40 protein-coding genes, 1 rRNA gene and 1 pseudogene are annotated in these 44,433 nt (G+C 53.7%); 24 read left to right on the forward strand and 18 right to left on the reverse strand.

The genetic code is table 11. The features are described 5' to 3' along the window. Positions 1 to 93 precede the first annotated feature (93 nt). Positions 94 to 209: ribosomal RNA gene (rrf, locus tag ABLV75_RS18705) — 5S ribosomal RNA — on the forward strand. A 234-nt stretch (positions 210 to 443) separates the two neighbouring features. Here rrf and ABLV75_RS18710 read toward each other — a convergent pair. From ABLV75_RS18710 to ABLV75_RS18720, 3 genes are all read right to left on the reverse strand, one after another. Next, positions 444 to 665, reverse strand: coding sequence for a membrane protein (locus ABLV75_RS18710; RefSeq protein ID WP_004106283.1), 222 nt, complete (start codon positions 663 to 665; stop codon positions 444 to 446). 281 nt (positions 666 to 946) lie between these two features. After that, the gene (locus ABLV75_RS18715) at positions 947 to 4,057 is read right to left on the reverse strand and encodes an efflux RND transporter permease subunit (protein WP_004106281.1); all 3,111 of its coding nucleotides are present in this window, start codon (positions 4,055 to 4,057) and stop codon (positions 947 to 949) included. 13 nt (positions 4,058 to 4,070) lie between these two features. Then, complete coding sequence (locus ABLV75_RS18720; RefSeq protein WP_004106280.1) at positions 4,071 to 5,210, reverse strand: efflux RND transporter periplasmic adaptor subunit; 1,140 nt, start codon at positions 5,208 to 5,210, stop codon at positions 4,071 to 4,073. Positions 5,211 to 5,588: 378 nt separating this feature from the next. Here ABLV75_RS18720 and envR point away from each other — a divergent pair, with 378 nt between their 5' ends. Beyond that, complete coding sequence (gene envR / locus ABLV75_RS18725; protein WP_004106278.1) at positions 5,589 to 6,230, forward strand: acrEF/envCD operon transcriptional regulator; 642 nt, start codon at positions 5,589 to 5,591, stop codon at positions 6,228 to 6,230. Between the two features lie 73 nt (positions 6,231 to 6,303). Here the strand turns inward: envR and fis are convergent, their stop codons facing one another. The 11 genes and pseudogenes from fis to ABLV75_RS18780 all read right to left on the reverse strand — a co-directional run bounded on the left by fis (position 6,304) and on the right by ABLV75_RS18780 (position 16,365). After that, positions 6,304 to 6,600, reverse strand: coding sequence for a DNA-binding transcriptional regulator Fis (fis, locus tag ABLV75_RS18730; protein WP_000462905.1), 297 nt, complete (start codon positions 6,598 to 6,600; stop codon positions 6,304 to 6,306). Beyond that, positions 6,582 to 7,590 (reverse strand): annotated as a pseudogene (dusB, locus tag ABLV75_RS18735) (tRNA dihydrouridine synthase DusB). Before dusB ends, fis begins: the two are co-directional and overlap by 19 nt. A 328-nt stretch (positions 7,591 to 7,918) precedes the next feature. Beyond that, the gene (locus ABLV75_RS18740) at positions 7,919 to 8,659 is read right to left on the reverse strand and encodes a carbonic anhydrase family protein (RefSeq protein WP_004106274.1); all 741 of its coding nucleotides are present in this window, start codon (positions 8,657 to 8,659) and stop codon (positions 7,919 to 7,921) included. A 138-nt stretch (positions 8,660 to 8,797) separates the two neighbouring features. After that, positions 8,798 to 9,679: a 50S ribosomal protein L11 methyltransferase gene (gene prmA, locus ABLV75_RS18745; protein WP_004106272.1), complete on the reverse strand. Its 882-nt coding sequence runs from the start codon at positions 9,677 to 9,679 to the stop codon at positions 8,798 to 8,800. 11 nt (positions 9,680 to 9,690) lie between these two features. Beyond that, complete coding sequence (gene panF, locus ABLV75_RS18750) at positions 9,691 to 11,142, reverse strand: sodium/pantothenate symporter (RefSeq protein ID WP_004106270.1); 1,452 nt, start codon at positions 11,140 to 11,142, stop codon at positions 9,691 to 9,693. Continuing rightward, positions 11,132 to 11,374: a YhdT family protein gene (locus ABLV75_RS18755; RefSeq protein WP_004106269.1), complete on the reverse strand. Its 243-nt coding sequence runs from the start codon at positions 11,372 to 11,374 to the stop codon at positions 11,132 to 11,134. Before ABLV75_RS18755 ends, panF begins: the two co-directional genes overlap by 11 nt. 110 nt (positions 11,375 to 11,484) lie before the next feature. Continuing rightward, entirely contained in the window at positions 11,485 to 12,834 is a 1,350-nt protein-coding gene (gene accC, locus ABLV75_RS18760; protein ID WP_004106267.1) for an acetyl-CoA carboxylase biotin carboxylase subunit, read from the reverse strand. A gap of 10 nt (positions 12,835 to 12,844) precedes the next feature. Then, a complete protein-coding gene (gene accB, locus ABLV75_RS18765) occupies positions 12,845 to 13,318 on the reverse strand; it encodes an acetyl-CoA carboxylase biotin carboxyl carrier protein (RefSeq protein WP_004106265.1) in 474 nt (157 codons plus the stop codon). A gap of 393 nt (positions 13,319 to 13,711) precedes the next feature. After that, positions 13,712 to 14,311: a protein-methionine-sulfoxide reductase heme-binding subunit MsrQ gene (msrQ, locus tag ABLV75_RS18770; RefSeq protein WP_004106263.1), complete on the reverse strand. Its 600-nt coding sequence runs from the start codon at positions 14,309 to 14,311 to the stop codon at positions 13,712 to 13,714. After that, positions 14,311 to 15,312, reverse strand: coding sequence for a protein-methionine-sulfoxide reductase catalytic subunit MsrP (msrP, locus tag ABLV75_RS18775; protein WP_004106261.1), 1,002 nt, complete (start codon positions 15,310 to 15,312; stop codon positions 14,311 to 14,313). Before msrP ends, msrQ begins: the two co-directional genes overlap by 1 nt. Before the next feature lie 78 nt (positions 15,313 to 15,390). Further along, positions 15,391 to 16,365 (reverse strand): MDR family oxidoreductase, encoded by a 975-nt coding sequence (locus ABLV75_RS18780; RefSeq protein ID WP_004106258.1) that lies wholly within the window; start codon positions 16,363 to 16,365, stop codon positions 15,391 to 15,393. A gap of 219 nt (positions 16,366 to 16,584) precedes the next feature. On the opposite strand from ABLV75_RS18780, the gene csrD reads away from it, so the two are divergent. The 9 genes from csrD to fucR all read left to right on the forward strand — a co-directional run bounded on the left by csrD (position 16,585) and on the right by fucR (position 29,695). Next, positions 16,585 to 18,525 (forward strand): RNase E specificity factor CsrD, encoded by a 1,941-nt coding sequence (gene csrD / locus ABLV75_RS18785; protein WP_026055898.1) that lies wholly within the window; start codon positions 16,585 to 16,587, stop codon positions 18,523 to 18,525. A gap of 305 nt (positions 18,526 to 18,830) precedes the next feature. Continuing rightward, a complete protein-coding gene (gene mreB, locus ABLV75_RS18790) occupies positions 18,831 to 19,874 on the forward strand; it encodes a rod shape-determining protein MreB (RefSeq protein WP_002918653.1) in 1,044 nt (347 codons plus the stop codon). Positions 19,875 to 19,944: 70 nt separating this feature from the next. Beyond that, a complete protein-coding gene (mreC, locus tag ABLV75_RS18795; RefSeq protein WP_004106252.1) occupies positions 19,945 to 20,931 on the forward strand; it encodes a rod shape-determining protein MreC in 987 nt (328 codons plus the stop codon). Further along, a complete protein-coding gene (gene mreD / locus ABLV75_RS18800; protein ID WP_004106250.1) occupies positions 20,931 to 21,419 on the forward strand; it encodes a rod shape-determining protein MreD in 489 nt (162 codons plus the stop codon). Before mreC ends, mreD begins: the two co-directional genes overlap by 1 nt. A gap of 7 nt (positions 21,420 to 21,426) precedes the next feature. Beyond that, complete coding sequence (locus tag ABLV75_RS18805; protein WP_004106247.1) at positions 21,427 to 22,008, forward strand: nucleoside triphosphate pyrophosphatase; 582 nt, start codon at positions 21,427 to 21,429, stop codon at positions 22,006 to 22,008. 2 nt (positions 22,009 to 22,010) lie between these two features. Further along, positions 22,011 to 23,480: a ribonuclease G gene (rng, locus tag ABLV75_RS18810; protein ID WP_004106246.1), complete on the forward strand. Its 1,470-nt coding sequence runs from the start codon at positions 22,011 to 22,013 to the stop codon at positions 23,478 to 23,480. A gap of 78 nt (positions 23,481 to 23,558) precedes the next feature. Next, positions 23,559 to 27,356, forward strand: coding sequence for an AsmA2 domain-containing protein YhdP (yhdP, locus tag ABLV75_RS18815; RefSeq protein ID WP_004106244.1), 3,798 nt, complete (start codon positions 23,559 to 23,561; stop codon positions 27,354 to 27,356). An 88-nt stretch (positions 27,357 to 27,444) separates the two neighbouring features. Beyond that, positions 27,445 to 28,890, forward strand: a complete 1,446-nt coding sequence (tldD, locus tag ABLV75_RS18820) for a metalloprotease TldD (RefSeq protein WP_004106242.1) — start codon at positions 27,445 to 27,447, stop codon at positions 28,888 to 28,890. A 58-nt stretch (positions 28,891 to 28,948) separates the two neighbouring features. Then, a complete protein-coding gene (gene fucR, locus ABLV75_RS18825; RefSeq protein WP_004106241.1) occupies positions 28,949 to 29,695 on the forward strand; it encodes an L-fucose operon activator in 747 nt (248 codons plus the stop codon). Here fucR and aaeR read toward each other — a convergent pair. Further along, on the reverse strand, positions 29,692 to 30,621 hold the full coding sequence (gene aaeR, locus ABLV75_RS18830) for an HTH-type transcriptional activator AaeR (RefSeq protein ID WP_004106239.1): 930 nt from the start codon (positions 30,619 to 30,621) through the stop codon (positions 29,692 to 29,694). The genes fucR and aaeR overlap by 4 nt on opposite strands. Before the next feature lie 131 nt (positions 30,622 to 30,752). On the opposite strand from aaeR, the gene aaeX reads away from it, so the two are divergent. The 4 genes from aaeX (at position 30,753) to ABLV75_RS18850 (ending at position 34,287) form a co-directional block, all read left to right on the forward strand. Next, complete coding sequence (gene aaeX / locus ABLV75_RS18835) at positions 30,753 to 30,956, forward strand: p-hydroxybenzoic acid efflux pump operon protein AaeX (RefSeq protein WP_004106237.1); 204 nt, start codon at positions 30,753 to 30,755, stop codon at positions 30,954 to 30,956. Between the two features lie 7 nt (positions 30,957 to 30,963). Next, the gene (aaeA, locus tag ABLV75_RS18840; RefSeq protein ID WP_004106235.1) at positions 30,964 to 31,896 is read left to right on the forward strand and encodes a p-hydroxybenzoic acid efflux pump subunit AaeA; all 933 of its coding nucleotides are present in this window, start codon (positions 30,964 to 30,966) and stop codon (positions 31,894 to 31,896) included. A 5-nt stretch (positions 31,897 to 31,901) separates the two neighbouring features. Further along, positions 31,902 to 33,869 (forward strand): p-hydroxybenzoic acid efflux pump subunit AaeB, encoded by a 1,968-nt coding sequence (gene aaeB, locus ABLV75_RS18845; RefSeq protein ID WP_004106233.1) that lies wholly within the window; start codon positions 31,902 to 31,904, stop codon positions 33,867 to 33,869. A gap of 139 nt (positions 33,870 to 34,008) precedes the next feature. Then, positions 34,009 to 34,287: a barstar family protein gene (locus ABLV75_RS18850; RefSeq protein WP_004106231.1), complete on the forward strand. Its 279-nt coding sequence runs from the start codon at positions 34,009 to 34,011 to the stop codon at positions 34,285 to 34,287. 50 nt (positions 34,288 to 34,337) lie between these two features. On the opposite strand, the gene yhcN-B is transcribed toward ABLV75_RS18850, so the two are convergent. From yhcN-B to argR, 3 genes are all read right to left on the reverse strand, one after another. Then, a complete protein-coding gene (gene yhcN-B, locus ABLV75_RS18855; RefSeq protein WP_004106229.1) occupies positions 34,338 to 34,604 on the reverse strand; it encodes a DUF1471 family stress response protein YhcN-B in 267 nt (88 codons plus the stop codon). Positions 34,605 to 34,706: 102 nt separating this feature from the next. After that, positions 34,707 to 34,970 carry a peroxide/acid stress response protein YhcN gene (gene yhcN, locus ABLV75_RS18860; protein ID WP_004106226.1) on the reverse strand — a complete coding sequence of 88 codons (264 nt, stop codon included), beginning with the start codon at positions 34,968 to 34,970 and terminating at the stop codon, positions 34,707 to 34,709. 354 nt (positions 34,971 to 35,324) lie between these two features. Beyond that, on the reverse strand, positions 35,325 to 35,795 hold the full coding sequence (gene argR / locus ABLV75_RS18865; protein WP_004106225.1) for a transcriptional regulator ArgR: 471 nt from the start codon (positions 35,793 to 35,795) through the stop codon (positions 35,325 to 35,327). A gap of 411 nt (positions 35,796 to 36,206) precedes the next feature. Here argR and mdh point away from each other — a divergent pair, with 411 nt between their 5' ends. The 9 genes from mdh to ABLV75_RS18910 form a co-directional block, all read left to right on the forward strand. Then, a complete protein-coding gene (gene mdh, locus ABLV75_RS18870; RefSeq protein WP_004106224.1) occupies positions 36,207 to 37,145 on the forward strand; it encodes a malate dehydrogenase in 939 nt (312 codons plus the stop codon). Between the two features lie 132 nt (positions 37,146 to 37,277). Beyond that, positions 37,278 to 37,922 (forward strand): GntR family transcriptional regulator, encoded by a 645-nt coding sequence (locus ABLV75_RS18875; protein ID WP_004106223.1) that lies wholly within the window; start codon positions 37,278 to 37,280, stop codon positions 37,920 to 37,922. After that, the gene (locus ABLV75_RS18880; RefSeq protein WP_004106222.1) at positions 37,894 to 38,559 is read left to right on the forward strand and encodes a GntR family transcriptional regulator; all 666 of its coding nucleotides are present in this window, start codon (positions 37,894 to 37,896) and stop codon (positions 38,557 to 38,559) included. Before ABLV75_RS18875 ends, ABLV75_RS18880 begins: the two co-directional genes overlap by 29 nt. Positions 38,560 to 38,770: 211 nt before the next feature. After that, entirely contained in the window at positions 38,771 to 40,039 is a 1,269-nt protein-coding gene (locus ABLV75_RS18885; protein ID WP_004106221.1) for an SLC13 family permease, read from the forward strand. Between the two features lie 32 nt (positions 40,040 to 40,071). Beyond that, positions 40,072 to 40,971: a L(+)-tartrate dehydratase subunit alpha gene (gene ttdA / locus ABLV75_RS18890; protein ID WP_004106220.1), complete on the forward strand. Its 900-nt coding sequence runs from the start codon at positions 40,072 to 40,074 to the stop codon at positions 40,969 to 40,971. After that, positions 40,971 to 41,588, forward strand: coding sequence for a L(+)-tartrate dehydratase subunit beta (ttdB, locus tag ABLV75_RS18895; RefSeq protein ID WP_004106218.1), 618 nt, complete (start codon positions 40,971 to 40,973; stop codon positions 41,586 to 41,588). The genes ttdA and ttdB overlap by 1 nt, the downstream gene beginning before the upstream one ends. 273 nt (positions 41,589 to 41,861) lie before the next feature. After that, complete coding sequence (locus tag ABLV75_RS18900; protein WP_004106216.1) at positions 41,862 to 42,116, forward strand: oxaloacetate decarboxylase subunit gamma; 255 nt, start codon at positions 41,862 to 41,864, stop codon at positions 42,114 to 42,116. Between the two features lie 15 nt (positions 42,117 to 42,131). After that, the gene (gene oadA / locus ABLV75_RS18905; protein WP_348855084.1) at positions 42,132 to 43,889 is read left to right on the forward strand and encodes a sodium-extruding oxaloacetate decarboxylase subunit alpha; all 1,758 of its coding nucleotides are present in this window, start codon (positions 42,132 to 42,134) and stop codon (positions 43,887 to 43,889) included. Positions 43,890 to 43,904: 15 nt separating this feature from the next. Then, on the forward strand, positions 43,905 to 44,433 hold a 529-nt coding region (locus ABLV75_RS18910; RefSeq protein ID WP_348855086.1), incomplete at its 3' end, for a sodium ion-translocating decarboxylase subunit beta.

Here is a 44,433-nt window from a genome sequence, read left to right on the forward strand (position 1 = left end):
GAGCGCACCCTTGGTAAGGGTGAGGTCCCCAGTTCGACTCTGGGTATCAGCACCAGTTTTTAGGTTAAAGTTCGGCGATTTGAAAAGAATTTGCCTGGCAACGATAGCGCGGTGGTCCCACCTGACCCCATGCCGAACTCAGAAGTGAAACGCCGTAGCGCCGATGGTAGTGTGGGGTCTCCCCATGTGAGAGTAGGGCATTGCCAGGCATCAAACAAGTAAAAAGCCCATCCGTCAGGATGGGCTTTTTGCGTTTTCGCTCCTGCGTAAATATCCTTTTTCCTGGCTGGTAATGGCAATTTATCCGTTTGACGTTATCTGAGGGGAGGGGCTTTGCCCGGCCTTTAGTCGCGGGTGATACCGTTAAGCATCGCGGAACTTACCTTCGGGGAAGCGGTACCGGATAACCCTCCGGTACCTTTTATGGCAGAGAAGAGAAGGCGTTAACGGGTTAAAGCTACAATACCGAGCGTCAGGCCAGCTACCGCGGCTGCGCCGCCGGCAATCGCGCCAGCGGTTTCCCAGTTATCCTGAGTTGTTCCTTTCACACAAGTATTGGTATGGACGAGTCTACCTTCAGAGTCATAAACCGGTACGCACGGAGAGTCATGTGCACAGCCGGCAAGTAGCGTAGCCAGCAATGCCACTATAATAAATTTGTTCATGATGTTACCTCTAAATAATCCGCTTCGCTGTAGTGGCGAACCCACGTACATACGGAACAGCTTATTTTATCATCAGAAATATAGTTGGCCGCCAGAGTAAATAATCTCAATTTATGACTAACGTAAATATTATTAAGAAAGACAGATGATTATGAGTAAATAATGTGGGTTGCGGGGCGAGGGTAGGTTAAAGAATAATAAATATATTTAATATCAGTGAGATAGGTATTTATTTTTCAGGCAAGAAAAAAGGCACCGGATGGGTGCCCTGGAAAGAATATTTAGTCTATGTGCCTGGTAAAGCGCCGCCTTACTACCACAAAGAAGACCGGGACAAAGAATATAGCCAGCAATGTTGCCGTCAACATTCCGCCCATAACTCCGGTACCTACTGCATTTTGAGCTCCGCTGCCTGCGCCATGGCTAATAACCAGAGGCAGAACACCCAAAATAAAAGCAAGGGAAGTCATCAGGATAGGACGTAGACGCATACGGGATGCTTCCAGTGTGGCTTCGATAATGCCCTTGCCTTCTTTATCCATCAGGTCTTTGGCAAACTCAACGATAAGAATCGCGTTTTTCGCAGAGAGGCCAATAGTGGTTAATAAACCTACCTGGAAATAAACGTCATTATTAAGCCCGCGTAACGACGCCGCGAGTAATGCTCCAACAACGCCTAATGGTACGACGAGCATGACAGAGAAGGGAATCGACCAGCTTTCATAAAGCGCCGCAAGACACAGAAAGACGACAATCAGCGAAATGGCATACAGGGCTGGCGCCTGATTACCCGATAAACGTTCTTGATAGGACATTCCCGTCCAGTCGTAACCAATACCGGCAGGAAGCTTGCTGGCTAGCTGTTCCATTAAAATCATCGCATCACCGGTACTTTTCCCCGGCGCCGCTTCCCCCAAAACTTCCATAGAGGGTAAACCATTGTAGCGCTCCAGGCGCGGTGAACCATAAACCCAGCGCGAGGTCACGAATGCGGAGAACGGGACCATCTCGCCGTTCGCGCTGCGAACGTACATATTATTGATATCGCTCGGCAGCATACGGAATTTAGCATCGGCCTGAACGTAGACTTTTTTCACGCGTCCATGGTCAATAAAGTCGTTAACGTAGTAGCCCCCTAGCGCCGCGGAAATGGTCTCATTGATATCGGATAGCGAAATACCCAGAGCCTGAGCTTTCTCCTGATCGACATCAAGCTTGAATTGCGGCGTGTCTTCGAGCCCGTTGGGGCGAACGCGTACCAGCTGGTCAGGGTATTCTCTCACCATACCCAGAAGTTGATTACGGGCCTGGGTTAATGCGCTATGGCCCAGGTTACCCTGATCGATAAGCTCAAAATCAAAACCGGTAGCCGTACCCAGCTCGATAATTGCCGGCAGGTTGAAAGGAAAGACCATAGCATCTTTAATCTGACTAAAGGCAACGGTAGCCCGTTTGATGATTGCCTCAACGCCATTCTCTGCGCCGCTGCGCTCTTCCCATGGCTTCAGGCTGACAAACGCCATACCGGAGTTTTGGCCCTGGCCGCTAAAGCTAAAGCCGTTAACGGTAAAGACGCTTTCAACGTTCGCCTTCTCTTTATGCAGATAGTAATCGGTAACCGTATCAAGAACCTTCTGCGTGCGTTCCTGCGTTGCGCCTGAAGGGAGCTGGATCATGGTCATAAATACCCCCTGATCCTCATCCGGCAAGAAAGAGGTGGGCAGGCGCATAAACAATACCGCCATACCCACAACGATTAGCAAATAGATGATTAGATAGCGCCCGGTACAGCGCAGGATCCCACTCACGCTGTTGGTGTAGTGATTTACGCTACGATCGAATTTCGCATTAAACCAGCCAAAAAATCCTTTTTTCTCATGATGATCGGCTGATGCGGGTTTCAGTAAGGTGGCACAAAGCGCTGGGGTCAGGATCAGCGCCACCAGTACGGACAGCGCCATCGCGGAGACGATGGTGATAGAAAACTGCCGATAAATCGCCCCCGTAGAGCCGCCAAAGAAGGCCATGGGGACAAACACCGCCGATAGCACCATGGCAATACCCACCAATGCCCCCTGGATTTGCGACATCGATTTTTCCGTCGCCTCTTTTGGGGAGAGCTTCTCTTCTACCATCACGCGTTCGACGTTTTCCACTACCACGATAGCATCGTCGACCAGCAGGCCTATTGCCAGCACCATGCCAAACATCGTTAGTGTATTGATGGAGTAACCGAATGTTGCCAGCACGGCAAAGGTGCCAAGCAGAACGACCGGAACCGCGATAGTGGGGATCAGAGTAGCCCGGATATTCTGTAAGAACAGATACATCACAAGGAAGACGAGGATGATGGCTTCAAATAGCGTCTTCACCACCTCGTGGATAGAGATTTTCACAAACGGCGTGGTGTCGTAAGGATAGACGACCTTCATCCCCTGTGGGAAGTACGGCTGCAGTTCGGCAAGCTTCGCTTTTATCGCCGCGGCGGTATCAAGGGCATTAGCGCCGGTCGCAAGTTTAATTCCCAGGCCTGAAGCTGGCTTGCCATTGATTCTTGCGACGACGTTATAGTTTTCTCCGCCCAGCTCAATGCGTGCCACATCTTTCAGATGCACGACTGACCCGTCGGCGTTCACTCGCAGAGTTACTTTGCCAAATTCTGCGGGGTCCTTCAGTCGCGTCTGGGCAATGATGGATGCATTTAGCTGCTGGCCTTTAAGGGCCGGAGTGCCGCCAAGCTGCCCTGCAGCAATCTGATCGTTTTGGATTTTAAGCTGGTTAATGACGTCAACAGGCGTCAAATTGTACTTATTCAGCAGGTTTCCATCCAGCCAGATGCGCATTGCATACTGTGCGCCGAAGAGCTGTACATCACCCACGCCGTTAAGGCGGCTGATAGTATCTTTGACGTTCGAGGCCACATAGTCAGAGATATCATCCTGAGTGGTGCTGGGGTTATCGGAGATGAAACCAGCGACCATTAAGAAGCTACTGCTTGATTTCTCGACGCTAATCCCCTGCTGCTGTACTTCCTGAGGCAGTAGCGGCGTTGCCAGCTGGAGTTTATTCTGTACCTGAACTTGCGCAATATCCGGATCCGTACCCGAGGTAAAGGTCAGCGTAATGGTCACGCCGCCGGCGGAATCGCTGGTTGAGGACATATACATCAGGTTATCAATACCGTTCATGTTCTGTTCGATAACCTGAGTCACCGTATCCTGTACGGTTTGGGCATCCGCGCCAGGGTAGGTGGCGGAGATAGCGACCGCAGGCGGTGCGATGGTCGGGTATTGTGCTATCGGGAGCTGCATAATCGCGAGGCCGCCGGCAATCATCATGATGATTGCCAGCACCCAGGCGAAAACCGGGCGATGGATAAAAAACTTAGACATAGGGATTCGTACCTTATTGCGCGACAGTCGTCGCGGTATCCTCTTCGGCCTTCACCGTGACGCCGGGACGCACTTTCTGCAGACCGCTGACAATGACCTTTTCACCGGCTTTCAGACCGCTCGTGATTAACCACTTATCGCCAATCGCCTGCGAGGCGGTGACTGGCCGCGTTTCAACCTGGTTTTTGTCATTGACGAGCATCACGCTGGCATCACCGCGCGGCGTACGGGTTACCCCCTGCTGAGGAACGAGAATAGCGTCTGGTGAAATACCTTCGTCGATGCGAGCGCGAACAAACATTCCTGGCAGCAGAGTATGCTGTGGGTTGGGGAAGATTGCGCGCAGCGTAATAGAGCCGGTGCTCTCATCTACCGTAACATCGGAGAACTGCAGGGTGCCCCGCAGCGCATAAGGTTGACCGTTTTCCATAATCAGCTGCACGCTTTTAGTGCCACTGCCCTGCTGCAGACTCTCCTGCTTCAGGCGCATGAAATCATTACTGGACTCGGTAACATCAACATAAATAGGATCGAGCTGCTGTATCGTCGCCATTGCATCAGCCTGACCATTTGTCACCAGTGCGCCTTCGGTTACGCTGGATTTGCCGATGCGACCGCCGATAGGTGAAGTCACTTTGGTGTACGCCAAATCAATGCGCGCGCTTTCAACGGCGGCTTTTGTTGCGATAACATCGGCATCCGCCTGGCGGGCCGTCGCTACTGCCTGATCGTATTCCTGCTGACTGATATATTTTGTGCCGAGAAGAGGCGCATAACGTTTGACCGTTAAATGGGCGATAGCCGCTGCGGCCTCTGCTTTCGCTTCATCACCCTTTGCGCTGTTATAAGCTGCCTGATAGGTCGCCGGATCGATTTGATAGAGAGACTGTCCAGCGGCGACATCGCTACCTTCGACAAAGTTACGATGCAGGATAATGCCGCTAACCTGCGGGCGAACTTCCGCTACGCGGTAAGCTGATGTCCGGCCAGGTAGCTCCGTGGTCACGGACAGCGGCGCGCTGTTCACCACATAAACGGAGACCTGAGGTATCTGCGCATGCGGTTGCCGATCGCCTGAATCATCACAGCCGCTGAGCAGGAGGGCCGGGATGATGAGGCTGGATAAAAGTGTAACCCTGACGTGACGTGTCATTGCTGTTCCTTATAGATTTTGAGCCAGGCTTGGCCACGAATCTGTGCAAGAAATAATGAATTAAAATGCGGTTTGGTATCCTACAAATAAAAAACGGTGGATGTAAGAAATAGTTATTTTTTAGCCATCAGCAAGGCACGCAAAAACAAAATATCGGTGATTATGTTTTGAGAATGATCTCAATTTAAAATTTGCTTACACTGATATTTAATCGGTGAATAAATTTCTTTTAATTATTCTTGTGGTGTATTTATTTGCATTTCACTTGAGATTTAACTTATCTGTATTTTTGCTAAACAATATTCATTGTCAGATGTTAGGTTTATACGTATTCACTTATTTCCCACACTCTTAATCTGGCGTAGAGCGGAGCACCGTATGCCTAGAAGAACGAAAGAAGATGCGTTAAAGACGCGGCAGCTTTTGATTGAGTCAGCCATTCAACAGTTTGCCCTACGCGGCGTGACCGGTACAACGTTAGCCGATATCGCTGATGCTGCTGGCGTGACGCGGGGAGCAGTCTACTGGCACTTTTCCAGCAAAGCGGAACTCTTTAATGAAATGTGGCAACAGCAGCTTCCGTTACGTGATCTGCTTAAACATGAATTTACCTCTTCACACGCTCAGGACCCGCTCAGCAGGCTACGAGAAAAATTTATTATCGGTCTGCAATATATCGCCATTAATCCCCGTCAACGTGCGCTAATGCAAATTCTGTATCAGAAGTGTGAGTTTTCCAGCGAGATGATATCCGAGGCTGAGATTCGCAAAAAAATTGGTTTTAGCTATCCCGTTATTCGCAGTGTTTTACAGCTCTGCATTCGTAACGGATTATTACCAGAGGAAACCAACGTTGAAATTTCATTAATTGTATTACATAGCGCATTTGTCGGTATTATTAAAAACTGGCTCGTAGAGCCCGGAAAATTCGACCTGTATCATCAGGCTCCCGCTTTGGTTGATAATATTATGTCGGTCCTTTGCGGAACCCGCGGGCTACAGGCGATAGTCAATCATTAAAACGGATGCAATAAAAAAGGCGCTTCCCCATGCCGAAGAGCGCCTTTTATATCAAACACTTAACTGATTAGTATCAGTTCATGCCGTATTTTTTCAGCTTTTTACGCAGAGTACCACGGTTGATGCCCATCATCAGGGCAGCACGGGTCTGGTTACCGCGGGTGTATTGCATCACCATGTCCAACAGGGGCTGTTCTACTTCAGCCAGTACCAGCTCATACAGGTCATTAACATCCTGACCGTTCAGTTGAGCAAAATAGTTCTTCAGTGCCTGTTTAACCGAGTCACGCAGGGGCTTTTGAGTTACCTGATCCTGAGAGTTAACGGTAGAAACGGTCAGTACGTCAGAATTTACGCGTTGTTCGAACATAGTTCTGTCAGCTCTTTATTTCTATTACGCAAAATTTTCGAAGTATGCCTCCAACGCCTCCAGCTGTTCGCTGGAATCTTCTATGGCGTTGAATGTGCGCCGAAACTGGTCATCTGGAGCGTGTTCCTGCAGATACCAGGATACGTGTTTGCGTGCGATTCGGTACCCTTTTGCGTGGCCGTAAAAGCCATGCAGTTCCCGAACGTGTGCACAAAGCAAGCGCTTAACCTCTGCCAGGGGCAGCGGGGGCAGCAGCTCTCCAGTGTCCAGATAGTGCTGGATTTCCCGAAAGATCCAGGGTCTTCCCTGAGCCGCACGGCCTATCATAAGGGCATCAGCCCCCGTATAGTCGAGCACGGCTCTGGCTTTAAGCGGGTCAGTAATGTCGCCATTCGCGATAACCGGAATGGAAACTTTCTGCTTAACTGCCCGAATACTGTCGTACTCAGCGTCTCCGTTAAACAAGCAGGCGCGGGTGCGTCCGTGAATAGTCAGAGCCTGAATGCCACATTCTTCAGCCAGTTGGGCAATTTCTACACAGTTACGGTGTTCCGGTTCCCAACCGGTGCGAATCTTGAGAGTTACGGGAACGTCCACTGCTTTGACGACCGCCGTCAGGATCGACTTCACCTGGTCGGGGTACTGCAAGAGGGCTGAACCTGCAAGCTTACGATTCACTTTTTTAGCCGGACACCCCATATTGATATCAATAATTTGGGCGCCGCTTTCCACGTTAATACGGGCGGCTGCAGCCATCTCTTCCGGCACGCTGCCGGCGATTTGCACGGTACGAATACCGGGCTCATCAACGTGCACCATCCGTAAGCGGGACTTGTCGCTCTCCCAGACCTGCGGGTTGGAGGACATCATCTCGGATACGGTCAACCCTGCTCCCATCTCGTAACACAGCGTCCGGAATGGTCTGTCAGTAATGCCAGCCATAGGCGCTGCGATAAGTCGATTTCTGAGCTGGTAGTGTCCGATGCGCATGAGTTAAGAAATGACCATACTGTGACTGCAAGGCGGCGTATATTACGCATTTTTTGCACGAGATGAAAGGCCAAACTTTGAGCAATCCACTGAGGTGGATCAAAGAATCGCCGTCCAGGTCGATGCTCATGAATAATTAGCTTTATAAATCATTGCATTAAAAATATGTGATGAATTTATCTACACATATATTTTTGCATAACTTCTCATTTTTTCTTCCCGGCCCGGGGTGTGGACAAGATAATCTGCTGAATTAATCAGCAAATTATCTTGGCTTTATGTGAGTTAGCTCTCATTTCAGAACATGATCGTGAAGCGTATCTGATGTTTACTCAATGACGACGCGACCATTCAGCGGCTGCACCGGACGATTATTATCGTGATGCATGGTGTGGCTAAATTTTGCCAGCTGCGCGGCAGACAACGTTAGCGGATGCTTAAGGACAATCCAGGTTACCCCTTCAGAGCAGGGCGGAGTAGTCAGAGAGCCGCTGAATCGCCAGTATGTCTTGTCCGCAGGAAGCAGGGCGTTGAGGTCCATTTGCGTGCTGATCTTCGCATTCTGCTCCGCTTTTTCCGGCATAGTGGCCCACAGTTTGTTCAGCTCGCTATTTTCCGCCCCCTGGTCAAACATCACCGCTACGACAGTGATGGCTCCTTGAGCGTTGGTATGGACCAGGTGCATCTCCATCGCATAGTGCTTACCGTGAACGGTATTTTCGCTCGGGGCATGGAAATGGAACTGCTGAAGGGTAAATGGCGTACCGTCAATTGTAATGGTGTCCGCTGTGGTAGTTTTTAACCCGGCCTGAATGGTGTGACCATTGTTGATGAGCGTAATTGGGCCATCAATATAGTGGGTTTCCAGCGGTGACAGGTGCGCTTTGAACGTGGTATCGATGTTGATGGGAGATTGGTTCATGCCGCTCTGGCAGGTTTTGTACTCTTCACTGAGCGCTCCCCAGTGCTCCGGCGAACCTTCGCCTTCATAGCCCCAATGGGAAGCAAAAACCGTAATGGGCATCATGCTTAACACCAACAATGCCGCCTTGCCTAAAGATGTTTTCATATAATTCGTCCAATGAATAAGATGATGATTTTATTGGTAACTACAATATGTTACCGCATCATCTTATTCTTATTGGGCGAATGATTTTGTACAGAAAACGCGAAAAGTTGTGGCCTGCGATGAGGCCACAAGGAGAGATTACTTTTTAATACCGGTAATCCGGCACCACTCCTCTTTCTCCACGACGGGATCGAGATTAAAGAGGTCGGCGTATGCCTCACAAACGCTTTCCGCCTGGCTGGCAAGGATGCCGGAAAGCCCCAGCAGACCGCCTGTAACCGGCAGCACGCTGATAAGCGGGGCTAGCTCGCGTAATGGGCCAGCCAGAATGTTTGCGACCACGACATCGGCTTTCATCGCCTCTGGCTGATCTTTAGGCAGATACAGTTCCAGGCGTTCAGAGACCCCGTTGCGCTCGGCGTTATCGCGGCTGGCCTGAATTGCCTGCGGATCGATATCAATACCAATCGCTTTCGCTGCGCCCAGCTTTAAGGCCGCAATGGCCAGAATACCTGAGCCGCAGCCAAAATCGATGATCGTTTTGCCTGAGAGATCGAGTCCATCCAGCCATTCGAGACACATTGCCGTTGTGGGATGCGTACCGGTACCAAACGCCAGGCCCGGATCGAGCATCACGTTAACGGCGTTTTCATCCGGCACATCGCGCCAGCTCGGGCAGATCCACAGGCGTTTACCGAAGCACATAGGGTGGAAGTTATCCATCCATTCGCGCTCCCAGTCTTTATCTTCCAGTTGTTCGATTTTATGCACGAAACCGGCGCCCAGCAGCGGATGCTGCTCCAGAATCGCGACCACTTCTTGCATGTCTGTTTCAGCGTCAAACAGGCCGATAACATCAGTATCGCCCCACAGACGGGTCTCGCCCGGCAGAGGTTCGAATACCGGCGTGTCGTGCGTATCCTGGAAAGTAATGGAAACGGAACCCGCTTCCATCAGCGCATCGCTCAGTTCTTCCGCGTTCGCGCCGGTAGTGTTCAGTTTCAGTTGGATCCATGGCATGGCAAAACTCTTTATTTATCAGTAGTCAATACGGCGGCTTGCGGGGCGGAGGTTCCGAAGCGGTTTCCGACCAGGAAAGCCAATAAACTTAACAGTAACGAGGGCACTATCGGATGGAAGCCCAGGTACTGAAGATTAAAAGTGGCGAGTATGGCATAGAGTACGCCGCCGACGATCATCGCGCTCAATGCGCCTTTCGCGTTCGCTCGTTCCCAGTACAGGCCCAGCACCAGCGGCCATAAGAACACGGCCTCCAGGCCGCCGAACGCCAGCAGGTTGAGCCAGATAATCATCTCAGGCGGACGCCAGGCTGCCAGCAGCAGTAAAGCGCCCAACAGCAGGGTGATCGTTGCCGACATCCGCTTCAACCGGGTTTCATTTGTTATCTGCTCGGGGCGCAGATTCAGATACAGATCTTTAATGATCGTAGCGGAACTTTGCAGCAGTTGAGCGTTGATCGTCGACATAATGGCGGCCATTGGCGCAGCGAGGAAGATCCCGGCGGCAAATGGCGGCAATACTTTCACCATGAGGGTAGGGATGACCAGATCCGGCACCGTCAGATCCGGGATCACCGCGCGGCCGAGCGCTCCGGCAAGGTGCATACCAAACATCAGGATCGCGACGACTACTGTGCCAATGATAATTCCCCGGTGAACCGCTTTGCTGTCTTTATAGGAGATGCAGCGAACGGCGGTGTGCGGAAGGCCAATCACCCCGAAGCAGACCAGCACCCAAAAAGAGGTCATAAAGGTGGGAGAAAGAATATCATCAGCCCCCTGCGGAGAGACCAGCTTAGGATCGATAGTTTGCAGCGTTTCTACCGCATTATGTAGCCCGCCAGCCGCATGCACGACGCCAACCAGCAGAACAATCGTTCCTATCAGCATTACCATCCCCTGGAGGGTGTCATTGAGGACGCTGGCACGAAAACCGCCGAACGCGGTATAAAGTGCGATACTGACGCCAAAAATCAGCAGGCCGGTTTCGTAGGGGATGCCCGCCGCGGTTTCCAGCAGGCGCGCCCCGCCGATGAACTGCACCGTCATTGCCCCAACAAAAGCAACCAGTAGGCTCAGGCTCGCGAGCCAGACCAGCAGGCGGCTTTGATAGCGGGCAAAGAGCATATCGTTCAGCGTTACGGCATTATAACGTCGCGCCAGAATGGCGAATTTCTTACCCAAAATTCCCAGCGAGAGCCAGATAGCAGGAAGCTGGATCATCGCCAGCAGTACCCAGCCGAGACCATATTTATAGGCCGCGCCGGGGCCGCCTATAAACGAGCTTGCGCTGATATAGGTAGCCGTAAGCGTCATGGCTAATACAATGCCGCCCATCGAGCGGCTACCGAGGAAATACTCGTTCAGGAAGGAACCCGTTACGCGCTTACGCATCGCATAGATGGAGAGAGCAAACACCACCAGCAGGTAGGCGACAAGCGGCAGTATGACTTCAAGCTGCATCGTCATCCTCCAGAGGAATATCGCGATAAATCAGTTTTACCATTGCCCAGCACAGCAGGATAAACACCAGCGGTACCAGCAGGCAGGCCATTTCAAACCAGTGCGGCAGGCCGGTTATGCCAATACCGACGCCCGGCAAATAGGCGGCAGCCAGCCAGGCCGCAAGATAAAGAAGGGTTAGCCACAGCGCCCAGCGCGCCTCTTTATGGGCCTGAACAAAACGTTTGTCCATTTTTTGTCCCTTGAGGATGAAGAAAGCGGGGATTGTACCGCATGGAAAAGCGGAGAGGAGAGAAAAAGAAAAAAGGCCGGATTATCCGGCCTTTTGCAGCAGTAAGAGAATTACTTCTCCTGCAATCCGAGTTTTTTCTCCAGATAGTGGATATTGGTGCCACCATTCTGGAAATGTTCGTCGTTCATGATGCGGATCTGCAGATCTACGTTGGTTTTGATGCCATCGATAATCAGCTCCTGCAGCGCATTTTTCATGCGGGCAATCGCGACATCACGGTTTTCACCATAGCAGATCAGCTTGCCGATCATTGAGTCATAGTACGGAGGTACGGTGTAGCCTGCGTAGATATGAGACTCCCAGCGTACGCCAAAACCGCCCGGCGCGTGGAAGCGGGTAATTTTACCCGGGCTCGGCAGGAAGGTGTTCGGGTCTTCAGCGTTGATACGGCATTCCACCGCATGGCCTTTAACCATAACTTCTTCCTGCTTGATGGACAGCGGCTGACCAGCAGCGATGCGCAGCTGTTCTTTAATCAGATCGACGCCGGTGATCATCTCGGTTACCGGGTGTTCTACCTGAATACGGGTATTCATTTCGATGAAATAGAACTCGCCGTTTTCGAACAGGAACTCAAAAGTACCCGCCCCGCGATAGCCGATATCGACGCACGCTTTGGAGCAACGCTCGCCGATATAGCGACGCAGTTCCGGAGTAATGCCCGGCGCCGGTGCCTCTTCGACGACCTTCTGGTGACGACGCTGCATGGAGCAGTCGCGCTCAGCCAGATAGATAGCGTTGCCCTGACCGTCAGCCAGTACCTGGATCTCGATGTGGCGAGGATTCTCCAGGTATTTCTCCATATACACCATGTCGTTGTTAAAAGCGGCTTTTGCTTCCGCTTTGGTCATGGAGATGGATTGAGCCAGCTCAGCATCGCTGCGCACGACGCGCATACCGCGACCGCCGCCGCCGCCGGAGGCTTTGATAATCACCGGGTAGCCAATGCGTTTGGCATGGGCGCGGTTAACGTCCATATCTTCACCCAGCGGGCCGTCAGAGCCCGGTACGGTTGGAACGCCCGCTTTCTTCATTGCGGTAATGGCAGAGACTTTGTCGCCCATCAGGCGAATAGTGTCTGCTTTCGGACCGATAAAGATAAAGCCGGAACGCTCAACCTGCTCAGCGAAGTTAGCGTTTTCGGACAGAAAACCATAACCCGGGTGAATAGCCACCGCGCCGGTGATTTCAGCTGCGCTAATGATAGCCGGGATATTGAGGTAACTTTTTACGGACGGAGCCGGGCCAATACAGACCGTCTCATCCGCTAACAATACGTGTTTTAAATCGCGATCCGCCGTTGAGTGCACAGCAACGGTCTTGATGCCCAGTTCTTTACAGGCACGCAGGATACGCAATGCAATCTCGCCGCGGTTGGCGATAACAATTTTATCCAGCATGTTCGCCTCGTTATTCGATGACGACCAGTGGCTCGTCAAATTCTACCGGTTGACCACTTTCGACCAGAATGGCTTTCACCACGCCGGATTTATCGGCTTCGATCTGGTTCATCATTTTCATGGCTTCAACGATGCACAGGGTATCGCCCGCGTTAACTTTCTGACCGATTTCGATGAAGGCTTTCGCGTCCGGGCTCGGGGTGCGGTAGAAAGTACCAACCATTGGGGAACGTACGATGTGACCACTGATTTCCGCTGCCGCAGGGGCTTCCATTGCTGGAGTGGCCGCAGTTGCGACTGCGTTAGACAGAGCCGGCTGTTGCTGCATCATCGGTGCGGCATAAGCCTGTTGCATCACCGGGAAACCTGCGTTTGGCGCGGCACGGCTAATGCGTACCGACTCTTCGCCTTCAGAAATTTCCAGTTCGGAGATACCTGATTCTTCAACCAGCTCGATCAGTTTTTTAATCTTACGAATATCCATGAGTGGGTTCCGTACTCTTTGTTTAGTGTGATTGTGACAGGCGTGTTAGCACCGTCTGTAAAGCATATGAATTACTGCTGATTCATGACGCCGCCATTGGGCATAAGTCGACAGGTTACGCTCCGGCTGCCCGAAAGCAAAAAGCGAAACTTACCGGCCAACATGCGGCCATCTTCTGCCATTCTCGGGTAAAAAACAAAATATACCTTCGATACGCGATTGTCACCTTTTCGGGACTCAAAAAGCCCGTAAGGAAAACCAAAGTCGCACATTATAACGATTTCGTAGCATTTGGCAGCTAAATACTGGTCTTATCAGGGAAGATTATCAACCGCTATCGTGTAAAGTGGGGCGGTTGATAAAAGAACTGCGGGAAACTGCACATATCCGGAATCAGCGCCACCACTGGCGAAACTTCTTGTATCGCCATGCTAAAAGCAGCAGTGCCAGCAGCGCATAAATGATCGGCTGCGGGGATAAAATCTTCACCGACCACAGGTAGTGAATCGGCGCAAGGATCGCGACAACATAGACGAAGTTATGTAATGTTTGCCAACGGCGGCCTAATTTCCGCTGCATCGCCTGGGTGGAGGTCGCCGCCAGCGCCAGCAGAATCAGCCAGCTGAGTAAACCCAGCGTCAGGTAAGGCCTGCTGATAACTTCTGAACCCAAAAGCGCCAGATTGTTAATCCCGAGTTCGAGCAGCGTATAGCTGGTTAAATGCAGCGTAGCCCAGGCAAAGCACCATAAGCCAAGTAAGCGCCGGGTGCGTATCAATAACGGCTGTTTAGCGTAGCGCGCTAGCGGCGAAACAAGCAAGGTAGCCAGCAGGAATTTAAGAGCCATCCTACCGGTAAAGTGCTGAATATCCTTTGCCGGGTCGGCGCTGAAATAGCCCTGCTGCCCGGCCCAGAACAGCCAGACAACGGGCAAAAAGCCAGCCAGATGGAGAAGCACTTTCAGCCAGGTTATCTGCTTTACATTCAGGCGCACTAGTAGTTCTCCCGCAAATTCAGGCCCCGATAGAGCGACGCCACTTCTTCGGCATAGCCGTTGAACAGCAGCGTTGGCTGGCGTTTAACGTCGAGTACGCCGCCGGCGCCGATAAAACGCTCAGTCGCCTGCGACCAGCGGGGATGATCGACATGCGGATTAACGTTGGCGTAGAAGCCATACTCTTCGGGCCCGGCCAGATTCCAGGTGGTGGGCGGACGCTCACGGGTGAGCTCAATACTGACGATGGACTTAATCCCTTTGAAGCCGTACTTCCAGGGCACGGTGAGCCGAACCGGCGCACCGTTCTGCGGGGGCAGCGCCTTGCCATACACGCCCACGCTGAGCAGCGTCAGAGGATGCATTGCTTCATCGAGCCGCAGTCCTTCAACGTAGGGATACGCCAGACCGCCGCCGATAAAACGGTCCTTTTGACCCGGCATCTGCTCAGGAGCATAAAGCGTTTTAAATGCAACGTAGCGAGCATTGCTGGTGGGTTCGACCAGCGACAGCAGCTTATGGAGCGGGAAACCGACCCACGGAACCACCATCGACCAGGCTTCTACGCAGCGCATTCGATAAATTCGTTCTTCCAGCGGGAATCGGCTGGTCAGGTCGTCATGATCGAGCGTGAGCGGTTTTGCCACTTCGCCACCGATCGTCAGCGTCCAGGGATCGGTGCGCAGGCTGCCGGCATTCGCCGCCGGATCGGCTTTATCCAGACCGAACTCATAAAAGTTGTTGTAACCAGCAACTTTATCCTCCGGCGTGAGCGGCAGGTTATTTTGCCATTGCGCCGGTTTTTCGAACGTTAGCGCTTTGCCCGCCGGCGCCGGCGGGCGATCGTTGCCTTTAAACCAATCCAGCAGATCGGCTTGCGCGGAGGGGGTAAGGGAAAGGGCGGTCGCGCTGATGCCCAGCATTTTCAGGACCTGGCGACGTTGCAGCATAAAAACGGATTCTGCCGTAACGTCGGCTTCTGTCAGTTTTTTGGGTTTCATAGCATCCTCCGTCATGCGTTTTTTCTAAGCATGACGGAGGCGAGGCGTTATTGCGAATATGTCACGAAAAATTGCAGATTAGGCGATTTTAACCAGCGTGCGGCCCTGAATCTTATTGGTCATAATCTTTTCAGCAAACTCAGGGGCTTCGGCGAGGGTGATTTCGGTTGCGCTGTGCGCATAGAACGATTCCGGCAGATCGCGAACCAGCCTTTGCCAGGCTTCAGCCCGGCGGGCGGGCGGGGTCATCACCGAGTCAACGCCCTGCAGGCGTACATTGCGCAGAATAAACGGCATCACGGTGGTCGGCAGCGCAAATCCGCCAGCGAGGCCGCAGGCTGCAACGCAGCCGCCGTAGTTCATTTGCGCCAGTACTTTTGCCAGTACTTTATCGCCAACCGTGTCAACAGCGCCGGCCCACAGCTGCTTTTCCAGCGGGCGGGTTTCGGCGAACTCATCTCGGCCAAGGATGCGCTGCGCGCCGAGGGCTTTCAAATATTCATGGGTGCTTTCGCGCCCGGAAACCGCCGCTACCTTGTACCCCAGCTGATGCAGCAAAGCGACTGCGGTGCTGCCGACGCCGCCGCTGGCCCCGGTAACTACAATTTCGCCATCTTCAGGACGAATTCCGGCATCTTCCAGCGCCATCACGCACAGCATGGCGGTGAAGCCCGCGGTACCAATGGTCATGGCTTTACGCCCATTCAGTCCTTGAGGCATTGCTACCAGCCAGTCGCCTTTAACGCGAGCGCGTTCCGCCAGACCGCCCCAGTGGTTTTCGCCAACGCCCCATCCGGTGAGCAGCACCTGCTGGCCCGCATGAAAGCGAGGATCTTCGCTGCTGTGGACCGAACCGGCAAAATCGATGCCAGGAATCATCGGAAAGTTGCGGATGATTTTTCCTTTACCGGTGATCGCCAGCGCATCTTTATAGTTGAGGCTGGACCACTCGATATCCACTGTCACATCGCCCTGCGGCAGCTGGCTGGCGTCAATGGTTTGCACCGAAGAGAGAGTTTTGCCATCCTGCTGTTCTAAGATTAAAGCCTGCATGCGCCGGTCCTCGTAGGTTGGATGATTGGAAAAATTTTTCTGCAGACTATACTCGCTAACGGCATTATTACACCGATGTAACGCAATAAATTGCCAGATACGCCAGCTTTGGTAGTATGCGTCGCTCTTTAGAAAGTTAGTGCTTACTTTAGTTTAGGCGCCAGCACTGGAGCCCGGATGTTTATCGGGCACTCATTCACTCGCGGAGTTAACACAGGGATGCGATTAACGACGAAATTCTCAGCCTTTGTCACGTTACTCACCAGCCTGACTATCTTTGTCACGCTGATTGGCGCTTCGCTGAGTTTTTATAACGGTATTCAGATAAAAATGACCAACCGCGTTCAGGCAGTGGCGACGATGCTGGATAACCGCCTGGTCTCTATATCTTTTGACCAGTTAGAACCGCAGATGGATGAGCTGATGACGCCGGTCGAAGTCGTGCACGTTGATTTTCAGCTTAATGGCAAATCAGTCTATAGCCATTCCCGCAACGATAACTATCGTCCGTTAGGCAGCAGCAATCAGTTCCGTAGTATCACCGTGCCGTCGCTCAAGCACCCGGGCATGGTTATCCATCTGGTTTATCTGGATCCGATGGCCAATTATTTCCGCTCGCTGCACGTTACCGCGCCGCTTTCCATCGCCATTGGTTTCATGGTGCTGATTATCTTTTTTTCCGTGCGCTGGATCCGTCGTCAGCTGGCGGGCCAGGAGCTACTGGAGCTTCGCTCTGTGCGTATTCTTAACGGCGAACGCGGCCCGCAGGTGCGCGGGTCGGTACATGAATGGCCAGTCAACACCAGCAGTGCGTTAGATACGCTGCTATCAGAACTGCAGTTTGCCAGCGATCAGCGAAGCCGCATGGATACCCTGATTCGTTCTTACGTTGCGCAGGATTCAAAAACCGGGCTAAGTAACCGATTGTTCTTTGATAATCAGCTGTCGACGCTGCTTGAAGATCAGGAGAAGGTGGGGTCGTATGGTATTGTTATGATGATCCGCCTGCCGGATTTCGACCTGCTGCGCGATAACTGGGGGCGTACAGCGACTGAAGAGCATTACTTTACGCTGATCAACATGCTTTCCACCTTTATTATGCGTTATCCCGGCGCGCTGCTGGCCCGCTATCACCGAAGCGATTTTGCCGTTCTGCTCCCTCATCGCACGTTAAAAGAGGCGGATAGCATCGCCGGATTGCTATTGAAGGCTATGGATGCCCTGCCGCCAACGCGAATTCTCGATCGTGACGACATGATGCATATCGGGATCTGCGCCTTCCGTAGCGGACAAACGGCAGCCCAGGTGATGGAGCATGCGGAAGCGGCAACGCGCAATGCGGTATTGCAGGGTAGCAACAGCTGGGCCGTCTACGATGACTCTCTCCCGGAAAAGGGACGCGGCAACGTCCGCTGGCGCACGCTTATCGAGCAAATGCTCAGCCGCGGCGGACCGCGTCTCTACCAAAAACCTGCCGTAACGCGTGACGGTCGCGTACACCACCGCGAGCTAATGTGTCGTCTTTACGATGGCAAGGAAGAAGTTATCGCGGCGGAATATATGCCGATGGTACTGCAGTTCGGTCTGGCGGAAGAGTATGACCGCCTGCAAATCACCCGGTTGCTGCCGTTTTTAGGCTTCTGGCCGGAAGAAAATCTCGCGCTACAGGTGACGGTTGAGTCATTAATTCGCCCCCGCTTCCAGCGCTGGCTGCGCGATACTTTGATGCAATGCGAAAAATCGCAACGTCGGCGTATTATTTTTGAACTTGCAGAGGCGGATGTTTGTCAATATATCGGCCGCCTGCAGCCGGTTATGCGGTTGGTTAATGCTTTAGGTGTTCGAGTTGCCGTAGTTCAGGCTGGTCTGACGCTGGTTGGAACCAGCTGGATTAAGCAGCTCGACGTTGAGGTTATCAAGCTGCATTCGGGGTTATCGCGCAATATAGAAAAACGCAGTGAGAATCAGCTGCTGGTGCAGAGTCTGGTGGAAGCCTGTAAGGGAATGCCGGTTCAGGTTTTCGCAACCGGCGTGCTCAGCCGTAGCGAGTGGCAGGTGCTGTCTCAATGCGGTGTCACCGGCGGTCAGGGGGAATTTTTTGCCGCCTCACAGCCACTTGACACAAATGTGAAAAAATATTCGCAAAGATACTCTGTTTGATCTGCCGTTTAGCGTGATTTCACGTAGAATAATGCGCGCCATAGTGATGGGGGTGTGCTTGTCTACCTGCCGGATTGTCGCAATGTAAATGCCAGTGAATGACCTTTGACAGGTTGCAGATTCAAGCGCGGAGCGCTGCTGAAGATTTCGGCATCGGACGGACTCAGTCAAATTTGTAACAAAGGTAACGAACTGCACTAATTTTCACCGCAGCAGATGATTTTTGCGCCTTGTCGCTGCTGCGCGTGGTTGGTAAAGTAAGCGGATTTTGTTTTCCGCCCCAGCTTTCAGGATTATCCCTTAGTATGTTAAAAAAATTTCGTGGCATGTTTTCCAATGACCTGTCCATTGACCTGGGTACCGCGAATACCCTGATTTATGTAAAAGGACAAGGCATCGTATTGAATGAGCCTTCCGTGGTGGCCATTCGTCAGGATCGTGCCGGATCGCCGAAAAGCGTCGCAGCGGTGGGTCATGAAGCGAAGCAGATGCTTGGGCGTACACCGGGCAACATTGCAGCTATTCGCCCAATGAAAGACGGCGTTATTGCCGACTTCTTCGTTACCGAAAAAATGCTTCAGCACTTTATTAAACAGGTGCACAGCAACAGCTTTATGCGTCCGAGCCCGCGCGTGCTGGTGTGCGTGCCGGTTGGCGCGACTCAGGTTGAACGTCGCGCGATTCGTGAATCCGCACAGGGCGCTGGCGCCCGTGAAGTTTTCCTGATTGAAGAGCCGATGGCGGCTGCGATCGGCGCAGGCCTGCCGGTCTCCGAGGCAACCGGTTCGATGGTTGTGGATATCGGTGGCGGGACGACTGAAGTGGCGGTCATCTCCCTGAACGGCGTGGTCTACTCCTCTTCCGTACGTATCGGCGGCGACCGTTTTGACGAAGCGGTGATTAATTATGTGCGTCGTAACTATGGCTCCCTGATCGGCGAAGCGACCGCAGAACGTATCAAACACGAGATCGGTTCCGCTTATCCGGGTGATGAAGTTCGCGAAATCGAAGTTCGCGGGCGCAACCTTGCTGAAGGCGTACCACGCGGCTTTACGCTGAATTCCAATGAAATCCTCGAAGCGCTGCAGGAGCCGCTGACCGGCATCGTTAGCGCGGTGATGGTCGCGCTGGAGCAGTGCCCGCCGGAACTGGCTTCCGATATCTCCGAACGCGGTATGGTTCTGACCGGCGGCGGCGCGCTGCTGCGCAACCTTGACCGCCTGTTAATGGAAGAGACAGGAATTCCTGTCGTAGTTGCAGAAGATCCACTGACCTGCGTCGCTCGTGGCGGCGGCAAGGCACTGGAAATGATCGATATGCACGGCGGCGACTTGTTCAGCGAAGAGTAGTCAGCCTGAGATCCGGGTAGCTGGCTTACGGCTGCCCCGGTCTTAACTGACACGAGAATACGCATAGCCTATGAAGCCAATTTTTAGCCGTGGCCCGTCGCTACAGATTCGCCTTATTCTGGCGGTTTTGGTGGCGCTTGGCGTGATAATCGCCGACAGCCGCCTGGGTACGTTCAGCCAGATTCGAACGTACATGGATACTGCCGTCAGCCCTTTCTACTTTGTCTCTAATGGTCCCCGGGAACTGCTGGATAGCGTTTCGCAAACGTTGGCCACCCGCGACCAGCTCGAACTGGAAAACCGCGCGCTGCGCCAGGAACTGCTGTTAAAAAACAGCGATCTATTGATGCTGGGTCAGTATAAACAGGAGAACGCGCGTCTGCGCGAGCTGCTGGGCTCTCCGCTGCGTCAGGACGAGCAAAAAATGGTGACCCAGGTCATCTCAACGGTTAACGACCCATACAGCGATCAGGTTGTTATCGATAAAGGCAGCGTTAACGGCGTATATGAAGGTCAGCCGGTCATCAGCGATAAAGGCGTCGTCGGCCAGGTGGTCGCGGTGGCGAAGCTGACCAGCCGCGTGCTGCTGATTTGCGATGCCACTCATGCGTTACCGATTCAGGTGCTGCGTAACGATATTCGCGTGATTGCGGCAGGCAACGGTTGTACTGACGATCTGCAGCTGGAACATCTGCCGGCCAATACTGATATTCGCGTCGGCGACGTCCTTGTGACTTCGGGGCTCGGCGGCCGCTTCCCGGAAGGGTATCCGGTGGGCGTGGTCTCTTCCGTTAAGCTGGATACGCAGCGCGCGTACACGGTGATTCAGGCCCGTCCGACCGCCGGTCTGCAGCGCTTGCGCTATCTGCTGCTGCTGTGGGGCGCCGATCGCAACGGAGCTAATCCCATGACGCCGGAAGAGGTTCATCGCGTAGCGAACGAGCGCCTGATGCAGATGATGCCGCAGGTTCTGCCTGCGCCGGATGCGATGGGGCCGCAGATGCCGGCGCCAGCAACCGGTATGCCACAGCAGCCTCTGCCTGCAGGGGGGCAATAGTGGCAAGCTACCGTAGCCAGGGACGCTGGGTTATCTGGCTCTCGTTCCTTATTGCACTCTTGTTGCAGATTATGCCCTGGCCGGCGGACATTAGCGTTTACCGGCCAAACTGGGTATTTCTCATCCTGTTGTACTGGATTCTTGCGTTGCCCCATCGGGTTAACGTCGGCACAGGCTTTGTGATGGGCGCAATCCTCGATCTCATTAGCGGTTCGACGCTTGGCGTTCGCGCACTATCATTAAGTATTGTGGCTTATCTGGTCGCGCTGAAATATCAGCTGTTCCGCAATCTGGCGCTCTGGCAACAGGCGCTGGTGGTAGTCATGTTATCCCTCGCCGTGGATATCATTGTTTTCTGGGCAGAGTTTTTAGTGATCAACGTCTCTTTCCGCCCGGAAGTGTTCTGGAGTAGTGTAGTAAACGGTGTGCTCTGGCCATGGATTTTCCTGCTAATGCGTAAAGTGCGTCAGCAGTTTGCGGTGCAATAAGGTTGATATGACGACTCTGTATCTGGCTTCAGGCTCTCCCCGTCGGCAGGAACTGCTGACTCAGCTCGGTCTCTCTTTTGAACGCGTGATTCCCGGTATTGAGGAACAGCGCCGTCCCCAGGAGAGCGCGCAGCAGTATGTTGTACGTCTGGCGCGTGAGAAGGCTCAGGCTGGAGTGGCGTTAGCGCCGCTTGATCTCCCCGTACTGGGAGCGGATACCATTGTCATCCTTAATGGTGAAGTGCTGGAGAAGCCGCGCGATGCCGGCCACGCCGCCGAAATGCTGCGTATGCTTTCCGGGAAAACCCATCAGGTCATGACCGCCGTGGCCCTGGCCGATAAGCAGCAGACGTTGGATTGCCTGGTGGTCACGGAGGTCACTTTCCGTGTGCTCTCAGTACAGGATATCGCCGATTATGTTGCCAGCGGCGAACCTTTAGATAAAGCAGGTGCATACGGTATTCAGGGGTTGGGTGGCTGTTTTGTCAGGAAGATAAATGGCAGCTATCACGCCGTAGTGGGCTTACCGCTGGTGGAAACGTATGAGTTGCTGAGTAACTTTAACTCACTGCGTGAAGAAAAGGGATAAAGATGACTGCTGAATTATTAGTTAACGTAACGCCATCGGAAACGCGCGTCGCTTATATTGATGGCGGTATTCTTCAGGAAATTCATATTGAGCGTGAAGCGCGACGCGGAATAGTAGGCAATATCTACAAAGGTCGTGTCAGTCGGGTGCTGCCGGGAATGCAGGCGGCTTTTGTAGATATTGGCCTCGATAAAGCCGCGTTTCTGCACGCTTCCGATATTATGCCGCACACCGAATGCGTGGCAGGTGAAGAGCAAAAACAGTTCACCGTTCGCGATATTTCCGAACTGGTGCGCCAGGGGCAGGATTTAATGGTGCAGGTGGTGAAAGACCCGCTGGGTACCAAAGGCGCCCGTCTCACCACCGATATCACCATTCCTTCTCGCTATCTGGTCTTTATGCCAGGCGCTTCGCACGTCGGCGTCTCTCAGCGTATTGAAAGCGAAGCGGAACGTGAGCGCCTGAAAAAAGTGGTGTCTGAATACTGTGACGAACAGGGCGGTTTCATTATTCGTACCGCGGCTGAAGGGGTACATGAGCAGGAGATGGCCGCAGATGCCGCCTACCTCAAGCGCGTCTGGACAAAAGTCATGGAGCGCAAAAAGCGCCAGCAGACGCGTTATCAACTGTACGGTGAACTGGCCCTGGCGCAGCGCGTGCTACGTGATTTCGCCGATGCGCATCTTGACCGTATTCGCGTAGACTCCCGTCTGACCTACGAATCGCTGCTTGAGTTTACCGCCGAATATATTCCGGAGATGACCAGCAAGCTGGAGCACTACAGCGGCCGCCAGCCGATTTTCGATCTCTTTGACGTGGAAAACGAAATCCAGCGCGCGCTGGAGCGTAAAGTTGAACTGAAATCAGGCGGTTATCTGATCATCGACCAGACGGAAGCGATGACTACCGTCGATATCAATACCGGAGCATTCGTCGGTCACCGTAATCTTGACGATACTATTTTTAATACCAATATTGAGGCGACCCAGGCCATTGCCCGTCAGCTGCGTTTGCGCAATCTTGGCGGTATTATCATCATTGATTTCATTGATATGAATAATGAGGATCACCGTCGGCGGGTGCTGCATTCGCTGGAACAGGCGCTGAGCAAGGATCGGGTAAAAACCAGCATAAACGGCTTCTCTCAGCTTGGGCTGGTGGAGATGACCCGCAAGCGCACCCGCGAAAGCGTGGAGCACGTGCTGTGCAATGAGTGCCCGACCTGCCACGGCCGCGGCACGGTGAAAACGGTAGAAACGGTGTGCTACGAAATCATGCGTGAAATCGTGCGCGTACACCACGCCTACGATTCTGACCGATTCCTGGTCTATGCTTCTCCTGCGGTAGCGGAAACGCTGAAAGGGGAAGAGTCGCATGCGCTGGCGGAAGTCGAGATCTTTGTCGGTAAGCAGGTCAAAGTACAAATTGAACCGCTCTATAATCAAGAGCAGTTTGATGTAGTAATGATGTAATCATCCGTTTTGCCTGGCTCACTTCAGGACAGGGGCAGGTAAAAGGATGGCGCGTAAAAGGCTGACAAGGAGAGATGCGTGAGGCGACTGCCCGGGATTTTACTGCTCACCGCGGCAACAGTGATTGTTGTCGTCGCACTGCTGGTGAGCGGTCTGCGTCTCGTACTGCCGCAGTTGAACAGTTGGCGTCCGCAGGTGCTGGAAAAAGTATCGGCGATGGCTGGCGTACCGGTCGATGCCTCACAAATTACCGCCAGCTGGCAGACGTTTGGCCCGACGCTTGATGTCCGTGATATCAAGGCAGGCCTGAGCGACGGCGGTGAGCTTTCCGTCAAACGCGTCACTCTGGCGCTCGACGTATGGCAAAGTCTGCTGCATATGCGCTGGCAGTTTCGCGACCTGACCTTCTGGCAGCTACAGGTTCATACCAACACGCCGATCCAAACCAATAACAGCGGCGAAGGTCTGAAAACTGACCGCATCAGCGATCTTTTCCTCCGCCAGTTCGATCACTTTACCCTTCGCGATAGTCATCTGAGCTTCCTGACGATTTCCGGTCAGCGGGCAGAACTTACGATTCCGCAGCTTACCTGGCTGAACGGTAAAAATCGCCATCGCGCGGAAGGACAGCTTAGCCTCAGCAGCCTGACCGGCCAGCATGGCGTGATGCAGGTGCGAATGGATCTGCGCGACGAAGACGGTTTGCTCAATAAGGGGCGCGTCTGGCTTCAGGCCGATGACATCGACGTTAAGCCCTGGCTTGGACGCTGGATGCAGGACAACATCGCCCTACAGAGCGCGAAGTTTAGCCTGGAAGGCTGGATGACTATCGACAAAGGCGATGTCGCCAGCGGCGATGTGTGGCTGAAAAAAGGCGGCGCCAGCTGGCAGGGCGATAAAGATAAGCATCATCTGTCGGTCGATAATCTGACCGCGCACATCTATCGCGATAACCACAGCTGGGGCTTTCGCATCCCGGACACGCGTATCTCCATGGATGATAAACCCTGGCCGCGCGGCGCGCTGGCGATGGCGTGGATACCTGCCCAGGATGTCGGCGGAACAAATGCTCAACGCAGCGATGAGCTGCGCATACGCGCCAGCAACCTTAATCTTAGCGGCCTGACCGGGCTGCAGCCGATGGCGGATAAACTGGCGCCGTCGCTGGGTGAAATCTGGCGTACAACGCAGCCGGATGGCAAGATCAATCTTCTGGCGCTCGATATTCCTCTCCAGATGGCGGAGAAAACGCGTTTCAAAGCGGACTGGAGCGACATGTCCTGGAAGCAGTGGAAGCTGTTGCCCGGCGCGGAGCATTTTTCCGGCAGCATTGCCGGGAGCGTGGAGAACGGTATCCTGCATGCCAGCATAAAGCAGGCAAAAATGCCTTATGAGACGGTATTTCGCGCGCCGCTGGAGATCGCTAAAGGCGATGCGACGCTCAGTTGGATAAAGAACGACAAAGGTTTTATGCTCGACGGTCGCGATATTGACGTGCAGGCTACCGGCGTTCGCGCCCGCGGCGGCTTCCGCTATCTGCAACCGCAGGGTGATGAACCCTGGCTCGGTATTCTGGCCGGTATCAGTACCAATGATGGCGGTCAGGCATGGCGCTACTTCCCTGAAAATCTGATGGGTAAAGAGCTGGTGGATTATCTTAGCGGGGCGATTAAAGGCGGCCAGGCCACCGACGCCACGCTGGCTTACGGCGGTAATCCCCATCTGTTCCCTTACAAGCACAATGAAGGTCAGTTTCAGGTCTCGGTGCCGCTAAAAAACGCCACCTTCGCCTTTCAGCCTGACTGGCCAGCGCTCACCGGCCTGAATATCGATCTTAACTTTATCAATGACGGGCTGTGGATGAAGGCCGATAAGGCGATGCTCGGCAAAGTGACGGCCAGTAATCTGGACGCGGTGATACCGGACTACTCGCGAGAAAAACTGCTGATTGATGCCGATGTTAACGGCCCGGGTAAAGAGGTTGGTCCTTACTTTAACGAGACGCCGTTGAAAGAGACGCTGGGCGCGGCGCTGGACGAGCTTCAGTTGGATGGGGATGTGAGCGCTCGCTTACATTTGAACATCCCGCTGGACGGCGAGATGACCACCGCCAAAGGCGACGTCCAGCTGAAGAATAATAGTCTGTTTATCAAGCCTATCGATACCACGCTGCAAAACCTGAGCGGTAAATTCAGCTTTGTAAACGGCGATCTGAAAAGCGAACCGATGAGCGCGACCTGGTTTAATCAGCCGCTGAACGTTGATTTCTCGACCACCGAGGGCGAGAAAGCGTTCCTGGTTAACGTCGGGATGAACGCCAACTGGGAGCCTGCGCGTACCGGTCTGTTGCCGAAAGCGCTGGAGAACAGCCTGAGCGGCAGCGTGCCCTGGGACGGTAAAGTGGCGATTGAGCTTCCGTACCGCGGCAGCGCAAATTATAAAGTCGATATTAACGGTGAGCTGAAAAACGTAAGTAGTCACTTACCTGCTCCGGTTGATAAGCAGGCCGGTGAGCCTTTACCGGTAAAAATTAAGGTTGATGGCGGATTAAGCAGCTTTAATTTGACCGGCTCCATGGGGACGAAGAATCACATTAATAGCCGCTGGCTGCTGGGCAATAAGCTCACACTAGATCGCGCGATTTTAACTTCTGACAGTAAAGCCGTATCTCCGCTGCCTGCGCAGTCAGGCGTCGAGCTGAATATGCCGCCGATGGATGGCGCGCAGTGGCTGGCGCTGTTCCAGCGCGGTGCGGCAACTGACGTCAGCAGTAGTATTGTCTTCCCGCAGCAGGTCACGCTGCGTACGCCGACGTTAACGATGGCGGGTCAGAGCTGGAATAACGTCAGCCTGGTCTCCCGGCCCGATGCAGGTGGAACGAAGATTGAAGCTCAGGGGCGTGAAGTCAACGCTACCCTGACTATGCGCAAAAATGCCCCGTGGCTGGCGGCCATTCGCTACCTCTATTACAACCCAACTTCGGCGAAAAGCAGCGGGACGGAAAATAGCAGTGCTCCGCTGACCGAGACAAAAGTAGATTTCCACGGCTGGCCCGATCTCCAGCTTCGCTGCGCAGAGTGCTGGCTGTGGGGGCAAAAATATGGTCGTATCGACGGCGATTTCACGATCAGCGGCGATACTCTGACCCTGGCGAACGGGCTGGTGGATACCGGTTTTGGCCGTCTGACGAGCGATGGCGTATGGGTTAGCGCCCCGAGCGGCGTACGGACCTCATTAAAAGGTAAGCTGCACGGGAATAAAACCGATGATTTTGTAAACTTCTTCGGCGTGTCCACACCGGTAAAAGGATCGTCGTTCGATATTGATTACGATCTACACTGGCGCGCGCCGCCGTGGCAGCCGGACGTTGCTTCGCTTAACGGCATTCTTAAAAGCCGTCTCGGGAAGGGAGAGTTTACCGATATCAGCACCGGACACGCCGGCCAGCTTCTGCGCCTGCTGAGCGTTGATGCGCTGCTGCGCAAGCTGCGCTTCGACTTTAGCGATACGTTCAGCGAAGGGTTTTACTTCGATTCGATTCGCAGCACGGCATGGATTAAAGACGGCGTTCTGCATACCGATGATACGCTGGTCGATGGTCTGGAAGCGGATATCGCAATGAAAGGCTCGGTGGATCTTGTTCGCCGCCAGCTGGATATGCAGGCCGTGGTTGCGCCGGAAATCTCCGCGACCGTAGGCGTTGCGGCGGCCTTTGCCGTTAACCCGATAATCGGTGCTGCGGTCTTTGCCGCCAGTAAGGTGCTGGGACCGCTATGGAATAAGGTCTCTATTTTGCGCTATCGCATCACCGGTCCTATCGATCAGCCGCAAATTAACGAAGTGCTGCGCCAGGCGCGGAGCGACAAAAAGCAATGATTTGACGATTGCGGGGAATTACCGCACTCTCAATAGATAGCGTTTTTTATTTCCGCCCGAGAGGCGGCAACAAACGAGTAGCATAACGATGAGTCTGAACCTGGTAAGTGAACAATTACTGTCGGCAAACGGCCTGAATCATCAGGATCTGTTTACCATTCTTGGCAAGCTGGCCGAGCGTCGTCTGGATTACGGCGATCTCTATTTTCAGTCGAGCTATCACGAGTCCTGGGTTCTGGAAGACAGCATCATTAAAGATGGTTCGTACAATATCGACCAGGGCGTCGGCGTTCGCGCGGTGAGCGGGGAAAAAACCGGCTTTGCGTACGCTGATCAGATTAGCCGGCTGGCGCTGGAACAGAGCGCGCAGGCGGCACGCACCATCGTGCGCGATCGCGGTGATGGTAAAGTTCATACTCTTGGAGCGGTGGAGTACAGCTCCCTCTATACCAGCATTGACCCGCTGCAGAGCATGAGCCGCGAAGAGAAGCTGGATATTCTGCGCCGGGTCGATAAAACCGCCCGCGCGGCCGATAAACGCGTGCAGGAAGTGTCCGCCAGTCTGACCGGCGTCTACGAGTTAATTCTTGTTGCCGCCACCGACGGCACGCTAGCGGCTGATGTTCGTCCGCTGGTTCGTCTTTCCGTCAGCGTGCTGGTGGAAGAAAACGGCAAACGCGAGCGCGGTGCCAGCGGCGGCGGCGGCCGCTTTGGCTACGACTATTTCCTGGCCTCGCTGGAGGGAGAAGTGCGCGCTGATGTTTGGGCGAGAGAAGCCGTGCGTATGGCGCTGGTCAACCTGACCGCCGTCGCAGCGCCTGCCGGGATGTTGCCGGTTGTTCTGGGTGCTGGCTGGCCTGGCGTGCTGCTGCATGAAGCCGTTGGTCACGGCCTGGAAGGCGATTTTAACCGTCGCGGAACCTCGGTGTTCAGCGGTCATATGGGGGAACTGGTGGCCTCTGAGCTATGTACCGTTGTGGATGACGGCACCATGGCCAACCGTCGCGGCTCCGTCGCCATTGACGATGAAGGTACGCCTGGGCAGTATAACGTGCTGATCGAAAACGGGATTCTGAAAGGTTATATGCAGGACAAGCTCAACGCCAGGCTGATGGGCGTGGCGCCAACCGGTAACGGTCGCCGCGAATCCTACGCGCATCTGCCTATGCCGCGTATGACCAACACCTACATGCTGGCGGGTAAATCCACGCCGCAGGAAATTATCGAATCGGTCGATTACGGTATCTATGCGCCGAACTTCGGCGGCGGTCAGGTAGATATCACTTCCGGGAAATTCGTTTTCTCTACCTCGGAAGCCTACCTGATTGAGAAAGGGAAAGTGACCAAAGCGGTGAAGGGGGCAACGCTTATCGGCTCCGGCATTGAAGCGATGCAGCAGATTTCGATGGTGGGGAACGATCTGAAGCTGGATAGCGGCGTCGGCGTTTGCGGTAAAGAGGGCCAGAGCGTGCCGGTTGGCGTCGGTCAGCCCACGCTGAAAGTGGATAAACTCACCGTCGGCGGTACCGCCTGATCCCTCATCATGCGCTTTCGCATTCCGCGAAAGCGCAAATTACCTCCGCGGGGTCGCGATGAAAGCCGCGCGTCAGCAGCAGATAGTTGAGTTACTCAATCAGCATCACACTTTAACCACCGAAGCGTTGTCCCATCTTCTGCAGGTCAGCATTGAGACCATTCGCCGCGATTTGAGTGAGCTACAGAGGCAGGGGAGCATTCAGCGTAGTCACGGGCGGGCGCGAGTTCTTCAACGCGATAGTCATCACGGCGAGAAGCCTTTTCATCGTCGCGTGAAAAGCCACTATGCCCATAAATCCGATATTGCGCGTACGGCGCTGGCGTGGATTGATGCAGGCATGACGATCGCGCTGGATGCCAGCTCAACCTGTTGGTTTCTGGCGCGTCAGCTGCCGGATATTAACCTGACGGTATTTACCAATAGCCACCCGGTCTGCGTTGAACTTGGCCGCCGCGAGCGGATCCAGTTAATTAGCGCCGGTGGTCAGCTTCTGCGTCAATATGGCTATTACGTTAACCCCGCGCTGTTATCGCAGGTCAAATCGCTGGAGATCGATCTGTTTATTTTTTCCTGCGAAGGGATCGATAACGATGGCGTACTCTGGGATTCCAGCGTTAACAATGCCGCGTACAAATCCTTGCTCCTGAAACGGGCGGCGCAGTCGCTATTGCTTATCGACAAAAGTAAATTTCATCGTGCCGGCGAGGTGCGCATCGGAAATCTCAGCGAAGTGACGCAAATCATTTCCGATGCCGGACCTGATAATGAGTTAATGCCCTCTTTGGCTGATTCGGACGGCTAGCGGGCAATCCCCCGACCGTGCATGCCCTGATAAATTTTTGCCACCCCGACGAAATACTCCGTCAGATAATTAATGCATACCTGTACTTTCAGAGGCAGCTTATCTTTCTCGGTATACAGCGCGTAAACCGGGCGCGGATCGGACTGGTAGCTCGGCAGCAGGATCTCCAGTTCGCCGCGGTTGATCTCGTCGATCGCCCACATCAGCGGAACATAAGCCACGCCGACGCCTGCCGTCAGCCAGCGGACCAGCGTCATTGGATCGTTAGTGACAAATCGGCCCTGAGGGATCAGTTTGGTTGAGATCCCTTCCGGGGCGATGATTTCAAATTCGTTATCCGGCCGGACGCTGTATTCCAGCCAGGAGTGGCTGGCGAGATCTGCTGGTTTTTCCGGACATCCGGCATGCTGGAGATAGCTTTTCGCCGCGCACAGCACCATCGGCATCGAACCCAGGCGGCGGGAAAAGAGGCTGGAATCCTGCAGCGCCCCCACGCGAATAACCACATCCAGACCGTCCGCAATCAGGTCCGGAGCGGGGATGCCCGTGACCAGATTTATCGATAGTCCGGGGTGCTCTTTAAGCATGTCCGCCGTTATGCGCGCCAGGACATTCTGTGCCATAGTTGAAGAACAGCCGATGCGCAGGGTACCGATGGGCGTATTGTTAAACGCGTACAACTGTTCATGGACATCCTGGACTTCGAACAGCATTCGCCGACAGCCCTGATAGTAGATTTTTCCCGCTTCTGTTAAGCCAAGGCTACGCGTACTGCGGTTGAGCAGCTTAACCTGCAGCTCATCTTCCAGTTTGGCTACCGTCTGGCTGATGGAAGAAACGCTCATCTGGAGCTGGCGAGCCGCGGCGGTAAATGACCCTAATTCGACCACTCTGGCAAAAACGGACATGCGTTTTAATCGTTCCATTATTCACTCTGGCTTAAAAGTGATTTAGATCACACATTGTAGATAAGGCTGCAATTGTTACGGTACTATATAGTTAGCTAAATAATAAACGCATTGCGCATATCACCTGCACGCTTCTTATCAAGGTCATCATGAGTCTGTTTCCTGTCATTGTGATTTTCGGCTTGTCATTTCCGCCGATCTTCTTTGAGTTGCTGTTGTCGCTCGCCGTCTTCTGGCTGGTGCACCGCCTGCTGGTTCCAACGGGCATCTATGATTTTGTCTGGCACCCGGCCCTGTTCAATACCGCGCTATATTGCTGCTTGTTTTATCTGATATCACGTTTGTTCGTTTGAGGTTGATGTGAAAACACTAACAAGAAATATCCTCCGTACCGCAATCACTGTGATACTGGTTATCCTTGCATTTATGGCGATTTTTCGCGCATGGGTGTACTACACCGCATCGCCCTGGACGCGCGATGCGCGCTTTAGTGCGGATATTGTAGCCATTGCTCCCGATGTTTCCGGCCTGATTTCGCAGGTGAATATCAAGGATAACCAACTGGTTAAGAAAGACCAGGTTTTGTTCGTCATTGACCAACCGCGTTACCAGAAAGCGTTAGCAGAGGCCGAAGCCGATGTCTCCTATTACCAGACTCTGGCGCAGGAGAAGCGCGTGGAAGCCGGTCGTCGTAACCGTCTTGGCGTCCAGGCCATGTCCCGGGAAGAGATAGACCAGGCGAATAACGTCCTGCAAACCGTTGAACATCAATTAGCCAAAGCGACGGCGAGTCGCGATCTGGCGAAGCTTGACCTTGAACGGACGGTGATTCGCGCTCCGGCCGATGGCTGGGTGACCAACCTGAACGTGTACCGCGGCGAGTTTATCACCCGAGGTTCCACCGCGGTTGCGCTGGTGAAGCAAAATACCTTCTATGTCATGGCCTATCTTGAAGAGACCAAGCTTGAAGGCGTGCGCCCCGGGTTTCGTGCTGAAATTACCCCTCTGGGAAGCGTACATACCCTCAGGGGGACCGTCGACAGCATCGCTGCTGGCGTCACCAATGCCAGCAGCAGCAGCGATTCAAAAGGGCTGGCCTCTATTGATTCTAATCTTGAGTGGGTGCGCCTGGCGCAGCGGGTACCGGTACGTATTCGCCTTGATCAGCAGCAGGGCAATCTCTGGCCAGCGGGCACCACGGCGACGGTGGTGATCACGGGTAAAGAGGATCGCGATACCAGTCAGGCAAACTTCTTCCAGAAACTGGCGATGCGCCTGCGTGAGTTCGGTTAATCGCCATGGGGATCTTCACCATCGAACTCCGGCATCTCCGCTTCGCCGTTAAGTTAGCCTGCGCGGTGGTGCTGGCGTTATTCGTCGGTTTTCATTTTCAGCTGGAAACTCCGCGCTGGGCGGTGCTTACTGCAGCGATCGTTGCTGCCGGTCCGGCATTTGCCGCAGGCGGGGAGCCTTACTCCGGCGCCATTCGCTATCGCGGGATGCTGCGTATCGTCGGCACCTTTATCGGCTGTATCGCCGCATTGGCGATTATCATCCTGATGATCCGCGCCCCGCTGTTGATGGTACTGGTCTGCTGCCTGTGGGCGGGCTTCTGTACCTGGATCTCCTCGCTGGTGCGGGTTGAGAACTCCTATGCGTGGGGTCTGGCGGGTTATACCGCGCTCATCATTATTATCACTATTCACGAAGAGCCGATGCTGGCGCCGCAGTTCGCCGTCGAACGATGCAGTGAGATTGTCATCGGTATCGTCAGCGCCATTGTGGCCGATCTGCTGTTTTCTCCGCGATCGATAAAAAAAGAGATCGATCTTGAGCTGGATAACCTGCTGATCGATCAATATCGCCTGATGCAGCTTTGCGTGGCCCATGGCGATAAAGATGAGGTCGATAAGGCCTGGAGCGCCCTGGTACGCCGTACCAACGGGCTGGAGGGGATGCGCGCCAACCTGATCATGGAGTCTTCGCGCTGGGCTAAAGTGAATCAACGCCTGAAGGCGATCAACACCCTCTCTTTGACCCTGATTACTCAGGCCTGTGAAACCTTTCTGATTCAGAACACCCGGCCTGAGATAGTGACGGATGATTATCGGGAGCTCTTTGCTGAACCGGTTGAGACCGTGCAGGACGTGCACCGTCAGCTAAAACGTATGCGCCGCTTTTTGACCTGGAAGGGGGAGCATAATACGCCGGTGACGATCTACAGCTGGGTAGGTGCTGCGACGCGCTATCTGCTTTTGAAGCGGGGCGTGGTCGGCAATACCAAAATCAGCCGTATTGAAGAGGAAGTACTGCAGGGCGAAGTGGTGGTGAAGGCGGAATCCGCCGAGCGCCATCATGCGATGGTGAACTTTTGGCGAACTTCTATCTCTTGTATCCTCGGTACGTTGTTCTGGCTATGGACCGGCTGGACCTCGGGAAGCGGGGCGATGGTGATGATTGCGGTTGTTACGGCCTTAGCGATGCGTTTGCCGAATCCGCGGATGGTGGCTATTGATTTCCTTTACGGCACGCTGGCGGCTTTACCTCTGGGCGCGCTGTTTTTCCTGGTAATTATGCCTGCGACGCAGCAAAGTATGCTGCTGCTGTGCATTAGCCTTGCGGTGATGGCATTTTTTATCGGCATCGAGGTACAGAAGCGGCGCCTGGGGTCGTTGGGCGCGCTGGCCAGCACGATTAATATCCTGGTGCTCGACAACCCGATGAAGTTTGAATTCAACCAGTTTCTTGATAGCGCCTTAGGTCAGATCGTAGGATGCTTCCTCGCGCTGATGGTGATCCTGCTGGTGCGTGATAACTCCCAGGCTCGCACCGGACGCGTGCTGCTTAACCAGTTTGTCTCGGCAGCGGTATCATCGTTGACCACCAATACGGCGCGACGTAAAGAGAACCATTTGCCCGCTCTGTATCGTCAGCTTTTTTTATTGCTGAATAAGTTTCCTGGCGACATCGCGCGCTTTCGTCTGGCATTAACCCTGATTATTGCCCATCAGCGGCTGCGCGATGCACCGGTACCGATAAACGACGATCTGTCCGCCTTTCACCGGCAGCTGCGTCGCACGGCGGATCGCGTCATTTCCGCGAAGAGCGATGATAAGCGTCGCTACTATTTTGCCCGTTTGCTTGATGAACTGGATATCTATCAGCAAAAATTACAGCACTGGGAAGCCTCTTCCCAGGTGACCGAGCCGGTACGAAGGCTGGTGGATATGCTGCATAAGTATCAGCACGTACTCACCAACAGCTAGCATCCATAACCGACGCCTGAAGCGTCGGTTTTTTTATCGCTATACTTAATCGTCAGAAAACGAATTCCTCCAGCAGAGTGGGACGATACGCCGGAATATCGGGCTAAGACGAGCTGCAGGTGTGGACAGGATGCGGGCAATGACGACTACCTATACCTTTGATTTTGACGAAATAGCTGAGCAGCAGGATTTTTATCGCGAGTTTTCACGTACTTTTCACTTAGAGCGTGAGAAAGTGAACAACCTTGATTCATTATGGGATGCGGTGATCGCCGGGTTGCTGCCGCTACCGCTGGAGATTGAGTTTATTCATTTAAGCGATAATCAGCGACGCCGATTCGGCGCATTAATTCTGCTTTTTGATGAGGCGGAAGAGGAGCTGGAAGGAGAGCTTCGTTTTAATGTGCGGCATTCATAAAAAAGCCCCCGACAGAGCGGGGGCAAGTCGTCGGATAAGACGACGAGGGTTTATTTGTACAGTTCAGCCGTAGCGTGCCAGTTATCGCCGGTACGGGCTTCAATGATGCGGTAGCTGCTGGCGCCTTCTTTTTCAGCTTTAGCCGCCAGCTCCTGACGCATATCCATCGGTGCGCTGCCTACCTGAGAAACGGAAACGGTGCCCATGGACTGTAGATTTTGCGCCTGTTCTGCGTTCACTTGGTTAACGGCGGCGTTTGCACCGAAAGAGAGAACGGAAGCCAGACCCAGGGATGCGATGATAATTGCGCTTTTCATAATCTTTTCTCCAACCTTCATATTTTCAGCGGCGGAAAGTTGTAATCAACTTGAGGCCGCTGAAGAGATTCTGTTTAGTTAATGACCGACAATCGTTAAATCTTATTTATACAGTTCAGCCGTTGCGTGCCAGTGGTCACCGGTACGTGCTTCAATAATGCGATAAGAAGAAGCACCTTCTTCCTGCGCTTTTTTGTTCAGCATTTCATGCATATCCATCGGGGAAGAACTTACTGCGCCGACGGAAACGGTGCCGATTGCCTGACGGCCCTGAGCCTGTTCGCTGTTGATAGAGTCAGCGGCAAAGGCGCCAAAGGAGAGAACGGAAAGGATGCTCAATGCAGCTACAGTGGTTTTGATTTTCATGATGTTCACCTCGTCGAATCTTTTTGTTGGGGTCTTTTGTTTCGTGACCCTCATCACAAAATCAAGTATACACTAATAACTGAAAATATTAATACCTTGCTAATTGTTTTTCATGTAAATAATTACAAAGAAACGTCTTTTTTATAACGTATAAGTATTAGAAATGTCATTTTTTCGACATGGATTGCTTTTATAGCTATTTAAATCATGAAGATAGGATAATTTGATCTTTTGTGCGCTTACGTTAATTTCATCAAGTAAATGAATGTATAGAAGCGGAAAAACACACAAAATGTTAAAGGAATGATAATTTTTTGAGGGGTTCCCCTCTGGCGTTAACCTGAGGGGAGGGGATCAGAGTTCTTGCTCAAACAGAACGAGAATAGCGTCATGCAGCTCTTTAACGGTAAAACCTCTGGCCGGGGTGGTAAAGATGGTGTCATCACCAGCAATACTCCCGAGGATGCCTTCAGCCTTGCCAAGCGAGTCGAGAAGCCGGGCGATAAGCTGTGCCGCGCCAGGGCTGGTGTGAATGACCACGACTGAATCGTTATAATCGATATCCAGCACCAGATTTTTCAGCGGGCTGGAGGTCGTCGGGACGCCAAGCTCGGCGGGCAGGCAGTAAACCATTTCCATTTTGGCGTTGCGCGTGCGTACAGCGCCAAATTTGGTGAGCATACGTGAGACTTTCGATTGGTTGATATTATCGAAGCCTTCTTCCTGTAGTGCCTGGACGATTTCACCTTGAGAGCTGAATTTTTCTTCTTTAAGCAGCGCTTTAAACGCTTTAACCAGTTCTTCTTGTTTTGCCGAACTTCGCATAAGTCACCCAATTATGGTGGTAAAAACAACATCATTATGCATAACAATGCATTTTTATGCAAATAATCCACAGGGGAGAAGCGTAAATAATGTTATGAAGGGCGCATATTTTAGCAAAAAACTCTAATAAGGAACATGCCTTCGTCACGGCGTGTGAGTTGCTACAAAAGTAAATGAAATGTTATTAAATGATGTTGTTCTGCTTAATACGCTGGGTGTATTGTAACCAATAGTCGATCCGGTACTACTTTGCTGGATGGTCAGTCTCAGGGAGGAAAATGCGAAGCTGCTGCATCGCTGCGCACGACCACGCATTCTTCAGCCATACTTATTGTAATTGTTCATCTTGTGAATTAAGGTCCAGGCGACGGAGTAACGAAAGATTATTTTAACCATAATAAGGAGTTTAGGATGAAAGTTGCAGTCCTCGGCGCCGCTGGTGGAATTGGCCAGGCGCTTGCCCTACTACTTAAGACCCAACTGCCTTCAGGTTCAGAACTCTCGTTGTACGACATCGCTCCGGTAACTCCGGGCGTGGCGGTTGATCTTAGCCATATCCCTACCGATGTAAAAATCAAAGGTTTTTCCGGCGAAGACGCCACCCCTGCACTCGAAGGCGCGGATGTGGTGCTGATATCCGCGGGCGTAGCGCGTAAGCCCGGTATGGATCGCTCCGATTTATTTAACGTTAACGCCGGTATTGTGAAAAATCTGGTTCAGCAAATTGCTAAAACCTGCCCGCAGGCCTGCGTCGGGATTATCACCAACCCGGTGAATACCACCGTGGCGATTGCCGCAGAAGTGCTGAAAAAAGCCGGCGTTTACGACAAGAACAAGCTGTTTGGCGTAACCACGCTGGATATTATCCGCTCGAATACCTTTGTGGCGGAACTGAAAGGCAAATCTTCATCCGATGTTGAGGTTCCGGTAATCGGCGGCCACTCAGGCGTAACTATTCTTCCTTTATTATCACAAATTCCAGGCGTGAGCTTCAGCGAGCAGGAAGTGGCGGATCTGACTAAACGTATTCAAAACGCCGGTACTGAAGTCGTTGAAGCCAAAGCTGGCGGCGGCTCAGCAACCCTGTCGATGGGTCAGGCCGCAGCCCGATTTGGTCTCTCTTTAGTTCGCGCCATGCAGGGAGAGAAAGGGGTGGTGGAATGCGCCTACGTGGAAGGTGATGGTCAATATGCCCGTTTCTTCTCTCAGCCGCTACTGCTGGGGAAAAATGGCGTAGAGCAGCGTCAGCCTATTGGCAAACTCAGTGCGTTTGAGCAACAGGCGCTTGAAGGGATGCTGGATACGTTGCAGAAAGATATCGCCCTTGGCGAAGATTTTGTGAATAAATAATCTGGCATAAAAAGAGAAGCCGGGACCTGGGTTCCGGCTTTTTTATGGTTTTCTCCTGCCTCTGAATGACTCACCCGCCTGGTAAATCTGCTAAACTCCCCCGCGTCTTAAGCGGCTACAAATGAGGACATCGTGAAAAAAATTGAAAGAAAGCAGACCAGGGACCACATTACTCAGATGATCCGTTATGAGATCCTTTCCGGTGGGATGAAACCCGGAGAGGAGCTTGCGCAGGAAAGTATTGCGGAACAGCTGGGGCTCTCTCGTATGCCGGTTCGGGAAGCGCTACAGGCCCTTGAGCAGGAAGGGTTTCTGGTGCGCTTGCCAAACCGCCATATGCAGGTCGCGAAACTGGAGCCTGACCATGTCAGCCACATTTTTCGGGCAATTGCGGTGATGGCCACGGAGCTTTTTTTATTGGTGCCCGCGGCGGCAGGCGAATCGCTCGCTGCGCGCGCGCGCGCGCTGGCGCATCCGGGTGAGCGGTCGCGGGAGTTGGCGTTCCACCAGACGCTAATTTCATATATTGATAACCGCTATCTGCAAAAGATTTATCAGCAGTTTTTGGATGGCTATATCAGCTATGTCATTCTGTATCTGAAAGAGGATAATCAGGAATCGGCGCAGATACTCAGCTCTCTGATGGACGCTATCCGTCGGGGCGATGGTGATGAGATCGCGCAGGAAACGCAGCGTTATTTCCTCTCTCTGGCAGAAATAATGCGTCAACACATGAAGGATTGGGAAAGTGCAGAAGCCTCGATTAGGGAAAATTAAGCTTCTTTCAGCGAAAGAGCAGGTCGCGGCAGTATTACGTAAAGCTATACTGTCGCGCGATTTAGTTGAAGGGCAAGAAATTACCCTTGAAGGGATCGCCAGCATGGTCGGCGTCTCCAGTATGCCCGTGCGTGAAGCATTTCAGATCCTGGCCGCGGATGGGCTGATTAAAGTCCGGCCCAATAAAGGGGCGGTCGTGCTGGGGATCAACGAACAAACGATTCGCGAGCATTATGAGATTCGCGCGCTGCTGGAGAGTGAAGCGGTCGCTAAAGCCTCTCGTCCCGGGACGGACATTTCGCGAATTGCCGAAGTGCACTACTCGGCAGAAAAAGCGCTGGCCGAAAATAACTCGGCTGAATATTCCGACATGAATCAGGCCTTTCATATGGAGATATGGAATGCGGCCGGAAATGCTAAAATGAAGCTCTTGCTCAGCAATATGTGGAACGGGCTGTCGATGGGACATAAGGTCACTGAGGAAGAGTACGCTTCCATTTCGATACGCGAGCACAAGGGCATTTTACAGGCCCTGGAGCAGCATGATGAAGAGCTGGCGCGCCTGCGAATGCGCGAACATATTATCCGTTCGATGGAGAATATGCTGACGCGCTACGTTGACGATCCCGGCGCTTGACGCCCCCCGCCTGTACGATCGCTACAGGCGTCTTACTTATTTATCTGCTCAATTAATTACGCTAAGTGACTGCTTTCGCGATATTTTGATAAAGATCGCACTCCTGACGCTTTCCTGAAAAACGCATTGACTTACTCTTTGCATGGGAATAATTTCCCTCTCGTCAATATTGGATACAATATCATATATCATTGATGGGACAATTATAAATATGGAACCGATTACCATTACTCTATGTTTGCTGGTGTTTGCTATCGCCATGTTCGTGTGGGAGAAAATTCCCCTTGCGGTCACTTCGATGGTGGTTTGCGTAGCGCTGGTTCTCACCGGCGTACTTGACCTCAAACAGGCTTTTGCCGGCTTTATCGACACCAACGTTATTCTTTTCGTCGCTATGTTCATCGTCGGCGGCGCGCTATTTGAAACCGGGATGGCGAATAAAGTTGGCGGCGTGATTACGCACTTCGCCAAAACTGAAAAGCAGCTGATTTTCACGATTATGGTGGTGGTCGGCGTGATGTCCGGCTTTCTTTCAAATACCGGTACTGCCGCAGTATTGATCCCCGTCGTCATCGGCGTGGCGGCGAAATCCGGCTTTACCCGTTCTCGTCTGCTGATGCCGCTGGTTTTTGCCGCAGCGCTTGGCGGCAACCTGTCGCTGATCGGCGCGCCGGGCAATCTGATTGCACAATCGGCGTTGCAGAATATCGGCAGCGGTTTCGGATTTTTTGAATATGCCAAAGTGGGTCTACCGATGCTGGTTTGCGGCATCATTTATTTCCTGACGATTGGCTATAAGTTTCTGCCCAATAACCCGAATAGCAGCGAAGTCGGCAGCATCGGTGAACAGCGCGATTACAGCCACGTTCCGCGCTGGAAGCAGATCCTGTCGCTGGTCGTTTTGATTGCCACGATCCTGGGCATGATTTTCGAAAAACAGACCGGTATTAGCCTGGCGGTAGCGGGCTGTATTGGCGCGCTGGTGCTGGTAGTCACCGGGGTGCTGAGCGAAAAGCAGGCCTATAAAGCCATTGATTCACAAACTATTTTTATCTTCGGCGGCACCCTGGCGTTAGCAAAAGCGCTGGAAATGACCGGTGCCGGAAAGCTGGTTGCCGATCAGGTTATCGGCATGCTGGGGAACAACTCTTCGCCATTCATGCTGCTGGTGGTGGTTTTCGCACTATCCGTCGTTATGACCAACTTTATGTCCAATACTGCGACCGTTGCGCTTTTGGTACCGGTGAGCCTGTCGATTGCTGCCGGTATGGGGGCCGATCCGCGCGCCGTGCTGATGGCCACGGTGATTGGCAGTTCCTGCGCCTATGCCACCCCAATCGGTATGCCTGCCAACATGATGGTGCTGTCGGCGGGTGGATATAAGTTTGTCGACTATGCCAAATCCGGCATCCCTCTGATTATCGTTTCCACTATTGTCAGCCTGATTCTGCTGCCAATCCTTTTCCCGTTTCATCCGTAACTCACGGAAGCTGTTCTGACTAAGGAGCATTTATGAGCAAAAGTGAACAGATATCCCATATGACCAATATTATGGCCAAGTTTGTGGGATACACCGGCAAAGTCTTGCCCGATGACGTCACTGCAAAACTGGAAGATTTGCATAAAAAAGAGACCAGTAAACTGGCCGACGTCATCTTTACGACCATGATTGAGAACCAGCGCCTGGCGAAAGAGCTCGATCGTCCTTCCTGCCAGGATACCGGGGTGATTCAGTTTCTGGTGGAGTGCGGGGCGAACTTCCCGCTGATCGGCGAACTGGAAGCGCTGCTGCGTGAAGCGGTGATCAAAGCGACCGTCGATTCTCCGCTGCGCCATAACAGCGTCGAAACTTTTGATGAATACAATACCGGCAAAAACGTGGGTAAAGGGACGCCGACGGTATTCTGGGAGATTGTCCCGGATTCCGACCAGTGCAGCATTTATACCTATATGGCGGGCGGCGGCTGCTCCCTGCCGGGGAAAGCGATGGTGCTGATGCCGGGCGCGGGTTATGAAGGCGTCACTCGCTTTGTCCTCGATGTGATGACCAGCTATGGCCTGAACGCGTGTCCGCCGCTGCTGGTGGGCGTGGGCGTGGCGACTTCCGTTGAAACGGCGGCGCTGCTGTCGAAAAAAGCGCTGATGCGTCCGATTGGTTCGCATAATGAGAATGAGCGTGCGGCTTCGCTGGAAAAAATGCTTGAAGACGGCATCAATAAAATTGGCCTCGGGCCGCAGGGCATGTCCGGTAATACTTCCGTTATGGGCGTGAATATTGAAAACACCGCGCGCCATCCATCCACCATCGGAGTGGCGGTGAACGTCGGCTGCTGGTCGCACCGTAAAGGGCATATCGTTTTTGATAAAGACTTGAACTACACCATTACGTCTCACAGCGGAGTGAATTTCTGATGACTAAAAAAATTCTTACCACGCCAATTAAAGATGAAGATTTAGCCGATATTAAAGCTGGCGATATTATTTACCTCAATGGCCATATTGTTACCTGTCGCGATGTGGCGCACCGTCGCTTAATTGAAGGTGGCCGCGAATTACCCGTAGACGTTAACGGTGGCGCTATTTTGCACGCTGGTCCAATCGTCCGCCCAATTAAAGGCGAAGACGATAAGTTTGAAATGGTCTCCGTTGGTCCAACCACCAGTATGCGCATGGAAAAATTCGAAAAAGAATTCATTGCCAAAACGGGTGTGAAATTAATCGTTGGTAAAGGCGGAATGGGGAAAGGCACCGAAGAGGGCTGTGCGGAGCATAAAGCGCTGCACTGCGTATTCCCGGCAGGCTGTGCGGTAGTGGCGGCAGTATGCGTGGAAGAGATTGAAGATGCGCAGTGGCGCGATCTTGGAATGCCGGAAACGCTGTGGGTATGCCGGGTGAAAGAGTTTGGCCCGTTAATTGTTTCTATTGATACGCATGGTAATAACCTGTTTGAACAGAACAAAGTTATTTTCAATCAGCGTAAAGAGATTGTCGCTGATGAAATATGCCAGAACGTAAGTTTTATCAAATAATCTGATTTATATCATTCGCACGATAATGATGGCGTTATGTTTATGACGGTAATAAACAGGGACTCTGACCGGGGCGGTTCAGGGAAATCCACCCTTATTATTTTCGTTATATACCCCATGGATTTTGAGTTGCTTTGAGGCGGCAAGAGAGAATCCCAGGAGCTTACTCAAGTAAGTGGCTGGGGTGAATGAACCTGGCCAACAAAGAAGCAACTTGAAAGACGACGGGGATAAATAACATCATTATCGTGCCTCCTGCTCGAAGGCTATTCTATGACTGATGCAGCACTGCTATTAGGTGAAGGCTTCACCCTGATGTTCCTCGGCATGGGGTTCGTGCTGGCGTTTCTGTTTCTGCTGATTTTCGCCATCCAGGGCATGTCCGCCGCCGTCAACCGCTTCTTCCCCGAACCGGCTGTCGCGCCGAAGGCGGCACCTGCGCCCGCCGCCGCGCACGCTGACGATTTCGCCCGCTTGAAGCCGGTGATTGCCGCCGCTCTCCACCACCATCGCCGACTTAACCCTTAATTCACGGAGGAATCCATGACCGTTGCCATTACCGATGTCGTCCTGCGCGACGCCCACCAGTCCCTTTTCGCCACCCGCCTGCGCCTCGACGATATGCTCCCCGTCGCCGCTCAGCTCGACGACGCGGGCTACTGGTCCCTTGAGTGCTGGGGCGGCGCCACCTTTGACGCCTGCATCCGCTTCCTCGGCGAGGACCCCTGGGTCCGCCTGCGCGAGCTCAAAAAGGCCATGCCGAAGACCCCCCTGCAGATGCTGCTCCGCGGCCAGAACCTGCTCGGCTACCGCCACTACGCCGATGACGTGGTGGAGCGCTTCGTTGAGCGCGCCGTCAAAAACGGCATGGACGTGTTCCGCGTCTTCGACGCCATGAACGACCCGCGCAACATGAAAGCCGCCCTGCAGGCGGTGCGCAGCCACGGCGCTCATGCCCAGGGCACGCTCTCCTACACCACCAGTCCGGCCCACACCCTGCAGACCTGGCTTGACCTGACCGAACAGCTGCTGGAGACCGGCGTCGACTCCATCGCGATTAAAGACATGTCGGGCATTCTCACCCCGGGGGCCGCCTTTGCGCTGGTCAGCGAAATCAAAAAACGCTATGACGTGCGCCTGCACCTGCATGCTCATGCCACCACCGGGATGGCGGAGATGGCCCTGCTGAAGGCGATTGAAGCGGGGGTTGACGGCGTTGATACCGCCATCTCTTCCATGAGCGCCACCTACGGCCACCCGGCCACCGAGGCGCTGGTGGCGACGCTGGCGGGTACTGAGCACGACACCGGGCTGGATATCCTCAGGCTGGAGAGCATCGCGGCGTACTTCCGCGAGGTGCGCAGGAAATACCACGCCTTCGAAGGCCAGCTGAAGGGCACCGACAGCCGTATCCTCGTGGCCCAGGTGCCGGGCGGGATGCTCACCAACCTCGAGGGCCAGCTGAAGCAGCAGAACGCCGCCCACCGTCTGGATGAGGTGCTGGCGGAAATCCCCCGCGTGCGCGAGGACCTCGGCTTCATCCCGCTGGTCACCCCGACCTCGCAGATTGTCGGCACCCAGGCGGTGCTGAACGTGCTGACCGGCGAGCGCTACAAAACCATCGCGAAGGAGACTGCCGGGATTCTGAAGGGCGAATACGGCCACACTCCGGTCCCGGTCAACGCTGCCTTACAGGCCCGCGTGCTCGACGGCGCAGAAGCCATCACCTGCCGCCCGGCGGACCTGCTGAAGCCGGAGCTGGCGCAGCTGGAAGCCGATGTTAAACGTCAGGCGCAGGAGAAGGGCATCGTTCTGGCGGAGAACGCCATCGACGACGTGCTGACCGTGGCCCTGTTCCCGCAAATCGGCCTGAAGTTCCTGGCGAACCGCCACAACCCGGCGGCGTTTGAGCCGGTGCCGCAGGCGGAAGCCGCGCAGCCTGCTCCTGCCCCGGTAAAAGCTGCCGCCTCCGGCGTCTACACCGTGGAAGTGGAGGGCAAAGCCTTTGTGGTGAAGGTCAGCGACGGCGGCGATATCAGCCAGCTGACCGCCGCCGCGCCGGCTGCCTCTTCCGCCCCGGCAGGCGCCGGCACGCCGGTGACCGCGCCGCTGGCGGGCACTATCTGGAAGGTCATTGCCGCGGAAGGCCAGACGGTGGCCGAAGGCGACGTGCTGCTGATTCTGGAAGCCATGAAGATGGAAACCGAAATCCGCGCCGCACAGGCCGGGACCGTGCGCGGTATCGCGGTGAAATCCGGGGATGCGGTGGCGGTGGGCGACACCCTGCTGAGCCTGGCGTAAGGAAGAGGACGCGAAATGGAAAGTCTGAACGCCCTGATTCAGGGCATGGGGCTGATGCACCTCGGCACCGGCCAGGCCGTCATGCTGCTGGTGAGCCTGCTGCTGCTGTGGCTGGCGATAGCGAAGAAGTTCGAGCCGTTACTGCTGCTGCCGATTGGCTTCGGCGGGCTGCTGTCGAACATTCCGGAAGCCGGGCTGGCGCTGACCGCGCTGGAGAGCCTGCTGGCCCACCACGACGCCGGGCAGCTGGCGGTGATTGCGGCGAAGCTCAACTGCGCGCCGGACGTCCACGCCATCAAAGAGGCGCTGGCCCTGGCCCTGCCGTCGGTGCAGGGGCAGATGGAGGACCTCGCCGTGGATATGGGCTACTCCGCCGGGGTGCTGGCCATCTTCTATAAGGTCGCCATCGGCTCGGGCATCGCCCCGCTGGTGATTTTTATGGGCGTCGGGGCGATGACCGACTTCGGTCCGCTGCTGGCCAACCCGCGGACCCTGCTGCTGGGGGCGGCGGCGCAGTTCGGCATCTTCGCCACGGTGCTGGGGG

Origin of the sequence: Klebsiella sp. CN_Kp066, from assembly GCF_040065135.1 — a bacterium.
In the GTDB taxonomy this organism is placed as follows: Bacteria; Pseudomonadota; Gammaproteobacteria; order Enterobacterales; family Enterobacteriaceae; genus Klebsiella; species Klebsiella oxytoca.

What these genes read in the sequence shown, in the direction of transcription:
- ABLV75_RS18710 (WP_004106283.1), bottom strand. Translation starts at nt 665, where the DNA reads ATGAACAAATTTATTATAGTGGCATTGCTGGCTACGCTACTTGCCGGC.
- ABLV75_RS18715 (WP_004106281.1), bottom strand. Translation starts at nt 4,057, where the DNA reads ATGTCTAAGTTTTTTATCCATCGCCCGGTTTTCGCCTGGGTGCTGGCA.
- ABLV75_RS18720 (WP_004106280.1), bottom strand. Translation starts at nt 5,210, where the DNA reads ATGACACGTCACGTCAGGGTTACACTTTTATCCAGCCTCATCATCCCG.
- envR (WP_004106278.1), top strand. Translation starts at nt 5,589, where the DNA reads ATGCCTAGAAGAACGAAAGAAGATGCGTTAAAGACGCGGCAGCTTTTG.
- fis (WP_000462905.1), bottom strand. Translation starts at nt 6,600, where the DNA reads ATGTTCGAACAACGCGTAAATTCTGACGTACTGACCGTTTCTACCGTT.
- ABLV75_RS18740 (WP_004106274.1), bottom strand. Translation starts at nt 8,659, where the DNA reads ATGAAAACATCTTTAGGCAAGGCGGCATTGTTGGTGTTAAGCATGATG.
- prmA (WP_004106272.1), bottom strand. Translation starts at nt 9,679, where the DNA reads ATGCCATGGATCCAACTGAAACTGAACACTACCGGCGCGAACGCGGAA.
- panF (WP_004106270.1), bottom strand. Translation starts at nt 11,142, where the DNA reads ATGCAGCTTGAAGTCATACTGCCGCTTGTCGCCTACCTGCTGGTGGTG.
- ABLV75_RS18755 (WP_004106269.1), bottom strand. Translation starts at nt 11,374, where the DNA reads ATGGACAAACGTTTTGTTCAGGCCCATAAAGAGGCGCGCTGGGCGCTG.
- accC (WP_004106267.1), bottom strand. Translation starts at nt 12,834, where the DNA reads ATGCTGGATAAAATTGTTATCGCCAACCGCGGCGAGATTGCATTGCGT.
- accB (WP_004106265.1), bottom strand. Translation starts at nt 13,318, where the DNA reads ATGGATATTCGTAAGATTAAAAAACTGATCGAGCTGGTTGAAGAATCA.
- msrP (WP_004106261.1), bottom strand. Translation starts at nt 15,312, where the DNA reads ATGAAACCCAAAAAACTGACAGAAGCCGACGTTACGGCAGAATCCGTT.
- ABLV75_RS18780 (WP_004106258.1), bottom strand. Translation starts at nt 16,365, where the DNA reads ATGCAGGCTTTAATCTTAGAACAGCAGGATGGCAAAACTCTCTCTTCG.
- csrD (WP_026055898.1), top strand. Translation starts at nt 16,585, where the DNA reads ATGCGATTAACGACGAAATTCTCAGCCTTTGTCACGTTACTCACCAGC.
- mreB (WP_002918653.1), top strand. Translation starts at nt 18,831, where the DNA reads ATGTTAAAAAAATTTCGTGGCATGTTTTCCAATGACCTGTCCATTGAC.
- mreC (WP_004106252.1), top strand. Translation starts at nt 19,945, where the DNA reads ATGAAGCCAATTTTTAGCCGTGGCCCGTCGCTACAGATTCGCCTTATT.
- ABLV75_RS18805 (WP_004106247.1), top strand. Translation starts at nt 21,427, where the DNA reads ATGACGACTCTGTATCTGGCTTCAGGCTCTCCCCGTCGGCAGGAACTG.
- rng (WP_004106246.1), top strand. Translation starts at nt 22,011, where the DNA reads ATGACTGCTGAATTATTAGTTAACGTAACGCCATCGGAAACGCGCGTC.
- tldD (WP_004106242.1), top strand. Translation starts at nt 27,445, where the DNA reads ATGAGTCTGAACCTGGTAAGTGAACAATTACTGTCGGCAAACGGCCTG.
- fucR (WP_004106241.1), top strand. Translation starts at nt 28,949, where the DNA reads ATGAAAGCCGCGCGTCAGCAGCAGATAGTTGAGTTACTCAATCAGCAT.
- aaeR (WP_004106239.1), bottom strand. Translation starts at nt 30,621, where the DNA reads ATGGAACGATTAAAACGCATGTCCGTTTTTGCCAGAGTGGTCGAATTA.
- aaeX (WP_004106237.1), top strand. Translation starts at nt 30,753, where the DNA reads ATGAGTCTGTTTCCTGTCATTGTGATTTTCGGCTTGTCATTTCCGCCG.
- aaeB (WP_004106233.1), top strand. Translation starts at nt 31,902, where the DNA reads ATGGGGATCTTCACCATCGAACTCCGGCATCTCCGCTTCGCCGTTAAG.
- ABLV75_RS18850 (WP_004106231.1), top strand. Translation starts at nt 34,009, where the DNA reads ATGACGACTACCTATACCTTTGATTTTGACGAAATAGCTGAGCAGCAG.
- yhcN-B (WP_004106229.1), bottom strand. Translation starts at nt 34,604, where the DNA reads ATGAAAAGCGCAATTATCATCGCATCCCTGGGTCTGGCTTCCGTTCTC.
- yhcN (WP_004106226.1), bottom strand. Translation starts at nt 34,970, where the DNA reads ATGAAAATCAAAACCACTGTAGCTGCATTGAGCATCCTTTCCGTTCTC.
- argR (WP_004106225.1), bottom strand. Translation starts at nt 35,795, where the DNA reads ATGCGAAGTTCGGCAAAACAAGAAGAACTGGTTAAAGCGTTTAAAGCG.
- mdh (WP_004106224.1), top strand. Translation starts at nt 36,207, where the DNA reads ATGAAAGTTGCAGTCCTCGGCGCCGCTGGTGGAATTGGCCAGGCGCTT.
- ABLV75_RS18885 (WP_004106221.1), top strand. Translation starts at nt 38,771, where the DNA reads ATGGAACCGATTACCATTACTCTATGTTTGCTGGTGTTTGCTATCGCC.
- ttdA (WP_004106220.1), top strand. Translation starts at nt 40,072, where the DNA reads ATGAGCAAAAGTGAACAGATATCCCATATGACCAATATTATGGCCAAG.
- ttdB (WP_004106218.1), top strand. Translation starts at nt 40,971, where the DNA reads ATGACTAAAAAAATTCTTACCACGCCAATTAAAGATGAAGATTTAGCC.
- ABLV75_RS18900 (WP_004106216.1), top strand. Translation starts at nt 41,862, where the DNA reads ATGACTGATGCAGCACTGCTATTAGGTGAAGGCTTCACCCTGATGTTC.
- oadA (WP_348855084.1), top strand. Translation starts at nt 42,132, where the DNA reads ATGACCGTTGCCATTACCGATGTCGTCCTGCGCGACGCCCACCAGTCC.